A 57671-nucleotide genomic window follows, 5' to 3' on the forward strand; every position below is an offset into this window, starting at 1 on the left:
GTTTGTTAGCGAATGTGCTCGCATCCAGATGTCGAATGGCGTCAAGCACTTCCCTGCTGAACAGTGTGACGGTCACATCATGTTGCCATGCAACAGCGATCCCTTCAGGCGGCGTATAACCCAGTACCAGAATTGGAATCGTAATCCCATGTTGTCGCAGTTCCAGAGCTTCGTCAAGAAAAGCCACACTTAAGTAATCCACACCCACTCGTTCCAGTTCTCTAGCCGTCTCCACCGCTCCATGTCCATAGGCATTGGCCTTCACACAGGCGAGGAATTTCATGCCCTGAGGCAATGCCTCGCGGAAAGCTTCTACGTTAGTACACAAATGATCCAAATTGATGTCCGCTTGGGTCGGCCGATATTGTCCTTGCACGTTAAGTCACCTTCTCTAATCATCTTAATCCGGCTCACGTCAGACTCCATCGTAATGCTCCAGCATGTGACTGTCAAATGAACCGAAGTTTCGCATTCAAAAACAGATGTAAGGTGCGCCGTTTGAGGAACAAATGCGAACACAGAAGAAGACCAATAAGCGAGATTGGCAGGGTTAAATTCCACTTTTCCACCCCAGCAAAATCTGCTTATATCGATTATTTACCCGGTTCCCTCTGCGTAGAAGCGCATTTTGCATTATTGGGTGTATCGAGTAAGAAAAACGGCGCCAGATGAATACCTGTCTTACATCAAAGCAAAGCACCGGAGAACGGGTCTCCGATGCTTCTTAGCATTCCTTATGTTTATGCTACTATTCGTTCATTTGTTCAAAAATCATTTGCCTGACTCTTCCTGCATCGAAGTTGCAATGCGTACCATTTCGTTCTGAGGCAGGTCTGCACTGGTGATCCGATATTCTATACCATCTGTCATCCATGTCAGTGTCTTCAATGCATCTCCGCTGATCATCCCCAGTGTGAATCCAAGATCCACTACACTGGATGGAGCAAGCGACACAGCTCGATCCTGCGGTCTGGCTTCGAATATGGTGTAATTATATATTCCTTCATAACGAAGCATAACCGAATAGTCTCCCGCCTCTTCCAGAATCTGATCATCCTTGAGCTGCACACCTTCCGGCGCATAGGTTGGCTGAATCACGCCGAAGCTGTCTGCCCCTTCCGGTTCTGCGAGTGTTGGCTCTTCGCCTTCCTGACCTGTTGCAGCACCTTCTGTACCTTGCTGCTCTGTGTCCCCACCTACACCTGTCTGTCCATCAGTGACAGCTCCGTCAGGTTCCGGCGCAGTCTGAGGATTGGCAGGTTCTTTACCGCTCTCATTACCGGTTTGCTCCGCAGGAGTCACACCGGAGTCCGTTCCTGTTTTGCCACCTTCTTCTGTAGCTGCTGACATGTTACGTTGCATGTCAAAGGCATCTTTCTCAAATTCAGTCCCAAATTTGAAGGAGTCAAATTTCACATCGACCACAACATTGGCATTGGAGTCGGATACTTCCACCTGTTTAGGTGCATAATCGCTTTTGTTCAGCCAGATCTTCTGTCTGACGAGTGCATGTGTATTATAATTGGCAGCTACATCAAAAACATAGCTCTCCTTCTCATCCGCAAACTGACGGGTTGTATCTCCCGTAATGCTCCGAATCAATGTTTCATAGAGATATACCTGTCCTTGGTTATCTGGCCAATTGCTCTGAAAACGGAAGCTTTTGTTCTGGCTCGGCGTCAAAACAAATACACCTTCATCGTTACGCAGTACAATCTGTGTTACATCCTTTTTGGCATTCGTTAACGCAATACGATAATAGGAAGGCTTCTGATGCCATACCTCGACCTTGTACTGCTGCGGCGTATCTCCGGTATGCAGCGTCATCACGCCTGCCCCCTGGTAACTTTCCATCTCTCCTACGACTTCGTTCAGATCTTTGACCACAGCTGCCGCATCCTTCTTCCCGCAGGCGGCAAGTAAGGCCGATAAGACCAATACCATGGCAAGCATCCATGATATTCGGCGCATGACATCATCCCCTTTAGCACATGTTTTCACTTCAGGATTGTGCTTGCAGCAGAACCCCTACTTGATTAGTACATGTTATGAGGGACTTGTTCGATATATGCGGACTAGTTTGACAAGCAATCGGTGAAGTCCGTTAATACGGCATTGCTACGCAAAATCAGTCTCGGGGAGGATGTTAACTTTATCCAGAAAAGGCATAGTAAATTGTAGGATATTATTCGTTTTGTTGAATATTGGGAGGGAAAAGGTATGACGAAAACAAAGCTTCGCACATCACTGGAAGGACTGGATGAATTCATCGACGAGCAGCTTCAATTATGGAATGGTGTCGGCACAGCGGTGGCTGTGATCCATAAGGATGAAGTCGTCTGGCAAAAAGGCTACGGTTATCGTGACCTGGAGTCCAAACTTGAAGTTACCCCTAATACGTTGTTTGCCATCGGTTCAAGTACCAAAGCCTTTACCGCAGCAACCGCTGCTCTGCTTGTGGATCAGGGGATACTCGACTGGGATACCCCTGTGAAGTCTTATATGAAAGATTTTCAGATGTTCGATCCGATCGCAACAGAACGTATAACTATTCGCGACATGCTGTGTCATCGTTCGGGTCTTCCAAGGCATGAGTTGGTATGGTACAACTCCCCACGTACAAGAGAAGAACTTGTTCGTACATTACAGTATCTGGAGCCGAATCAGGATTTCCGAAACAAATGGCAGTATCAGAACCTAATGTACATGACGGCAGGTTATCTGGTTGGACAGCTCAATGAAACTTCGTGGGAGCAGATGGTTCAGAAGACCCTATTTAATCCGCTGGGTATGAACTCAAGTCTGTTCTCTGTTGAAGAAATGCAACTTCAGCCTGACTATGCTTACCCTTATATGGAGAAGGATGGTCAGAATACGAGAATACCTTTTCGAGCCATTGATGCCATAGGACCTGCTGGTTCCATTAACAGCAATCTAGTCGATATGATTGCATGGCTTCAATTCCAATTGCATCAAGGTCAATGGGAAGGAACGTCATTGATATCTAAGGAACAGATGAAGATTATGCATAGTCCTCAGATGCCCAGTGATTCGCCGTTCATAAGCCAAGAACTGCCTGTGAGTACCTATGGTCTGGGTTGGATGATTGAGCCTTATCGTGGACATGCCATGATTCATCATGGTGGGGCTATTGATGGCTTTGCATCGCAAGTTGCCTTTTTGCCAGAGGAGCAGATTGGAATCGTGGTTCTGAGCAATACCCACGGAAGTATAATTCCGTATACGGTTGCTTTTCATATCATGGACCGACTGCTTGGATTGGAGCCCGTTAATTGGAGTTCCAAATTAAGAAAATTAATGGGGAAAGAATCAGCAGACACGGAGGCTAATCCGGAGAATCCTTTGGAAGTACCTATTCAACCAGACACTGCCGTTGAGGAAAAAATTGAAGAACCTCACATTACACCTTGTGATCGTCCTTACACCGCTTATGCGGGTATTTACACGCATCCTGGTTATGGCGAGATGTCTATTCAGGAGACAACGGACGGGTTGCAGGCAACCTTTAACGCCATTGAAATGCCCATGGAATACACCGGAAAAGATACGTTCTCCGTCGAATTTGTGTTATTCGGTCTGAAGATCACATATACGTTCACCCTGAATGAATCATCAGAAGTTGCACAATCCATCTCCATTCCTTTGTTGCTTGAACCGGGGACAAAGCCTATTGAATTCATTAGGGTTTCGTAAATAATCAGAACCTATATAAATTAAACTAATGAATGTTTACACTGGTCACTCCGATGACAGAACAACCTTCTGATCGCTGTTATCCCCAGATTTCTTTGATTTCTTTTCATAAAGGGAAAATCCGGGGATAAAGGCGAACGCTCTGATTCTTCAGGTTATTTCTGTCCTCTCCGTTTTGTATAAATGTTTAATTCAATTTATATAGAGAACACTTGCTTCATTTCCGTTGTGGTAGCCATACCTACCACAACGGAATATACACCGGATAACTCGTGTCCTCTTCCTCGGCACCAGGGCTTCTCTTCACCCACAATCTGCGCAGATCAGGCAGACCATACCCCGCAAGACGATAATCTCGCAACGAATCATGATGGGCGTGTTCTTCCTTGAAGCTGTATGTGGGCAGAAGCAACGCCTCCTGAATCAGTCGATCTTCTAGCCGAATCAATCTACTCAACCGCTCCGCAGGTTCCTGGATCATGACCACTCGTCCACATTCCTGTTCCAGTTCATGTCTCCGGTAATCATTCATCGCAATCAGGAATAACGTGTTCTGGAAGGTATACATCGTCACCAGACTCAGCACGATATGATCATCGAACACTTCTCCCGTATAGATCAGATCACAATCCCTGAATCCATCTTGATAGACTGCATGAACCGGATCTCCCGGGATAATGTTAATATGTAGGCCAATCTGTTTACATCTCTCTGCAAACCAGACCATATCTGCCTCCATCTTCTCTCCTTCTTCCACCCACAGACTTAAACTTTGCCCTTGGTAAGAGCTACGACGCAATAATACTGAGGCCCGCGCCAGTGAGGTCTCGACAGAAAGTACTGTTTCAGGTGTGACCGAACCATCCGATTGTTCCGATTGCTGTTTCCATAGCTCCCCTTGATCCGCACCCTCCGTAAGATGTTGCTTCTGTACTCGTCCTCGAATCAGACTATAAGCAGCCTGCGTGTTCGGGCTTCCGAGTGCTTCCGACAACTCCTGCGCATTCAATAGCTGTTGAACAGCCCGGCGAAAATTCACATCATGCTGCGGCCCTTCCTTTTGCATATTAAACGTCATATACACTCCGCCCTGCATCTCATGCTGTACAGCACGAGGTTGTACATCCGGAAATAAATCATGTTTGATGATGGACTCCGCTTTTCCCGAGTGGGGGAGCTGCCACACTTCAACGCGATCCACATAAGCCCGCCCTCTGAAATAGGTAGGGAACACCTCAAGCACGAGCAGCTTCGAATCATGACGAGTCAATTGATAAGGTCCTGTTCCAATCGGATGGAGCGGGTTCATCTCCACATCTCTAGGCAGGATAGATGCAGACATACTACTCATTAGATCCGGGAACATGAAGTTGGGCTTATTCAACACAAAACGTACAGTCAACTGGTCATACGCTTCTATGCTCCCAATGGAACTAAACAGAGGCCTGCACGGGTTACTCTTGTCAGAGATAATGCGATCAAAGGTAAACTTCACGTCCTCTGCATCCAGTATCCTTCCATGGTGAAAAGGTATGCCTTTGTGCAGATAAAAGGTCCATTCCCTTCCGTCCTCATGACTCTCCCATGCTATAGCCAGACTCGGCTCACATACTTGGCGTTCAGCATGATAACGAACCAGACGATCAAAGACCTCTGCAATGATGAAAACTTCTCCCCACATCCCCGTCTGCGTTGGGTCGAGAGTCTTAAAAGGTGTATTCTGCGGAATTCGCAAAGTATCCACTCGCCCTCTGTCCCCTTCATTCGAACGCAGACCGAATTGAGTCTGCATTTGCTGCATCAGATGTTCTCGCATCGTAATTGGCAAAGCGGCGGCCAGTTCATAGGCGTCCTCCATCCTGTTGCCACTCAATAGATAATCGAACCGTTCACGCGCCACTTCAAGCAACGGGATGTAAAATACCAGCATCGATTTTTTGCCCCTGCCACGCTGCGGGTTCCACCTGACCCACCCGTTCTCCTTGAATTTGTTCATAATGAGGTTCATGTTGCGCATAGTACAACATAAAAAATCGGCGAGTTCACCTACCGTTGTATATACTTCTTGTTCATCATGCACATGTGGAAAGTTTAATCGCAGTTGAATGTAATGTTCTGATACGTCCATATATGTCCTCCCTTCTGCTAAAATACGAAATCCATCCGGATACTTCTACTGTTTTTCTTCAGGTTTTCCTCCATTATACTCAGTAACATCAACATGACCAGTGGGAAGGAAGAAAAACGACTTATGAAATACGCCGATTTGCACCCTAACATCAGGATACGTATCATTACTGATTTTTTCACGGATCTGACCCAAAAGTCCATCATTCCATTCATGGCGATCTATCTGAGTATTCAGATTGGCGCAGGTTTGGCAGGGTTATTGCTGACTGTCAATATTGTGGCGTCCATGATTGTGGGATTGTGGGCAGGATATTGGTCTGACCGGATTGGACGGAAGAAATTGATGGTGATCGCACAAAGTCTCCAGGTCATGGCTCTACTCGGCTTGGCCATCGCCAATTCGCCCTGGATGGATTCGATCATTGTCACTTGTCTCATGTTTCTGCTCAGTAGTCTCAGTTCAGGGATCACCGTGCCGATTGCTAATGCCATGATTGTCGACGTGAGCAGTGAACATGAACGTCATTATGTATATGGATTGCAATATTGGACAACAAACGTTGCTGTAACCTTTGGCGCACTGATGGGCGGACTATTTTTCGAATCATTTCGTTTCCTATTGTTCAGTCTGGTATGCCTTGAAAGCCTAGCTACCCTGTTTATTTTGATCTTTATGATTCGTGAAACAATGGATAAACGCGTTTACGATTGTGAAGATCAATCCAATAATTCCGGCCCATCCACCAGAGCATTGGAGGCCGATGCTCCCATCCAGAGGAACATACTGAAAACGTACTGGGCCGTCTTTCAGGACAAACGTTTCATGATATTTTTCACGGCTACGGTACTTGCAGTCTCCCTGGAATTTCAGTTGGATAAATACATCGCTGTTCGTCTAAAAAAAGAATTCACCGCTCAACTGTTCGGCTCAGATATCTCAGGTTTGCATATGTTCAGCCTCATCATGGTCATCAACACCGTACTGGTCGCCTTAGTTGCCATTCCATTCTCCAAATGGATAGGTCGCTTCCAGTCCCGATCTATCATGACTGTCGGTATGCTCCTCTATACCGCAGGTTTCACCGTACTTGCTTTCAGCAACTGGGCCTGGTTACTTATCTTCTCCGCTATATTGCTGACCATTGGAGAATTGATGTACGCCCCTGTTCGTCTGGTCATGCTCGCGGGTATGATTCCAGATTCGGACCGTGCTGCCTATATGGCTGCTGACGGGTTGAGTTACAACGTTGCTGCCCTCCTCGGCAGTATTGGGTTAACTATTGGAGCCTTTCTGCCCTCCTATGCGATGGCTGGTCTGTATATCCTGATGGGGCTTGGAGCGCTCATCTTTTTCCGAATGTTACTTCGGAAGGCAGAGGAACAGAATCAACATCTGCCGTGTGCAGATGCATCTTGATTTCACTTTTCCGACAACTTTTCCGGCAACAAAATAATCATCCAAGGGAGCCTGCCAGGCTCTCTTTTTCATGACCAATCTCATCGCAAACAGGTAAATTATCTTTAACATTTTGTATATTATAGTTTACATTTAGTAAAATATCATGTACATTAGGTTCATGGAGGTGAGCAAGTGGAAGAATTACACAATCACGTTCGGGAGTTACGAGCCAGAGACCGGCTATCCCAAGCGGAACTGGCCAAACTCATTGGTGCATCCCGTCAAACCATTGCCCTGATTGAGCGTGGAGATTACTCTCCGTCGGTCGTTCTGGCACTAAAAATAGCACATGTATTTCGTGAACCTGTCGAAAAAATCTTTGAACTGAAAGGTGGAGATTAAAATGAAAAATTCATCATCCTCGTCCATCAAAAAGCGGTTGCGTCTTCCCTTGTATGCAGCAGGTGGCGCTGTAGTTGGTTTTCTGGGAGCTAGCGGAGTCAGTAAACTCCCTTCTGACTTGAACTGGACGCTGTCCGTGTATTATGACTATGATCTTTTATTCGCAATACTGGCGGCTCTTGTGGTAGTTATGACGGTGTGGAACATCTTCAGTCTCTCCCGCACGCCATCTGTCCCTCCCATGGAAGATGATGCATATGGAGACTCCGATTCACTCATCTCTCCCGCAGAGCGCTCCCTCGGAAAAGCGATGATACTCAGCGGATTCAGTGTTATTCTTACGTTTACCTGGGCAGCACTTGCCTTGTCCTTGTATGCATCCAACCGAACCATGCCGAATTCTCCAGAACTGTTTAACCTCTTGAATCTTGTTGCTTCGTGCATCTCTATTATCATCGTTGTGGTCGTGCAAACTCTGACTGTGAAGCGATACAACCTTTATTTCCCTGATCGTGCGCTGGATTTGAACTCGCGCAATATGAAAAAAGATCACTTCGAGAAATTAGATGAAGGTGAGAAATGGATCGTGTATCGCGCAGCCTATCGTTCTTTTCAGATGATGAATGTACTTCTTGGTGTTGGAATGGTCTCTATGGTTCTATATTCGATACTCTTTACCTTTGCTCCATTCCCGATTGTAGTGCTCTCTGTAATCTGGATTGCCAACATCGGAATCTATTATCGTGAAACCTATCGGGCGAGTAATCAGTAATACATGGGTAGGTAACTATTTTGTAAATATTTTCATAAAGGAGTGTTTGCATGCATTTATCCAAACGAAAGACCCGTTTCAGGTTCACCTCCCTAACAGGCGCTTTTATGGCTGTGGTTCTGTCTCTCAGTCTGTGGGTACCCGCAGTTCAGGCGGAGACCGCGACTCCAGTAGTTGCTGAACAGGGAAAGACGAAAGCGCTGACAACTGAATCGGCTACAGCATTTCTGGATTCTTTCTTCGATTCACCTGAGGCAAAGCCCCATTATGTGGGAGCCTCCGTGGTTGTTGTGAAAGATGGCAAAGTACTGGCGGAAAAAGGATATGGCTTCTCCGATGTGGAGAGTAAAACAGCGATCGATCCGAAAAATACGGTCTTCCGTATAGCCTCTGTCTCCAAAACGTTCACGTCAGCAGCTGTTATGCAGCTGGTCGAGCAAGGCAAGGTTGATCTGCAAGCTGATTTTCAGACCTATGTGAAAGGGCTCGAATTCGATAATCCTTTTGACAAACCTGTAACTGTGGAGAACCTGCTCACCCATACGACCGGATTCGAGATCCGTGATCCGCAGCAGGAAGACATCCATACTGATTTTGACAAGTACATAGCGATGGAGGATTACGCACAGCAACATATGCCTCCTGTCGTTCGGGAGCCTGGTAGCGCCTACATGTACGATAACTTCTCGTTTTTGCTACTTGGCATGATTGTTGAAAATGTAAGCGGCGAGCCTTTTGAATCCTACATGCAACAACATATCTTCAAACCGCTAGGAATGGGTAACAGCAGTTTCATGCTGGACAAAAAGTTCCAAAAGCAGCTAGCTACAGGCTATGATGCGGCACACAATCCGCTTGATCTGTACACCATCTCTCCAACACCAATGCCTCAAGGTGGCATGTTGTCTACCGCTGAGGACATCGGGAAGTTCATGATTGCGTTCCTGAATGATGGTGTGAAGGACAATAAGCGAATTTTCAAGGAATCCACGGTGGAAAGCATGGAACAGTACCGTTCATCCATTCATCCACTGTTACCAAACACCACGTATGGATTCGAAGCTGCATTTCAGCTTCCCGGAGCAGGAAGTAATCCAAGTATCATTACAAAAGGAGGCGACCTGACCGGATTCAGCTCGTATCTCTTCCTTATTCCCGAGCAAAATACAGGCGTTTTCCTGACGTATAATCAAAATGGAGCACTTCGTAATCTGTTCTACCCGGCATTCATTCAAAGTTTCTTCCCGCAATATGCAGAGCCTGTACAGTTCAAGGAATACACGCCGCAATCTGCAGCTGAGCTGCAACGCTTCACCGGATTGTACGCGGATCTACGAATTAGCACGATCGTCAGCTCTTTGAAAAATGCTGGTACAGAGCCTGGACAACTGAGCGTTTCGGACGTTTTTCTCGGTCAACGCAACCTGATTCAAGTGGAAGATAATCTCTTCAAAGATGAATTGACCGGTCAATTCACAGCATTCAAAGAATATACAGATGGCACCACATACATGAAGGAACCTTACCTCAACCCTATGGGTTATGAGAAAAAAGGACAAAAGCCTATGGGCTTCCGGGATGTTCGTGAGAACAGTCCTTATGCTGAAGCAATCTATGCCATACAATCTCTTGGATATTATGAGAATGATGCTAACAAGTCTTTCCAACCGAAATCAGCTGTGACACGAGCTGAATTTATTGAGAACACGCTTAAACTGAGTGGATTGAAGCCCAGCAAAACAACACCTCCTGCAGGCACCGACTGGGCAGACCATGAAGCAGCCGGATATATTCAACTTGGATATGAAATGGGTATGATTACTGGCAAGGACGAACAGCAGTTTAAGCCGGATCAAGTAATTATCCGACAGGAAGCCATGGTCATGATGTGGAGAATTCTGCAACTGCAATATCCTAGTGAACTGTTCACGGATGTCAAACTTGCGGGACACACGGACCCATGGGCTGTACCAGCAGTTCAGATGATGGCGAAGCTTGGTATCCATGGACCTGAGGTAAAAGTGCTGGAAGATGGATCCATTGATTTACTTTCCCGCAAACCTCTGATTCGTCAGGAAGAGGCTGCGATTATGTATGCGCTGCTTACCCAACCAACAGATCAAATCGTCGCTGAACTGATGGCTGCTCAGCAGCCGCAAGCTGAACCTGCTGAAGGAGCCGAGCCTGCAGAGGAGACATCTGAAACTGCGCCGGTTCCTGTACCAGCGCCGGTCCCTTCTGCGACTTCAGCACAATAAAAATAAAATATCTTCATACCGTTTAGATTTATCATGCTTATGAGGCAAAAAAAAACAGGCTTGTTCAGAAGGGTAAGATCCTTCTCGAACAAGCCTGTTTCGTTACTTTTCATAACTTATTATAGCGATCTGTTATTGAGTTATATCCGTCTCTATTCGATCAACGAAGATACATGACGATTCCCGTTGCGCTGATCAAACTTGGCTGCAGCGGTCTGAGCATGCTCCGCAAAGTAATCGGCCAGCTTGAGCAGGTCGCCCGGGTCGCCTTCATACGGGAAGGACGCTGGCAGGCGCAATCGGTATTCTGGAGATTCTTCCGCCCAGCGGCGAAGCAACGATGCTGCTCTGGCATAAAACAACATTTTGGCGTAAGGATCTTCATGATCAGCAGCGAACACCAGTGTTTCCTCCAGCACATCAATGCCTTTTGCAGGGTTCGTACGTGTGAGATAATCCATCTGTTCCGCAAAACTCTGCACAAAATCGTTCTGGCCTTTGATCAGGCGATATCCCTTGGTCTGATGTTTATCTGCTTCCGCAGTCCGTCCCAACCGATATAACGGCATCAAAATTTCAGACAAAGTCAGATGTGGAATCTCCGCACAGCTCATACGCCCTTTCAGGATAGGCTGTGCCGCCTCCAACACCTTCTCATCGTCTCCTTTTAACAGGAAATATCGCATAATCTCATCCTGCTCACAGGCTTCGCAGTCACTCATAAAGTCACGATCCATCGTTCTGAATCGATCATAACTGCGTCCCGCTTCCTCCAGCTCCCCAAAATCCATAAAGATCCGGAATCGATAATACCAGTAGGAGCGTTCGCTGTAACCGTACGACTTGAAACGCCGTCCGAAATCCTCCAACAACTCCATGATCTTCTCACGTGATATTTCCGGGAAGTCGGGCATCTTGCCCAATATCCATTTGTACGACCACATTAATGTTTCTTCATCATATTCTTCGGGCTGTTGGTCGAACTTGCCCAGCTGCCAGGAAAAAGCAATCAAAGCTTTCATCGGATATCCACAGAAGGTGGCTACATCCACAATCTCTGAGCGTGCTTCGTACGCTTCCATAACCATACCATTGACATCGGCCACCCGCGCTGCTTCCTCCAGCATACCAAGCTTCGCCGGACCATTGGGTAAGCCATAGGCCTCGTCCATCAATTCTTCAAAATCCATCTCTGTCTTCATCACGCATCCCCCTTACGATCTGTATTTGCACGCAAACCCCAATCTATAAAACGAACAATGCCCTGATTTAACACTTCAAGCTCCTGTTTGCTCATGGCATAATGCCCCATCATCAGTGCATTGACGTATAACATTTCGATGGCAATCGGCGTCATTTGATCATCCGGTGATGTCAGTACCCGCTGAATGATCGGATTACTCACGTTCAGATACAAGGTTGAGTACCCTGCTGAACTCATGCCAGAAGACAATGAACCCAGAACAGACGAGAACAATTCCGTGCTCTCCTCGCTTGCTTTTTCAAGTGCGCGAAGTGTTGAAGATTCTTGAGACAGCGTGAACAACACCGGCAGATCCGCTGGCTTGAAACCTTTCACCTCAGCCCGACAACGGAAGCGCTGTAAGGCAGAATCTGCGAGTCGCAATGCATCATAATATTGATTACGTTCAGCGGGAGGTACATCGGTGAAACTCATCGAGACCTGGTCCGGTTGTAGACGCTCCGTCTGTACATTGTGTACAGCCATCGGCAATGTCGTCATCAACTCGCTGTCATAGATGTACCCACCGTTAATCACCAGCATCGATTGTGCGGATGCCACATGATGGATCTGACGGTACTCATCCACAGAAGACGTGAAATACAACGTCTCTCCTTCATCGATTAGTTCACCCAGCTCCCGGTGGCCCCTTGTGCTCTCAAATGGCAGCCAGCGATGAATCATGGCGTAGAATGCCTGATCCTGCACAGCCAGTGCCTTCATGGACAGAGCATGCAGGCGAATCAGCTTCTGCAGCCGTTCCGTCTGGCTCTCAGCCATGTCGGCCAGTCCCTGGCGAAGTGCGTCTCCAAGTTCGGAGCGAACTTCCTCCAGCTTTTCATTTTCATAAAAATGTTCCCGTGATGCCGTCGGTTGAAGCTCATCTGTCCAGATCAGGCATTTCACAAAAAACGCCCACTCAGGCAAAATGTTCTCTGCCTTCTCCGAAATCAGCATTCTCTTCAGGTAAACCCGGTGAGAACGCTTGGCATTCAGATTAACCGCGTGTGGCAGTACAAAAGCAATACCCCCGGTACGGCCTGAAGCCGTTGTCAACGGAATGAAGTCCTGGAACTGCTCGCCAAGCAGACGTTCACCAAATGCCAATACCTCTGATCTGCGTGAACGTGCGAGTGCAGGGTCCATCAGCCAGATCGGTGTCTCGCTATTCACTACATGTTGGGCGCCGTCATGATCCAGCGTGACTGGATACGGCAATAACGCTCCGTAATAGAACAGAGCTTCTTTCACATACTCTGGTTCAAAATAGTGCGCCGCGTCCGGTATGCAACGCAGATATACTTTGGTCCCCGGGGACAGCTGTGTGTCCAACTGTCGAATCGTATAGGTGCCATCCGGCTTGCCCCGCCACTCCATCGAAGGGCCGCCCTTCGCGGATTGCGTCAGCATGACGATTTCGTGACTCACCATGAAACAGGATAACAACCCAATCCCGAAACGCCCGATAAACGAAGTCTCTCCATCCAGCAGCGCTTGCTGCCCCCTCTTCGAGGATTGTCCAATCATCGCCAGGAATTCATGGATATCAGCTTCAGTCAAGCCGATGCCGTTGTCCTCCACCATCATGGTCAATTGTTCACCTGTTCCTGTCAGTTCCACACGAACTTTGCCCTGATACCCTGGCTCGGCCTCCGTTCGTGCAGTAATCGCATCCGTCGCATTCTGCATCAGTTCTCGCAAGAACACTTTCGGACTGCTATATAGATGGTTGGATAAAATCTGGATCATCCCGCTCAGGTTCACTTGAAAACGATATTCATTGGATGCTGTCATGACTCACTCACCTTCCTCTAAGTCCAAACACAATATGTACCCATACGATGTATTCATATGGATGTGTTAGACGAATTCATTATGTAATCGTTAAAAACAGACGTTCCCGTGACAGGCACGCCTAAACATCACGTCAAGCCGCCCCTGGATAACCAAGACCGGCGTTAGATGAATATTACAGGCATTCATGAGACGTATGGCCTTATCTGTCATTACCACATTATGAATGGCAATGAAACGGATGTTCTACCCTAAAATAAGGATACATGTTACACGGCAGAGAAAAAACAAACCTGAGACCCGATTTCAGACAGACTTCAGGGTAAATATGCATCCTACATTCGGGACTATTGAAGGAGGAAAATATCTTTTTTGTCGTCCATTTGAACGATATCAGCCTACCGCACGTATAATCTCCAAACTCAGATCGGACGGTGAATATACATGATCGAAGTACGCAACATATCCAAGCAATTCAAGGTGCATCAAGCACTGCATGATGTCAGTTTCACAGTTAAACAAGGTACTGTCACCGGGTTGATTGGACCCAACGGTTCGGGCAAAACCACACTAATCCGTATCATGAATGGGGTCTTGGGCGCTTCCGGTGGACAGGTGACCATTAACGGATTGGACGCCGCTCGTGAAGCGGAGAAAGTACTGGCCATGTGTGGCACCCTTACCGAGCAAAGTGGATTATATGAAAATATGAGCGGGCGTGACAATCTGACTTTCTTCGCAGATGTTTTTGGCCTGAAGCATGCCAAGAAACGAATCGACGAGCTTGTAACTCTGTTCGAGTTGCAGGATTATCAGCATCGAAAAGTCGGAACCTATAGCACAGGCATGAAGAAACGCCTGGGGCTTGCACGAGTACTCCTGCACCGTCCTTCCATCCTGTTTCTGGATGAGCCCACCAATGGCCTTGATCCGGATGGAATTCAGATGGTGCTGCGCATTATCCGTCAGTTAAATAAGGAAGAAAAGATGACGATTCTGGTCTCATCCCATGTGCTGTCCCAGCTGTCAGCCGTCTGTAATCATTATATTTTCATGGAAAAGGGGCACATCGTGGAGGAAGGCACAGAGCAGGAGATTGTTAGCCGGTACCTGTCCACGCCGAAGCTCGAAGTAGAAGCCGACATGCCCAATGGATGGCACACGGCAACCGACTTCACGCCTGAAATAATCTCCGCACATCAAGCAGTATTTCAGCTTACATCGCGTGAAGACATTCCATTACTCCTAAGGCAATTAACGGAGCATGGTCAAGTCTATCAGGCCCGCATCACGGGCAGTGATCTGGAAAGTATCTATTTTGCCATAAGGGAGGCTCACCACCATGAATAACCGCCAAGCCATACGTGCACTGGTACGTAAAGATATCCGGTCCGTCACAGCCAGCGTTCAGCTCTGGTTGCCCATGTTGATCGTCCCACTGATTATCGGAATCATTATGCCCTCTGCCCTCCTGTGGGCGGCCTCCAGAATGGAACTTCGTTCTCTGGGCAACATCAGCTTTCTACTCGAATCATTGGATGCGTTAACCCATGGTGGACAGATTCCTCAGCTTGCTTCCATGCCTACAGATAATCATCGTATTGTCTATTACTTGGCCATGTATATGTTCGCTCCCTTGTTTCTCATCATTCCGGTGATGGCCTCCAGCATTCTGACGGCCAATAGTTTCGCTGGGGAGAAAGAACGCAAGACGCTGGAAGGGTTGTTATTCACACCGATCAGCATTAACACTCTTTTTAAAGGCAAAGTGCTAGCAGCCCTGATCCCTTCCCTTCTATTATCCTGGGTTACTTTCCTGATCTACGGAATCATTGCTAATATTCTGATGTACCCCATGTTTGGAACGTTGATGTTTCCAAATCTGAACTGGATCATACTTGTCATCTGGGTTGTTCCCGCTTGCAGTCTTATGGTCATTTTATTGAACGTCCTGATCTCGGCCAAGGTCCGTGGGTTCCAGGAAGCCTATCAGCTCGGCGGATTAATTGTCCTTCCCCTCATCGCCTTAGTCGCTGGTCAAGCCAGTGGCATGCTGCTCATTGGTCCTTGGATGTTACTCATGATTGGAGCAGTGCTCCTGCTCATAAGTTTGGTTCTTCTTCGTCTGGTCACGGCGTGGAATAGTCGTCAGCAACTGGCGGAAAGTCAGATCTGAATGATGTGGAGTGTAACGAGGAAATTCAACAGATCACACTGTCGCTCCGCTATACAGATTGAGAAATAAATATACGCGGGTTATGATGTGGAGATATATGCTATGGGATGATTCTAGAGAGGAATGGAACAACTGTATGGAATCCAAACTACTTCAAAAATTAAAATATGCTTCACAATTAACGGCACAGGAGAAACATATTGTGGACTATATCCTGAACAATCCCGAAGTTGTATTTGATTCTACAGCCCATGAACTGGCACAGCAGACCTATACAAGCTCATCCACCATTGTTCGCTTATGCAAAAAGCTGGGTACCAAGGGGTACCCAGACTTTCAGCTCAAGCTTGCTCTTGAATATCAACAGATGCCTTCCGCGATGCAAACGCAGGATCATGCAATTGCAGAACAAGGCAATGTGCTGGCTGCCATCGACTCGGTTCCTTACCTGTACCAGCAGGCGCTGGAGGATACCCGCCGGATGTTAAACGCTCCTGTTTTGCTACGAATCGCTAGCTGGGTTAAAGAATCCGTACGCATTGATATCTATGGCAGTGATATGAATTATTATCTGGCTCAACAGGCTTGTGCCAAGTGGAATGAACTCGGCATATCTGCGATTGCTCACAACAGTCCGAATATGCATTATTTGAACACGATGAATCCCAATAGCCTGACGCTGTCTTTTGTTATATCGCACACAGGTGAGAACCAATCCATGATTGAAGCCGCCAAAGTGCTCAATAGCAAACAGATGAAAGTCATCGCGGTCACGGGCAACAACCATTCAACCCTGTCCAGACATTGTGATGAAACGCTGCTGGCTTATGGATACAATGAACAATTAAGGCTATCCAAAATGTCTTCGATGGTCTCGGTACTCTACATTTTCGACATGTTATACATGGGGAGCATTAGCGATACGTATTAACGATTACCGTTGATCTGCTGCAAATACAATCCCGGCATCCTGACGTGCACTCATGAGTACACTCATCACAGACTGGCTGTGTTCGAGTAGTTCGTAACACCGTTTGTAATCCCCATTTGCATGGATGTCCCTGAACGCTTCCCACTCATAGTACAGCCAATTGGATTTGGTCTGCTCATTATACCCCTCAGCAGGCTCATTCCCGATTTGAAGCTTGATCTCCCGGCAACCGTTTGCTCCTCCCACAACCTGAAGATAACCTTTCTCGCCCTGAATGAGCACAAAGTTCATGCTGTTTGTGTCTTTGGCACCTACACATTCGGCAATAAAATCCGGATACTTGAGAACCACTACTCCTGATGTATCAATGCCATTTGCATGCTGGTTCGCGGTATACGATACGGTATTCGGACTGCCAAACAGATTCATGACCAAATGCAGATTATAAATATTGATATCCATCAGCGCTCCACCAGAGAATTGTGGATTAAATACGTTCGGCGTTTCCCCTGCAAGCAGATCATTGTATTTACGCGAGTATTGACTGTAGTTACACTGGATGAGTTTGATCGGACCAAGCTTTGGTAGCTGCTCCTGTATGACTTTAATATTGGGCAGATAAATGTTGGAGATAGCTTCAAACAGCAACAGATTCTTTTCTTTTGCAAGTGCAATCAGCGTTTCTGCTTCCTGAAGCGTGGACGTGAACGGTTTTTCGCAGACGACATGTTTGCCATGTTGAAGTGCCTGATAGGCCTGTTCGTAGTGCATGCTGTTTGGTGAAGCAATATATACGAGATCTACATTTGTATCTGAAAATAGGGATTCCAGGTCCGTATAGATGGTATCGACCCCATACTTACCCGCAAGCTCCTGTGCTGTCTCTCTCTTCCGGGAGTACATCGCTGTACACGTAACATCATCCAGTTCATTGATCGCAGATAAAATGGCATCCACAATGGACCCTGTACCAATCGTTGCTATATTCATCATATCGTTTCACTCCTGTCGTTGGTTGTTTGTCGGTTTGCTCTCTTCGCTGCTTCGATTCCGTCATGTAAAATATCCAATACATATAAAACCTCTTCATCCTTGACCGGTTTATCACCGCTATGTCGAATGGCATGAAGCAGTTGATCATATAAAATGCCATAGTCCGTCGCTTCCGAAGGAACTTTCTCCGTATGTGATGTTCCCTCATCGTCCACATAACTAATCGTACCCCAGTTATCCTCCGGTTCAGCTTGAATGGATACCCGGGTTCGTCCATCTCCATTTTTCGTTTGATGCCCACTGCTATATTTAACAAAGCTCCCTCGATCCCCGTGGACAATGAATTTTGGATGCTCGATCTTCACAAGCAGACTGCACTTAATCGTGGCCTTCATTCTTCCATATCGAAAATCAATATCGATGTAATCATCGGATTCACCCGGCGCGATCAAACTCCGAACATCATAATCAATTCGGTCAGCTACGCCATAGATGGAGATTAACTGATCGATGGTATGCACGGCCAAGCCATGCAACAATCCAAATCCACTTCTCGTATACTGTGGGTGAAAATAATCATAGTGGGACTGGATTTCAACAATATTCCCCAGTTTGCCGCTCTCAATCACTTTTTTTAATGTCAGAAAGTCACCATCAAATCTGCGATTTTGATTTGCCATGGCATTGAGATTTTTACGGCTCGCTAGTTCAAAGACAGCTTTGGCTTCCGCAGAAGTGGAGGCAAAAGGTTTCTCGACCAGCACATGTTTCCCATGTTCCAACGCCTGCTTGGCGTATTCTACATGGCTATCCACATGGGTAGCAACAACAATCAACTCAATCTCATCATCCTGCAATATTTCTTCAAAATTGGTTGAAAAAGCAATCTCGGGATAAAGTAATTCACGCTCTGTATCGCCAACCCGATCTTCCTCGCGACGGTATATCGTCTTCACCTTGATATTTTCCTTTTTGTCCAGATAAGGCAAATGATAATTCACCACCGCATTCCCAAATCCGATGATCGCCACATTCATGAACATGATCGCTCACTCCTCTGCTCTGGTTGAGTGTAATGTTATCACGATCAAGTCAGGCGGAGAAGGCTTTGGGACGGGATTGGCAGCATCATGCGCAATTTGATTTCAGGTTTGAATGACTATGAAATTGAATTTCATCCTCTTCTTTTTTTCATGTTTGAGATCTAACATATCTTCCATAGTTTACCGATATAACATAAGGAATTAACGACATACATATAGAAGAACGAAGGGGACGATGAACAAATGAAAACAGGGTATACATACTTACAGCGCACCATCTGTACATTGCTGTTATTTACACTCATTGCAGCAGTGACATTGGGAGGTGGAACCGCAGCCCAGGCAGCTTCACTCAGCCAATCCACAGTGTATTATGAGTCAGATGGCGTCCTGTACAAAGTATCCGCTGATGGCAGCAATACAACAGAAGTATTAATTGATTTCCAAGGGGTGGACTTGCACGCGGCAGGCTCTTATCTCTACTACACGCAGACTGCTTCTTCCACAACATTGCTTCGGGTTCCAAATGACGGGTCCAGCGATGCGGCAGAGACATTTGCTACAGATGTACTCAGCTATTATACGGATAACGGATTCATCTATTATCTGGATGCTACAGGTACCATTTATCGCGCGAATGGCAATAGTAATGCTTCAGCTGTCACCAAAATTGCTGACAAGGCTGATACCGACTTCCCATTCCTCCTGGTAACCAAAGGGCGTGCCTACTATAATGCGTTGGTTAATGGAAACACGTGGATCGTGTCCAAAACGTCCAACGGTTCTGGAGCTGTGCAGCGGATTGCCGCAGGCGCAGTGGAAGGACGTTATTTTACGAACCAAGCCAAAAACGAACTGCAACTGATGGTAAATACAGACCCGTACGAGGATTTCTATTCCACCAATGCTGTTGTCATGTATAAGGTTAATTACAACACTGGTAAAGCGACCGCTGTTAATCCCAAAGCCAAACTGGATGTGAATGCTGTATATTCCGGTGGTTGGGGAAACAATCTTTACGTGTATAACAAAGGAATCGATCTCGACAGCAACAAAGATTACAATTATGGCAAAGGCAAAGCGTTTGCGTTAACAACTTCAGCCAAAACACTTCAACTTCATAACAAAAGCGTTCGGGAAGTAAGTGCTTTAGGTACAGACAAGGTTGTCCTTATTGATGCAGACAAAAAGGCTTATGCCAAAACGGTCTCGGGCAACAAAGTGACCAAATCCGCCAACCTGAATTTGAACAATGTAACGTACGTTGCGAATCAATTGACCAACGGCACACCTACGGCTGCATACATCTCGGGCAACAACGGTCTCTATTCGGTAAATACAGCTCTCAAGGTAACGAAACTTACCGGGGACGAGTGGGATGCATTCCATATCAGAGATGATGTTGCGGGCCTCTTCTACATCAATGCCAAAGATCAATATCGCTTGTATCACGTGCAAACGGGTGGAACAGGGAAAAAAGTAATGAGTGACGTTTTTCTCGACAATATTCTATTGGTGACACCGTACTAACATATCCTGTTGATTCAAACATGTAGCCCATTCAACGGACTTGTCCATAATAAAAAGGATTACCTGGTAGCCATAACGGCTCTTGGTAGTCCTTTTTTGGTTGTCGAAAACTATTTTTCAAAAACATCTTCCATATGAGAATGATAATTGTTATCATTAAGAAAATAAGACAAAAGGATGGTCCGTATGACTGAACAGTTTCCCTTCATTGCTGAAATCTCATCTCTACCGCTCCTCTCCTCTATGTGCCGTGTGCGTCGTGGGGAGAATTTCCGTGTGCAAGGCAAGACGGTGTCACGGCCCATGCTCTGTCTTATTTTGCAAGGAGACGGTATTCTGGTCCTGAATGATACAGTCTATACGGCGCAAGCGGGCAGCTTGTTTGTACTGAAGCCAGGAACAACCATTGAGGCCGCTGCACGCTCGAATGTGACCGAATGTATATTGCTAAGCATGGATACGGTTTGTTTGCAGCAAGTGCGCGGTGAATGGAAAATGACCTCTTCACCCGCCTTCCCGCTGGATTGGCAGACAGGCAGGTTGCTGGTTCGTCATGAGCAGCAGGCTGTATCACGTTTGGAACAACTGTATGAAACCTATCGCGGTCTTCAACCGGATCACTTTATCAGCATACATAGCCAGCTGCATGAACTGTTGCAATTTCTCTCAGAGAACCGGCTGGAAGCCAATCATGAGAAAGTAGACCCTGCCTTGGAACGCAGTATTATGTATATGCGACGTTACATGAGTGAAGGAATCAGTATGGATCAGCTTGCCAAGATTGCTGGACTCACACCCAGCTCTTATTCACGCAGTTTCAAGAAGGCCAAAGGCATGTCACCGACCGATTACCTCAATCGTTTACGTATAGACGAAGCCAAAAAACAGCTGACAGAGGAATCCTGTGTCCTCAAAGACGTCGCGGTATCTGTCGGGTATGGCAATGAGTATTATTTTAGCCGCAAATTCAAACAAACCTTGGGGATTGCTCCCAGCGTATATATGAAAAGAGATCAACTTCGCGTAGCTACAGCATCCATTATGGGATTCCATGAGAACTTGGCCTCGCTTGGACTGCACCCGGTAGCTGTGCTGGAAGGTGAAGGTGTGTTTGACCGAGAATCGGATGAATATGAACAAGAACGCCGACTAACCAGACAATTAGATCAACTTCGGCAGGCGAAGCCAGACTTGATCATCGGTGACTTTTACCACAAGCCCTATTACGATCACCTGAAAAGTATTGCACCCACCATCATCTTGGAGTCCACTGATGACTGGAAAGAGAACCATATGCGCATCGCTGAACTGGTCGGACGTGAGAAACAAGCGTTGCTGAATTTCAAAGAACTTGAGTTTCGCAAGCTTGAAGCAAGCCTGAACCTGCAACCCTATTTCGGACAAAAACGGTTTGCTCTGATGGAGATTACGAGTCAGTTCATCCGCTTACAAGGGACTGGCGAGCATCCATTAAATCACTTGTTGTATGCTGAATTGGGACTCCAGCCTGCTCAGCTTGTATCTCCCGAAAGTTCCAGAAATGAGTATGTTGCGGATAGTATTCCCGTGCTGGACACGGATTACCTGTTGATCCATCGTGCTTCGCTTCAGCCTGCCAGTGAAAAGCTGTTCCGACGCATGAAACAAACGGCATCGTGGAATCGATCCCCTGCTGTATTGTATGGTCACGTTCACGATATCTCGAACTGGCAACGGTTATGCTGGGCCCCGGCTGGCCGATTGCAGATTCTGAACGAACTGGAACAGATTGCTCAGCAATCTGTAGTCTTTCCTCAGGCAGGTCTGATCGGACATTAGACGGTGAACATAGGTCGATACGATGGGCAAGATTATCTTTTACATCGTGTTCCTTCATTATAATTCAGTAAGTTATTGCACAGGCCAAAGGGCCCTCTCCTATAACGGAAAGGGCCCTTTGCATGTAATTATGAATGTTCCTTAATCTCTTCCTTCGGAACCAGCTTGTATATCTCTTCATCTTCCATGGTATCAATCAAACGATCCAACCATTTGTAATATGCTTCCGCTTGCAAAACTTTGTGTTTGTCTTCCATCAGGATGTGGATAAGTTCAGCATCCGCCTCTTTATCCAGATCTTCGACTAATCGATTCAGTTCTTCAATTGATTTGCGTAGAACCTGAAGGTTACTCTCCACGGCTTTTCTCCACTTAATCGCAAAATAATCCGTAAACGTCTGATGCCAGTCATATTCCACTTCATATAGGTCTTTTCTGGAGCCCTTGCTCCACACTTTATTTACCATTTTCAAATCCAGCAGTGTTCGTACACCTGTACTCATACTCGTTTTGCTCATTTCCATTTCCCGTCCCATATCGTCAAGGGTCATTGGTTTGTCTGCAAAAAATAGCAATCCATATAAGTGTCCCGTAGACAGCGTAACCCCGTAAAGATCCATATTACGTCCAATGGCTTCAATGACGCGCTTACGAATCTTCAGCACGGTTGCCTGCTGTTCCTCTTGTAAATGGTCCAAGCCCATGCTTGCAACCTCCATTCTGAACATTCCACAGTCTTTGGCGAAATAATTGCAACACTTTAAAAGTCCTGCTTACATGGGAAAGCACTCGGCCGGACATCATATATGCCAGAGGGCTTTCATTCACCCAATGTATGAAAATGGGAACTTTACCAGGCTACAATTGCCTATGACTATCTTTTAACCAAAAAATTCAGCTTCAATTCAGCTCATTTTCTATTGTAGAAAAAGCGATATCAAATGTAAAGGAACCTTATTAGGCAGAATAAGGAGAATGACGGAGCATATGGGAGGAAAACTTTGTACAGTTTTTACTGTACAAACATTATGTACTGTTTATTCGGTTGCTATACAGGGTAAGTATTGTTAGAATACAAAACGTTACCCAGAAAGACGGGAAGCGAAGCAACAACTACCGGATTTCGTGGCTGGGCGCATAAGTGTATGGGCTTATGGATGCTGAAAGCCGTTCGAAGTGCACAACACATCAGAAGGGGTGAAAACATGACCATACTTGAAGTGAAAAACGTAAGTAAATTGTTTGGCCCCCAAACCGAGCAAGGTCTGCAATTACTGGAGCAAGGTTGGGGTAAAGAAAAGTTGGCCAAAGAAAAACAGATAACGGTTGGTGTCAACCGGGTCAACATGGACATTAAGGAAGGCGAGATTTTCGTTATTATGGGACTGTCCGGGAGTGGTAAATCCACACTGGTTCGGATGTTCAATCGTCTGATTGAACCAACATCTGGAGAAATTCTGGTCCATGGTAAGGATCTACGCAAGATGAACAAAGAACAATTGCGCGAAGTGCGCCGGAAAACGATCAGCATGGTCTTCCAGAAGTTTGCGTTGTTCCCGCACCGTACCGTTCTTGATAATGTGGAGTATGGATTGGAAATACAAAAAGTAGATAAGGAAGTACGCCGGGAGAAGGCAAAAACCTCACTTGAGCTGGTTGGCCTTAAAGGCTGGGAAGACAAAATGCCAGATGAACTCAGTGGTGGGATGCAGCAACGTGTCGGCTTGGCGCGTGCACTTGCCAATGACCCGGAAGTACTGCTAATGGATGAAGCCTTCAGTGCACTTGATCCATTGATTCGCCGTGATATGCAAGATGAGTTGATCGAGCTTCAGGATAAGATGAAAAAGACCATTATTTTCATTACCCATGACTTGGACGAAGCGCTGCGCATCGGCGATCGTATTGCCCTCATGAAAGACGGCGCAGTTGTGCAGATCGGTACACCGGAAGAAATCATGATTCAACCGGCCAACTCATATGTGGCCCGCTTCGTCGAAGACGTGGATCTGTCCAAGGTCCTTACAGCATCTCACGTAATGCGTCGCCCTGAAACAATTACGCTTGATCGTGGTCCTCGTGTAGCCCTCGAATTAATGCGCGAACGTGGTATTTCCAACCTGTTTGTCATTGACCGATCGAAAAAACTGCTTGGTGTTATTACAGCTGAAGATGCAACCCGTGCCATGCGCGAAAACAAAGTATTGAACGATATTCTGATCACGGACGGGCCGACGGTTTCGCCTGAGACCCTGATTCATGAATTGTTTGAAATCGTAAGTTCTGCCCATGTGCCGCTCGCTGTTGTTGGTGAGAATGGCCGTCTGCAAGGTGTTATCGTCCGCGGTGCCCTGCTGGGTGCGCTTAGCGGTGAAGTTGCAGTAAAGGAGGAACTTGTGAATGATTCCCAAAATACCACTCGCATCGTGGATTGAATCCATCGTTGACTGGATGAGCTCCTCGCTCTCCGGATTGTTTAAAGTTATCTCTGTTGTTATTCAGGAAGTGGTCGGATTTTTCTCCGGGCTGTTCATGCTGCCCCATCCACTCCTGTTCATTGCGATATTGGGTGTTCTTGCGTTCCTCGTAGGTCGACTCCCACTGACACTGTTCACGGTTATCGGGTTCTTGCTCGTAGATAACTTGGGATACTGGTCCCAATCCATGGACACACTCGGTCTGGTTATCACTTCAGGATTGGTTTCGATCCTGCTTGGTGTGCCTGTCGGAATCTGGCTCGCATACAGTAAAACTGCGGCGCGTATTGTCACACCGTTGCTTGACTTCATGCAGACAATGCCTGCATTTGTCTACTTGCTGCCTGCGGTTACATTCTTTAGCCTTGGTGTCGTTCCAGGTGTTATCGCATCCGTTATATTTGCGATTCCGCCAACGATTCGTCTGACTCACCTGGGTATCAGACAGGTATCTGGCGAATTGGTTGAAGCAGCTGATGCATTCGGCTCAACTTCCATGCAAAAGTTGTTCAAAGTACAACTTCCACTCGCTTTGCCTACCGTGATGTCCGGTATTAACCAGACCATCATGCTGTCACTATCCATGGTTGTTATTGCATCCATGATTGGTGCACAAGGTATTGGTGCGGAAGTCTATCGTGCCGTAACACAGCTGCAAATCGGTAAAGGTTTCGAAGCTGGTCTGGCCGTTGTTGTACTCGCGATTGTTCTGGACCGTTTTACACAAAATGTGTTTATGCCAGGTCGCAAAAAGACCTCACGCATTACAGCCAAGCAAAAAGCATGGATCACTGCTGCGGCAACATTCCTTGTGCTTGTAGCTGGTTTCTCACAATACTTCGTTGGTGGCACAACTTCCGCTGGTGGCAACAATTCAGCAGCCAATGCTGTAGGTCAAGAAGTGAACTATCAGATTATCGGTATCGATCCAGGGGCAGGTATTATGAAGTCCGCTGCAAAAGCGATCGAAGACTATAAACTGACTGACTGGACTCTGATTGAAGGCTCTGGTGCAGCCATGACGGCCACGCTGGACAAAGCGATCAAAAATGAAGAACCAATCATTATTACAGGTTGGACTCCGCACTGGATGTTCAACAAATATGATCTGAAATATCTGGAAGACCCTGAGAAATCTTTCGGTGATGCTGAAGAAATTCATACCATCGCCCGTAAAGGTCTGAAAGAAGATCACCCTGTTGCGTTTGAATTCCTGTCCCGTTTCCAATGGACATCGGATGAAATGGGTGAAATGATGACTGCTATCCAGGATGGGACATCCGCAGAAGAAGCAGCTAAAGCTTATGCTGAGAAACATGCCGATCAGATTGCTGAGTGGACCAAAGGTCTGACCCCAGTGAACGGTGATGCGTTCAAACTGAGCTATGTGGCTTGGGATTCGGAAATCGCAAGTACGAACTTGCTGAAATATGTGATGGAAAACGAATTGGGTTATAAAGTTAACGCTCTGCAAGTCGAAGCCGGACCCATGTGGACGGGTGTTGCCTCAGGCGACGTAGATGCCTCTCCAGCAGCTTGGCTGCCATTGACACACGCTGACTACTGGGAACGTTACAAAGACCAGGTGGACGATCTGGGTGCCAACATGACGGGTGTACGTACAGGCCTCGTGGTTCCTAGTTACATGACTGAAGTCAATTCGATTGCAGATCTGGAGACAGGTGCCGCTTCTTCCACTCCATCGGCAAGTGCCAATGTCGGCGAAGAGGTTAATCACCAAATCGTTGGTATTGACCCGGGTGCAGGTCTCATGAAGGCCACAGCAAACGCCATTAAGCATTATGATTTGTCTAACTGGAATCTGATTGAAGGCTCTGGAGCAGCAATGACTGCATCGCTCGACAAAGCTTATAAAAATGAAGAACCCATCATCGTTACAGGTTGGACGCCGCACTGGATGTTCAATCAGTATGATCTGAAGTATTTGGACGATCCCGACTTAATTTTCGGCGATGCAGAGGAAGTTCACACGGTTGGACGTAAGGGAATCAAGGAAGATCATCCCGTTGCCTACGAGTTCTTCTCTCGCTTTAATTGGACTGCGGATCAGATGAGTGAAATCATGGTAGACATTCAAAAGGGCGTTTCGCCTGAAGAAGCTGCCAAGACTTATGCAGAAAAACATCCGGACCAAATTGAAGAATGGACCAAGGGGTTAACCCCGGTTAAAGGTGACAATTTACGTCTCGGTTATGTTGCATGGGACTCTGAAATTGCGAGTACCAACCTGATGAAGTATGTGCTTGAGACGGATCTGGGTTACACAGTCAAAGCACTGCAAGTCGAAGCTGGTCCCATGTGGGCAGGCTTGGCAGCAGGTGATATCGATGCTTCTCCAGCCGTTTGGCTCCCGCTTACACATGGGGACTACTGGAAGACATATGGAGACAAGATTGAAGATATCGCTGTCAGCATGACAGGAGTTAAACAAGGTCTGGTTGTTCCAACGTACATGGATATCAACTCCGTTGAAGACTTAAAAAATAATTAAACCAGATTGAGATGGATAAACCTGAATTTGGTAAAAAGACCACCGAAATTTTTCGGTGGTCTTTTTGTTTTGGCTATGATTTTTTTCAGGCATGCTATTTGATTTGATATTCTATCTTGGTCATACTGTATACTGCTACTTTAAGTATTCACACGCTTTTTCCATTTGACTCTTCTCACATATCCTCTTACTTTGCCTTCGCTCATGAACATCGTATGTAGATGATACTTGGTGAGTTCGTTTATTTCCCAATAACTATCCGATCAGTAACAGTAGTACACCAATGACAATCATAACTACACCGAGAATACCATATACCACTCTTGCGCCCTGCCGTCCAATAGTCTTCACAAAAATTCCTGCTCTGAAACTCTTCATAAACCAGTCCCAATTGTTGATACCACCGAGCAAACTAAAAATTCCTGCCGCTATGGCAAATAGTGCGATTAAAACGGGTTGATCTTGCATTTCGTCAACACTCCTTCAATATAATCCTGTCTACTATACCTTCACTTGGTGAAAATTAACAGGCATTAATTAGTAAAAAAACAGCTTGCAGATGTAAGTCTGCAAGCTGTTCTAAGGAGTTAAACATATTATATTCATTTGCCTTTAGAGACTAAGTTTTACAATACCCGCTGATTTTCGCGAAATCTTTTCTAAGCTATATCTCGTCTGAAATATGAATACATCTTGCAATTATTCGTAAGTTTTGCCGATTGTTAGCGCGCAGGAGGATATTTTACATAAATCGTCATATCGACTTTAGGCCTAACCGTGGTATATAAAATCGAACTACTGACACATGGTAATTAAATATCTTTTACTTCGACATACAATCCCTCACCCTTTTCAGCCGTACTTTTGTTACTTGGCCTGTGATCTGACAAAACCTGTTAACGTTCATCATGTTATCAACGTTGCATCATTTGTTCAAACAGGTTGTACATTAAGAAAAATCCGTCTTAGGTCTCAGAGGATATCATAAAATCACAATAATGCGACGATCATTAATGATCGCCGCATCTGTTTTTAATCCAAAGCTTTACCTACAATTATTTCTTCACCGTGCTGTTATATTGCGCAATCTTGTCTGTAATTTGTTTGGCTGCTGCATCCAGTGCTTCCTGTGGTGTACCTTGTCCATTCAGGACCGTTTCAATCGCTCCTTCGACAAGTTGTCTGGCTTCTGGGAATACACCCATCAATGCCCCGGATGTTGCTGTCGAATCCGCGGAAGCGTGCAATTGATCGACTGCTGTCTGGAATTGCGGGTACTTCGCCATATTATCCTTTAATACTTGCTCATTGTAGGCTGCTGTCGTAATAGGGAAGTATCCTGTCGCAACACTCCAATTCGCTTGTACCTCTGGTGTAGCCAAATACTTGATGAATTCCCATGCCGCTTGTTGTTGTGCTTCCGATTTGTTATTCATAATGTACAAACTCGCTCCACCCACCACAACGCCGCCTTCTTTGGCATCCGCTGGACGAGGCAGGAAGCCTGTTCCCAGTTCAAACTTGCCACCTGAACCTTCTACGATTTTACGCAGGCCAGCCGTGGAATCAAGGGTCATACCGATTTGCTGAGCGGTAAATGCTGCTGTTGTATCGTCTGTGCTACGTCCCAGATTGGAGAGGGTTTTCTCGTCAATCATCTTTTTCCACCACGTTAATGTCTTCACTCCAGCTTCGGAGTTCAGCAGAGACTCTGTAGCTGCCTCAGTTCTTCCGTTTCCATTGTTTACATAATCTGCATTCTGGTTTGCAAAGAACTGTTCCATAAACCAGCCATAGATCGCCATGGATGCACCTGGCTTACCGTCTTTTGCCAGTGCTTTTGCCGCTTGCTCAAACTCTTCATACGTCTTCGGCGGGTTCTCCGGGTCCAGACCTGCTGCTTTGAACATATCCTTGTTGTAGTACAGGATCGGGTTCGATGTGTTAAACGGCATGGCGTTCAACTTGCCATCGATGGTGTAATACCGGATGATGTTTGGCTCCAGTTGGGACAGGTCAAACTGGTCCTTATCGATGAACTGTTGTACTGGCGTAATCATGCCCGAATCGATCATGAACTTGCTGCCGATCTCGTAAACCTGGATAATGTCAGGACCGCTGTCTGAGCCCATGGATGCTTTGAGTTTGTTCAGACTTTCATCGTACTTCCCTTGATAGATGGGCTTCACCTGAATGTCCGGATGACTTGCGTTAAAGTCAGAAGCGAGTTGATTAATAGCTTTCTCCCCAGCGCCAGACATGGAGTGCCACCACGTCAATTGTGTTGTTTCGGCTGCGGCTGCTTCTGCTTGAGCTCCACTTGCCGGGCTACTTGTTTCCGCTTTTGTTCCGCAAGCGGAGATAACCAACATGAGTGCAGCCAGCATTAATGCAAATGTTCCTCTTTTTTTCAAACGAAATCGCTCTCCTTTTATATGGCTCGCTTCAACATAAGTGGGGCTTTGGGTGCTGCAAGGTGACCGTTCCGGATATGAATCGTTCTTTTGATCGCTGTTACCCCCGGATTTCTTTTCATCCCCTTTCAAAGGGGGAAATCCGTGGATAAAGGCGAGCGCTTCGCTTCTTCAGAATCGATTCTTCTCCTTCACTACTTTTGCAGCTCTTCAAGAGACTTATTGAGAATGCGAGCTCATTTTATTCGCTCCTGGTATCCAAACCTTAGACCTTGTACGAAGATACAAGGTTTAATTTAAAACCTCTATTCAAAACCTCTAAATCAAAATCTTTAGATCAAAACCTTCAGAGCTTCCACTTCAATTAAATAGTTTTAAAACTTTCTCACCTTACCCCTTCAGCGCGCCTGCGGCCATTCCGCGGACAAGCTGTTTCAACCCGAAGACCAATAGCAGCAAGGACGGTAGAATCACCATTGCTGTCCCGGCAAATACCAGATTCCACGCTGTGGATTCCTGGAACTCCAGCATCGAGATCCCGATCTGTGCGGTTCTCATTTCCGGTGTATTTGTCACCAGCAGCGGCCAGAGATATGAATTGTACATGCTTAAGAATGAATAGATTGCCAATGTACCAAGTGCCGGACGGGACAAAGGCAAGACGTGCGATATGAAATAGCGAATATGACCACAACCGTCGATCCTCGCCGCCTCGAACAGTTCCTTGGGTAACTGCATGAAGAACTGTCTTAGCAGGAATGTTCCAAACGCCGTTGCCAGAAAAGGCACCATAAGCCCCTGGTAACTATCCAGCCAACCCCAGCTGCGAACCGTCAGGTAGTTGGGGATCATCGTCACTTCCCATGGAATCATCATCGTTGCGACAAACATGCTGAAGATGACGTTTTTGCCTTTGAACTGCATTTTTGCAAAAGCATAAGCTGCCATACTCGCTGTAATCAGTTGACCAAGCGTTGTCAGTCCTGCCACAAGAAAGGTATTGCCGATAAATCGGCCGATCGGAACAATATCAAATACTTCGCTAAAGTTGGACAGATCGATGGAATTTGGAATGATATGCGGCGGATAAGCGCTCGCATCTTCCGGCGTCATGACGGCCATGAAAAAGGTGTACATCACCGGATACAGCACAAGTGCTGCACAGATCGTCAGTAATCCATACAACAGCGTTTTGGTCCATGTCGCACTCATTGGTAGTGCACTTTCCTTTCTACCCATTTGAACTGGATCAGGGTCAGCAGCATAATCACCACAAACAGGATCAGTGCCTGTGCACTACCTGTACCAAAGCGGAAATTAACAAAGGCTTCCTGATAGATGGAATAGACAAAAACATTTGTACTGTCCATCGGGCCACCCCGGGTTAAAATGTTGATCTGACCGAACGATTGAAAAGCACCAATGATCGATACGACCGTAACAAAGAATAACGTGGGTGACAGTAGCGGCATCGAAATTTTGCGAAACGTCAGCAATGGTCCTGCACCGTCAATCTTGGCGCTCTCGTAGATCTCATCCGGGATGCCTGCCAAACCACTGGATAGAATAATGTAGTTGAATCCGAGGTTCATCCAGATCGTCATGATGGAGATCGAGATCAATGCCCAATCCGGGCTGGTGAGCCAGGGAATTGGATCGATGCCTACTTTGCCAAGCAGATAATTCAGCATGCCCAGGGTGGGATGGAATAGAAACTTCCAGATGACCGCTGACGAACCAACGGATAACACCACGGGCAGAGAGAACACAAATTGGAACACACGCATTCCCTTGAATCGGTTGTGAGTCAGTGCAGCCAGAATCAGAGCAGCCAGCATACCCGTAGGCACTGTAAACAGGACAAATAGTAAAGTCACTTTCATCCCTTGCATAAACAGTCCCGACTGGAACACGGCCTTGAAGTTATCCAGTCCTACATAAGCCGCAATCTGTCCCGTCGGATCTGTGGAATGCAGACTGAGGTACACGGACTTAAACATCGGGTAAAACAGAAACACTGCAAACAAAAGCAGCGATGGTGCCAGGAAACCATAGGCCAGCATATTCTCCCGCATTCGCTGCACACGCAGCGAGGCTGTCCGGCGCTCACTCGTACCGGATACGCGCCGTTTGGCGGCAGGCAAGCTGATCCGGTTATCAAGCTCACTCATCGGATTTTCTTCCCCCTTGTTTCACGCATTCAGTGTGTGTGGAATGTTATATCAACTTCAGCACCACGTTATCTAGTGTAAGAGTCGAATGTCACAGCAAAATTCATTCTGAATCAACGTAACGTTAATCCTGGACAAGGGACTTTACGCAAATGTGTATCCATTCGAAAGCGGTATCCATACCGAATTTCATGACAAAAAAACCGCAAGAACTCCCCTTTTTGGAGATATCCCTGCGGTTTGATGTGTAAATGGAATATGAACGTTTGTCTGTTAAAGAACTTGACTCATTTTACAATAATCTGTAAATCTCCCACACGAAGTAAAGCGATTAACCGTTCGAGTTAACGATTAAGATGATATGGCACCGTGGTGACAATCACGTCTTTATAATTGATCAGATAGGCCCGGATCATGAAGCTGGTCTGGTTGTGCAGTACATTTTGCCACCAGTGCTTGGTGATGAATTGTGGAATCAATACGGTGATGTGATCGGTCTCGGCCGTTTTCCACTCTACGGTATCAATGAATTTCTTCAGCGGCCCCATAATGCTACGGTATCTCGATTTGATCACGACCAGACGAACACCTGGATTCCACTCCTCCCACTTCTGCTCCATCTTGCGTATGGCCTCATCATCGAATCCAATGTACAGCGCGACCACATGATCCGACATCGTCTGGGCGTAACTGATCGTATTCATGACGACCCGGGTAATGCCTGCAACAGGAATGACTATCGTATTGCCTTTTTTGGCCGGCTTATCGATCTGAATATCAATCCGCAGCTCATCAGCAATGTTGCAATAGTGTCGGTGAATACGCATGAATACATAAACAACGAGCGGTAAAAAGATAAAGATGACCCATGTCTGCGTGAACTTGGTGAAAATAAAGATCAGGGTAATGGATAATGTAGTCAGCATACCGACGGTATTGACCAGCAACTTCATCTGCCAGCCAGACGGTTTGACTTTGATCCAGCGAATCATCATACCGAGCTGTGACAGGGTAAATGGAATGAACACCCCTACCGCATAGAGCGGAATCAGGCTTTCCGTATTTCCTTTGAACCCGACCACCAGCAGCGCAGACATCACACTGAGGAAAATGATCCCGTTTGAGAAACCAAGGCGGTCTCCTCTGACCATAAATGCATGCGGCATGTATTTGTCTTTCGCCATCATGAAGGATAGCAGCGGAAAAGCCGAATATGCTGTGTTGGCTGCCAGGAACAGGATCAGTGCCGTTACACCCTGGATGATAAAATACATCGTGCCCCTGCCAAACGTCGCTTCAGCAATCTGGGAAATGACCGTTGCTTTGGGATCAGGCTTCACCCCATAACCGAAAGCCAGCAACGTGATGCCAATGAACATGGCTCCTAATATACAACCCATAAGCAGTAATGTACCCGCGGCATTTTTCTCGGCAGGCTGCTTGAAGTTTGGGATCGCGTTACTTACCGCTTCCACACCAGTCAAGGCCGAACATCCGGAGCTGAATGCTTTCAATAACAGAAACATACTTACATGGGATAGACTTGTTCCGAATTCAGGTGCAGCTGCTTCCATCCCCCCGGCAAGAAATTTGATTCCGCCCGAGATAATCAGAATTGCAATCGAAAAGATAAACAGATAGATGGGGATCGCCAGCACAGACGCTGACTCCGTCACTCCCCGCAAATTCATAATCGTTAGAAAAACAATCATAATGAGTGCAATCACAACACTGTAGTCATGCAGCATAGGAAAAGCCGACGTAATCGCATCCGTCCCTGCGGACGAACTTACCGCAACGGTCAGAATATAATCGACCAGCAGAGATCCTCCGGCAATCAGACTGGATGTTGTACCCAGGTTATCCTTGGCTACGATATAAGCGCCGCCCCCTGTTGGATAAGCAAATATCGTCTGGCGATAGGAAAAAATTAAAATGACGAGTAATCCCAGTACGGCGATGGAAATCGGAACAGAATACCACAGGGCGGCGAATCCGGCCGCAACAAGCACCAGCAAAATCTGTTCCGTACCGTAGGCAACGGACGATAGGGCATCCGAGGACAGGATGGCGAGCGCCTTCCATTTCCCCAATTTTTCTCCATCCAGTTCAGCCGATTTCATTGGCTTGCCTATTAAGATTCTCTTCATTTTGCCAAGCATGATCATAACTTCCTTCCGTCTCTCATCTGTGAAGCATAGTTATTATGCAAAATCGCAGAGCCATTGACAATACGTCATTTCACCCGAAATTCGCCAGCGCGTGATAATGCATTCTACGATTCAATAATCGATAACAAAGCCATTCTTGTTCAGCAATTTGAACTTTTTTGAACCAAAATGACGATTGTTCGTCAAAAAAAAGGAAATAGCCTTTGGTTCAATGAACCAAAAGCCACTTCCTTGATCTATGCGTTGACTATTTTAACTGCCCAGAATGCCGGGACGAGGGGTAACACCAAACGCTTGCGCAAGCGTGGTTAGCTGCTCATCTGTAATTCTCTGCCGGATCTCGTGACCAGCAACCAGCATATATACTTGGGCTGCCTTCTCAATGGTCTCAATCAGACCAAATGCCTCGTCAATCGTTGTTCCTGTTCCAAAGATGCCATGTTGCGGCCAGATGACCGCGTGGTATTCTTTCATTTTCTCAGCCGTTTCGCGGCCAATCTCATTCGATCCAGGAATCATCCATGGAATAATACCAATCCCATCCGGGAATACAACTACACACTCCGTGCACATCTGCCACAGCGTCTTCGTGAATTTTGCTTCATCCAATTCGTGGATAAACGTCATAGCCAATACATGAGTGGCATGGTTGTGCATGACAACCCGGTGGTTGGGGTCTAATTTCAGACGTTCGATATGGCTCATGAAATGTGTAGGCAACTCACTTGTTGGGTTGGCCCCCGACTTCAATCCCCAGAGCACTTCCAGCTCCTGTCCATCCTGCGATACACGCAGCAACCCTAGATTACTCTCCGGATCAGCGAGTACATTTTTGAAATATTTACCCGATGCGGTCACGATAAAATACTTGCCTGCCAGCTCCTGCACCGAAAATGCCGGTTTGATCTTGCGAATCACATGATGGATATCGATATATTGGGTAACTTCCTCTTCCTCCAGCAGATAGCTGACATTACCGCCATTACGCTCATCCCAGCCATTTTTCCACATATGTTGTGTAATCTCAGCCATCTCACGGACAAATGGAATATGGAAACCTGCAGCCTGCGTTGTTTCATTGGTAAGGGTCACGTTCATGATCAATCTCTCCTTATATTGAAAATCAAATGGCTTGCTACGTACATAGTAAGTTCCTTATTTCACATTCATTATATCTTTGTTTATCTTTGATAGTCAATAATAAACACAGAATTAAACTTTTATTTATTTTTGTTTAGTTTTGTTTATTTGAAAATCAAACAAAAAAATACCCCACCGGCGCCCGGCGGGGTCAGTCACACATCTATTTAACACGAGAAGGGGTTTACAAGAGTTATCTTACCTCTGCTACCTTAATAGAAGCTGAAAGCGAAATAAAAAAAGCATGAAAACCAGGTTGATATACAGTAGACCACATTTCTCATATAAATGAATTCACTTCATTAGGATAGCCTATGGCCTGTCCCTATTCGAAGCATATTTACGGTTTTTTCAGCACATAGGACGGATGCATTAATCCTGTCGGTTCATACTGTTTGTCACCTGTATACTCAAATCCCAGCTTCATCAAGATGTGACGTGACACTTCATTGTCCGGATGATGCCCGGCAAACAGTGCCTTCACATTCATTTTGTCAAAGGCATAACCAATTACCGCCCGCGCCGCTTCCTGCGCATACCCTTTGCCCCAGTGATCCCGGGTTAGATGAAATCCCAATTCATAGATCTCCTCTTCTGGAGAATACGGACGCAGGCCACAGCAACCGACAAACACCTCCGACTCTTTCTCAAAAAGGGGCCAATATTGCACACCCGCTTCCTTCTGCCTTTGAATCTCCTGTGTCAATCGCGCTTCTACTTCATCCTCGCTCAGGAACCCCTTGCTGCTAATCCATTTGGCAACCTCATGATCGCCCCACAATGCAAACGCCAGCGCACGATCTCCTTCGTTCCAAGTCGCACATTCCAACCGTTCAGTTTCAAATAAGATTGTTCTGTTCATCATCGACTAACCTCCTCTATGCCAACACCAGTTCACGTGCAGCTTATACCTTAAATTAATCGAATGACCGCCAAAGTAAACAAACCTGTATAAAGGCGCTGTTAAATTTTAAGGGTAATACGTATTTATTATTTACCAAGAAAAATTTTAAAAGCATTGAATACAGATGTAATCGTAAACCAGCCACTTAATTAATTTAAATCTATGTATATCCATAAAAAAAGAAGACCCCCGTCGACAAGATGTCCGACAGAGGTCATTCCATTTCAGTCCACACCAATTACAAATCTGCTACGGCAAATTGAATTGTTCCGGAAGCTGCGCCTCCAAGGTTAGCTAACAAGGCAAAAACCAGAACTCCACCTGCAGAAATGGTAAGGCTGCTGTTTACAGGAATAACGTAAGTGACTACAGGTTCATTAACACGTGTTATTACGAGAGATACTGGAAATGGTCCAAAGTTGTTCACTGTAGCGCTGGCATTGGTGCCTCCAGCCAAGTTTTCGTAGTAAGACTTGCCTACACCGGCTGGAAGATTGTAAAACTGTTGCGGTAAAAGGATGGCCATCGAAATCACCTCCTTTTGCTGTGATACGGTATTCTATGCTTGAAATCTATTAAAGCAACGGTGAATTACCAGCGTCATAATGTCCAATTTTGATAGACTTCATAGATTGATAGACGACTGTACGCAAAAAAAAGCCCCACCGGACCATCCGGTGGGGCTAACTAAGCTTACTTTATTATTACAGGTTTAATTACGCATACAGCATGAAAAAGTTCAGTTCATGGCCCTGCTGCTTGAGATAGTTATACAGCTGCGAACGGTGATGGAATACATGCGTTACCGTTTCAATCTGCCATTGAACCTGCAAATGACCATGTTCCATATAAAAAGCTTTCGTTGAACGATTCAAAAAGTCATCTTCGCTCAATCCCGTGATATAGGCTTTGTAGGATTCGAAATTGCTCCATAATGTTGCTTCAAGCTTCTCGATATCCTCAACCCCCGACAGGCTATTCTCCACCAGCCCAACCTCAGCTTCACCTTTTTCCTGCATAATGGCAAGATCGGATGCGGTAATCTGGATAAAATGATGCACTAGCTCCACCAATGAACGCATATTCTCCTGTGGACGATAAGACCAATCCTCCGAACGGATCAAGCGAATTAACGAAGCCCCCGTACGTACGCCTGTTTCCAATTCATTTAACAAGTGATCCCGAATCTGCAATGTTCCATTCATATATGATGTCTCCCTTACCTTTTATTCTCACGATTTAAGTATAACCGACGTTTCTACAGATCTATTGTACAAATCGGACAACATCCTGCCATGCTCTCTGGCTGCCGTCAATGGAGTCTCTCCATAAAACTTGCGAAATTGCCGAATCAGATGGGCTTGGTCAAAAAATCCATGATTCTGGGCAAGCATTGCCCAGTCTGCCGTGTTTCCCTGATGAATATCGCTCAGCACACGATGAAAACGAACCACCTCACTGAATCGTTTGGGGCTGATTCCGACCCATTCCGAGAACTTGCGATGCAACTGCCGTTCACTAATCACTTCACGCATCGCCAGCTCTTGGACAGTCATACGTCCCCCATCTATAAAGATGCGGTGCAGCACGTTTTTCATCAAATTGTTCTCAGATGTGCTTGCCTGCACGGGCAACGGACTCAAGTACGCATTCATAACCTCTACTCGCTCTGCAAAACTATTCGTTTCGGCCATCCGTTCCTGAAGCTCGTTAAGCTTCTCCGGCCAACATTCCTGAAGGGCAATTCGCTTATCCGTAAACCACTCCAGAGACATGCCATGGAAGACATGCGCTCCACCCGGGAAGAACCGGACACCAAAGGTGTAGTCTCCAGCAGGGGAACCATCATCGGATGGCTCAGGTACAGCGAATGGCTGTGTATAATTGCCACAGTAAGCATAGGAGTGCTTTGAACAGACCGAGTCGTATGTAATCAGCATGTCCGTGCAACCATCCGGTAATACCCGGGCAGGTACTGTCGTCATCGATCGCTCTGGACCTTCTCTCTTAGCAACATCCGCATGTGTTTTAGGAAGAGATCCTGATTCCCAATAACAGGCCACATAAGCCATCAGACCGGCAGCAGGTATTTTCTCAACATAATAACTGTTAGGGTACGTTCCATTCATCTGAATAGGTTTAAACAACGGGTGCAAGCTGTGATCCACAATTCCATCCTCCGATCACTAGAGTTGGTTACACATTATGTATTTATCTATCATACCATCAACCGAAGAAATGAAGAAAAAAAGTGCCCTACCGGAGGACAATCCGATAGGGCCAGTCACACATCTATTTAACACGAGAAGGGGTTTACAAGACTTATCTTACCTTCCCAACCTTAATGGAAACTGAAATTGGGATGAATAACAGATCAAAATTCAAAATGAATAACAGCATTCAGACTTTCAATTCAGTCCGTGCAGTTTGCGAAAACGCTCTGGACTCATGCCTGTATGCCTTTTGAACATCGCACAGAAATAACTGGCATTCTCGTAACCCACCCGATCAGCAACTTCATATATTCGAAGCTCTCTCTCACTGAACATAAGTTGTTTGCTTCGATTGATCCGTTCCTGGTTCACGTAAAATACAGGTCTGGTATGGAGTGCTCTCTGAAACAGCCTGCACAAATATTGGGGAGATACCACAGCCACATCGGCAAGTTCCTTCAGGGAAAGTGAACGATCCAGATGCTCTGCGATATAACGCAGCACAGGCTTCAAGCGCTCCAGTTCATCATTATAATTGGCGGATGCGATGAGCAGTGGCTTCAGATCCAGCAGCAGGGCATATAATTGTTTGGAGCATTCCACATCGTAATCTGCGTAATCCGTATCACCGCCATTCTCTCCTCTAACCAGAAGTTGCTCCAGGCCACGCAGCAGCGTTGCTGTCCTGAGTCTGCATACGCGTGAACCGGTTATCCCCGCATAAGATAATAACTGGCTGGCTTCTCTCCCCTGAAATGAGACCCAAGCCAGCTCCCAGCGGTCACTGATGGGCATATATCGATGCGGAACATCGGGATACAGAAAGAAAACGTCACCCGGTCCGACAATATACTCGTCTTCTTGTATAATCAGCCTCCCCTGACCATGAATAATCTGATGGATCTGATAATCCGGGAATCCCTCTGGACGCTCGGTTTCATATTGGTGTTCCCAGTAACCAACCGTGGTCATATAGATCGGCAGGCGAGCAGCTTCTTCTGTTTTACCAAAAAAAATCCGGGTATCCATCCAGTACACCACTTTCTTCATCGTTAGTTTCATATTGTGATATATATGGGCAATATTCTTTATTCTCTAAGTCATCATTCAATTCTATAATGACAATATTATAACATTTCAGAAGGAGTTGCTGTTATGCGAAAGAAACTGGTACACACCCCTCCGGCAAATGGATACCCGGAATGGAACAACAATCCCGAGACTTTTCAAGTAGGACGTCTACCTGCACATGCGTCTATGGTAGCGTTTCCATCTGTAGCAGAAGCGTTATCCAATGAATCCAGCGCATCACCATGGTACGAATCACTGAATGGTCAGTGGAAGTTTGCCTTTGCGGAGACACCGGAGCAACGGATTACATCCTTTTATGAGAACAACTATGATGCCAGTGACTGGGACGAGATCGTCGTTCCCTCCAACTGGCAGCTACAAGGTTACGATTATCCCCAATATACGAATATGACCTATCCGTGGGTCGAACGCGAGCCTGAATTGAAGCCACCATTTGCACCAACAAGTTATAATCCGGTGGGTTCGTATATCCGTACGTTTACGGTTCCTGCTGACTGGAAAGACCGTCCTGTCCTGCTGCACTTTGAGGGCGTTGAATCTGCCTTTTATGTATGGGTGAACGGAGAGCTGGTCGGTTATAGTGAAGACACGTTCACGCCCGCAGAATTCGATATTACTTCGTATCTAACGGAAGGTGAGAACAAGCTGGCTGTGGAGGTATATCGCTGGTGTGATGCGAGCTGGCTGGAGAATCAGGATTTCTGGCGGTTAAGTGGCATCTTCCGTGGTGTATACCTGCATTCCCCTTCCCCGATTCAGATCGCCGATTTCTTTGTTCGCACTGAACTGGATGACGCGTATCAGGATGCGGAGCTACTGCTGGATTTGAAATTATTTAATCATAATGCCGCGCAGACTACTGCCGGATTGTCCGTTCAGGCGCAGCTTTATGATGCACAGCAGCAGACTGTACTGAAGCAGCCACTTACTGCGGCGGTTACTTTCCAGGGTGAGGATGAACTTTCATTCCAGTTGGCAGCAGAGGTTATCAATCCGCTTCTATGGAGTGCCGAGTTCCCTCATCTATATACACTTGTGCTGTCCATTCAGAATGAATCGGGCGAAACACTGGAGGCTGTTCGCAGCCGGATTGGATTCCGCAAGTTTGAACTGAAGGACGGCCTGATGCAAATCAATGGCAAACGCATTGTGTTCAAAGGCGTGAATCGTCATGAATTTTCCCCGGATAAGGGTCGAGCCATTGGGCGGGAAGACATGATCCGTGACATCGAGCTGATGAAGTCCTATAACGTTAACGCGGTGCGCACATCCCATTATCCGAATCAGTCACTCTGGTACGAACTGTGTGATGAATACGGCCTCTATGTCATTGACGAAACGAATCTGGAAACTCACGGCACATGGTATTATGGGCAAAAGGAAATGAATGAAAATAACATTCCCGCAAGCAAGCCGGAATGGCGTAATAATGTAATCGATCGCTGTAACTCGATGTTCCAACGGGACAAAAACCATCCGTCCGTTATTATCTGGTCTCTGGGTAATGAATCCTTCGGCGGCGATAATTTTATCGCCATGTACGATTATCTGAAACAAGTCGATCCAACCCGTCTCGTTCATTATGAAGGGACTTTCCATTATCGTCCTTCCGATTCGGCAAGCGACATTGAATCGACGATGTATATCAGCCCACAAGATGTGGAGCAATACGCGCGCATGAAGGGTCCGAAGAAACCTTATATTATCTGCGAATACAGCCATGCCATGGGTAACTCCTGTGGAGGTCTGCATCTGTATTGGGATTTGTTCGATAAATATGATGTGTTGCAGGGTGCATTCATCTGGGACTGGGTCGATCAGTCCATTCGTACCACTACGGCAGACGGTGTAGAATATTTCGCTTATGGCGGAGATTTCGGTGAATCCCCTCATGATGGCAATTTCTGCGGGAACGGACTCATTCTGGCAGATAAGACGGTTACACCGAAGCTGGAAGAAGTGAAGAAATGTTATCAGAACGTTCGTATGGAAACCATTGATGTCAAAGACGGCCTGCTGCGCATCAAAAACCAGTTCCTGTTCACGGATCTGAGCGAATATTCGCTCGTATGGACAGTAACACACGATGGTGTATCCGTAGAGAACGGCTCGTTGGATATCGCGGTACCTCCTGGCGAATCGGTTGAAGTTCGAATCCCATACACGCCATCATCCGATCTGTTCAAGGAAGCGGTGCTGACTGTATCTCTGGTTACCAAAGTAGCAACAAAATGGGCAGGAATAGGTCATGAAATCGCCTGGGATCAGTTCGTGGTATCTCCACGATTGCGTCCAATCCAAGCGGTACATCAAGGGCAAGGCAATGCGCCGCAGGTACAGGATCTGCAAGATGAATTGAAAGTGACAACGGATAAAGTAACCTTGAGCTTCAATCCAGCTACTGGCGCGTTAACGTCCTATCAGACCAACAATCAGGAGCAATTGACCGTACCTGTCCGGCCGAATTTCTGGAGAGCCATGACAGATAATGATATGGGGAACCGCCTGAATGAGCGTTCTGCGTTCTGGAGAGATGCTCACGCTACCAACAGATTAATTCGTTTCGAACACCATGCAGACGAACAAGGCATTCTCGTGACGACCGATTATACGTGGGATCAACATCCGGGATGCACACTGTCCATCACATACCGAATTGATGCGGATGGCGTACTCGAAATCAGTCAAACCCTTATTCCAGGCGTCGGCTTACCTGATCTACCGGAATTCGGTATGCTGCTGCAACTGAATAACAGCTTGGATACCATCTCTTGGTACGGCAGAGGCCCGCATGACAATTATGCAGACCGTCTAACCAGTGCACGTTTCGGCTATTACACAGGTGCGGTTCGAGATCAATTTGTTCCATATCTGAAACCACAAGAGTGTGGTAACAAAACGGATGTACGCTTCGCTGAAATAACGTCAACGGATGGTCAAAGTGGCCTGCATGTAGAAGCCACCATACCATTTGAAATCAATGCGTTGCCGTGGACACCTGAGGAATTGGAAGCAAACGATCATGTGTACAAATTACCTCAGAGCACACAGACTGTGGCGCGTATCAATTACAAACAAATGGGTGTTGGCGGAGATGACAGCTGGGGTGCACGTACCCACGCTGAATACACCTTGCCAGCCAACCGCGCGTATCACTTCACCTTTACGGTAAGACCTGTATAACATCAAGCAAGCACTGCTGGCAATATGCCGGCAGTGCTTTTTTTGTTCATACAATCTAATCTTACATTTTTGAAAGATTCGTGAAAGATAGATACATAGGAGTTACAAACACCATTGATTATACTTTAAACAAACAAGATGCTGACATTGAACACAAAATAAATGGAGGAGTTACAAATGGATTTAATACAAGTTATAGGCAGAGTATTGCCTATCTTAGCTATTGCATTGGCCGCAGGAGTTGTTGTAATCGGTATTACTTATTCAGTATATATTGCATATAGGAAAAGAGGGGGTAAAAGAAGCATAACTAACAGGCAATTTATAGCGTCATTTTTGATCTTGGGTTGGTTTGTCATTGTTATGACTTTAACCACATTTAGCAGAGGAGCTAATTATGAGGGTTGGATCAATTTAGAGCTATTCAGTGGCTATATAAATGCATGGAATCAATGGTCGTTGAGCGAATTCCAGCTCATCATTTTTAACATGTTGATGTTCGCACCATTCGGTTTTATACTTCCGCATATCGGAATGAAAACGCGTCACTTTAAGCCCGTGCTACTCATATCGCTGTTGGTAACATTGGGTATCGAAATTTTACAAATGATCACCGGTAGGGGAATATTTGAACTTGATGATATTCTACATAATACACTAGGTAGTATGGCAGGATATTTGTTGATGAGAGCGATCCTCGACAGTGTTGAGCAAAGAAAGATCACCTTAAGATCACTATGGAAGGCACTCTGCATACCACTAGTTTTTACGATGCTTTTTTCCAGTGCTTTTATCATTTATCACAACAAAGAACTTGGTAATCTCTCCATACGTCCAGCTATTTCTCAAAATATGAATCAAGTCGAAGTAACGCTTAACACAAGGTTACCGGATGAGGCCGAGAAAGTATCTCTTTATCGCAGTAGTGAAATTCACAACCTGGAATATGCCAAACGAGTTGCCTCTCTAATGAAGGATTATTTTGAATTACATCAGAAAGGTAGCATATCTATTGATGGATACAACCGAATTTGGACTTTTCTTGACAATACGGGAACAGAATATACCTTTAATTATGACGTCAGTACAGGCACATGGTGGCTGGCATCTAATATCGAAGCGAGCACTCCTGTAGAGCCGGAAGATTTAATCAAACAAGGACAAGAGTATGGCAGTTGGTTGACTCAGAATGACTTATTGCCTAAGAAAGCGATATTCAGCACGCAAAATGGAGACACGGTTCGATGGGATATCGAAAAAACAGTTACAGATATCGCGAAGGGTGACCGCGATTATGATACCGGACTAATTATGATTGTCCCATCAGCAGAACCTATGATTCCTCAGAATTTATTATACTCTATGAATAAAAATATTTATGTGCGAGTGGTTGATATTATCAGTCCGGCTGAGGCATACGAAGAAATTCCCAAGGGAAACTTTTCGATCTATAACAACTTAAAGAAAGGAGACAAACTTAGTGTGAACAAGTATGAACTGACTTACACCTATGATTCAAAAGGTTATTATCAGCCAGTTTATCGATTTGAAGGAGAGATCAATGGAGAGAATTGGGATGCCTTGATCCCAGCAGTAATGAATTGATTTCAGCTTCTGCCTGCCTTGATGTATGAGTTTGAAGTTTTTCATGAGAACATTATAATAAATGAGGTGCTCGAACGATGAAATTATTTTGATTACGAGGTGAGAATTTGCAATATCTGTTTACCGCTCTCTTCATTCTTGGTTTCATTGCTTTCTTGGGATTTCTTGTTCTGATGATCTTATCTATCCGCAAAGGTAATAGGTTGCCAATCAGATATATTTTACTAACGACGGCCTGTTTTGCAATTGCTGCAATAGGGTTGTATGGCATGCTGACTTTATCTTCGAACTCTAATCAGCCTGGAATAGATCAGCCCCCTTCTTCCCAATTCGAACTTTCTGGCCTCCATATGACTACCGATGAATTCCAAAATAAATTTAATGGCGCCGTGGGTAAATATCGACTGAATGGTTTGAGTATTACCCGCTTGAATATGAATAACTCTTCTGAGCAGGGCACTAGCGCTTTCGAGTATATATTCAATGATGAATTGCGCTTGGTTGGTGTAGTGAATGCAGATGAGAGCGTACAGGAAGTCAGGTTATATGGAACTGGTGATACGCGTAAACCAACGGGTGGAATTTTTTTGACTACTATCGCCACACTCATTCTTACAACCAATAGTGAGTACACGTATAACGATGCACAAGATGTCATCCAGGATATCGGTCTATTGGATCGCGATGTGAATCAGTCTGATTTTGATGGGGCGACAGTTCGAAATGGATTGGAATATCGCTTCAGCATTCAGGATCATGATCACTCGACTTTTGAAATAACTGTTGCGAAATGAGACCCCATTGTGTGAAAAGGCCGCTCCATGAAGGAACGGCCTAACGTGTGGAATATACTATATAATGATTCAGTAGTTGCCACCAAACCAATGATGAACACCTCCACCACGCGAGACTTACTCAAAAGTTACAATCTCACTCTGATTGTTCCAACTCATTTTAAAGGTAATCGGGTCTTTCGTTTTCTCCGCCTCAGTAACCGTTCCCGACATACTGAACGGTACCCCTTGTTCCTCAAGCGCTTTCCCCTGTTGTTTTATATTATTGCCGGTAAGGTCAAACACAAAATCCTTTATACGCTTTTCATCACCTATATAAGTAATACTATAGATCCCTGTTGATCTCTGAAGAGACACATCCCAGTTATCGCTCTTTCCGTGTAGCCTATCATCCGCACCACAAGCTGACAAAATAGATAAAAGTAATACAGTACAAAGAATCAATGGCAATTTAAATAATTTCATAAAATCCCTCCAATATAATAAAATAACCAAAAATTGAAAAATCAATCTCCATAAACGGCTGATAAATCAATTGGCTAGATTATCAGATCAGAGCTAAGCTACGTTACGTGTGATAATCATGTATAATCTATCTTGTGTATCGATCAATGTCATCGATCGCAGATTGGTGCTCTCTTCTATGATGATCTTCATGCTGACGGACGTCGTTCTTTAACTTTGCTAAGAATCCCCATCCCATAAAGACAAGTAAAAGCACGGTAATCAGTGCATAAGCAAAGCTATATAGATTCATAAAGAAGTTGATAAAAATTGCAGCAAGCATCAACCCCAGAATCCACAATGTCCACTTTGTACCCTTTCTCAAAACATTTCCTCCTCCTTTAGAGTAAATTCCCAAATCATTTATAAGCATCAGTTCCCCAGAGAAACATCTAATGCGCCAGACATCCCTTGCGCAGAAGAGGTACTCACATAATACCAACCCGTGGACAATGCTTTGTCAATAAAATATGTATGCTCTTCTCCATCTGCTGAGACAATGCCAGACTTTATTGCGGTTCCACTTGTAGATCCTTCATTGATCGTGAACGTGAAGTGTTTCGAACCCGTGTTTTTAAAACTCACTTTAACATAACTAAATCCTGCCGGAATATCAAACCGATGTGTATTTGTAGTACCTGCAAAATCTTCATTATTGATTACTGTTAATGTCGTTGCTGGAGTACTTCTAGGTTCATTTGCTTTTACTAATCTCTCTTCAGAATTGGAAGTGAAATTATAAATTAAGATGATAATAACAGCAGACACCAAACCTGCCACTATTATTTTTCTACCAGGTTTCATGATGTATGACCTCCATATCTCATTACTAAAGGAAAAAGGGGAAATCCCCCACATTGTGACTTTGATTATAAAATACTCAATAAAATAAAAACCACTCCTTAATAATTACTAAGGAGTGGTTTTTATTTATGATTTGTAACAGTGGCCGCTTCACAAATTCTTGTCACATCGTAACGAGAATCCACTCTGCCAGGCACATGATGCTTTAAAGGTTTTTACACCTTTATTACATCATGCCGCCCATTCCACCCATACCGCCCATGTCAGGCATTCCGCCACCAGCACCTGCTGGTTCTGGTTTGTCAGCGATAACTGCTTCAGTAGTCAAGAACATTGCCGCTACGGAAGCAGCGTTTTGCAATGCATAACGAGTTACTTTCGCAGGGTCAACGATACCTGCTTCGATCATGTTAACCCACTCGCCAGTTGCAGCGTTGAAGCCGATTCCTGTTTGTTCTTTTTTCAGACGTTCCACGATTACGGAACCTTCTTCGCCAGCGTTAGCTGCGATTGTGCGGATTGGTGCTTCCAGAGCACGCAGGACGATGTTTACGCCTGTTTGCTCGTCACCGGACAGAGCTACAGCCGCAACCGCGCTATATACGTTCATGAGCGCTGTACCACCACCGGATACGATACCTTCTTCAACCGCTGCGCGAGTTGCGTTCAGGGCATCTTCGATGCGAAGTTTGCGTTCTTTCAATTCTGTTTCAGTAGCCGCACCAACTTTGATGACTGCTACACCGCCGGACAATTTAGCCAGACGCTCTTGCAGTTTCTCTTTGTCGAACTCGGAAGTTGTTTCTTCCAATTGTGTACGGATTTGGCTAACACGTGCATCGATATCGGATTTGTTACCAGCACCGTCAACGATGATTGTGTTTTCTTTTGTTACGCGGATTTGACGAGCTGTACCCAGTTGTTCCACAACAGCGGATTTCAGGTCCAGACCCAGTTCTTCCGTGATCAATTGGCCACCAGTGAGGGCAGCGATGTCTTGCAGCATTGCTTTACGACGGTCACCGAATCCTGGAGCTTTAACAGCTACAGCATTGAATGTACCACGCAATTTGTTCACAACCAGCATAGCCAGTGCTTCGCCTTCGATATCTTCAGCGATCAATACCAGCGGTTTGCCTTGTTGAACGATTTTCTCAAGCAATGGCAAGATATCTTGCGTGCTGGAGATTTTTTTGTCTGTGATCAAGATGTACGGATTGTCCAAAACAGCTTCCATTTTGTCCGTATCAGTGATCATGTAAGGAGAGATGTATCCACGGTCGAATTGCATACCTTCAACCACTTCAAGCTCTGTAGCGAATCCTTTGGATTCTTCTACTGTGATTACGCCATCTTTACCTACTTTTTCCATAGCTTCAGCGATCAGTTCGCCTACTTCTTCGTCAGCTGCAGAGATTGCTGCAACTTGTGCGATGGATTGTTTGGAATCGATTGGTTTGGAGATGGATTGCAATTCAGCAACCGCAGCTTTAACCGCTTTGTCGATCCCTTTACGGATACCGATTGGGCTAGCGCCTGCAGTTACGTTTTTCAGACCTTCTGTGATCAGCGCTTGCGCCAATACAGTTGCTGTTGTAGTACCGTCACCGGCAACATCGTTGGTTTTCGTTGCTACTTCTTTAACCAGTTGTGCACCCATGTTCTCGAATGCATCTTCCAGTTCGATTTCTTTAGCAATGGTTACACCATCGTTAGTGATGAGCGGGCTTCCGAATTTTTTCTCCAGAACCACGTTACGGCCTTTAGGACCGAGTGTTACTTTTACTGCATTAGCCAATGCATCCACACCACGAAGCATGGAGCGACGAGCGTCTTCACTGAATTTAATGTCTTTAGCCATGTTAAGAAAACCTCCCTAGTTTTTGTTGGAAAATGGTCGTGCTATATGGTTCGGTTATCCGATTAAATTTGAATTAGTCGAGAATCGCGTGAATATCGCTTTCTTTCATAATCAAATATTCTTTACCTTCGAATTTGATTTCTGTACCGGCATATTTGGAGAAAATAACGCGATCTCCTTCTTTCACTTCCAGAGCTACACGTACGCCGTCTTTCAATACTCCAGCACCAACTGCAATGATTCTACCCTCTTGCGGTTTTTCTTTGGCGGAGTCCGGGAGTACGATCCCGAAAGAAGTTGTTTGTTCTTGCTCCAGTGGTTCTACCAATACGCGTTCACCTAAAGGTCTGATCATGAAAAATAGCCTCCTTTTGAAATTATATAACGTTACATTGTAGGTTGTAGCCATATGTATTAGCACTCGACAGTGTTCAGTGCTAACAACCAACTTTATGATACTCAACTTGAAGCATGATTTCAAGTCCTTTTGACGAATTCCTGCGAGAATTTACGTTGAATTTACACAAACATAGCCAAATTACACCCGCTGTGCCTGGTTCTATGTTGCAATTCACTAATCTTATTCTACGAAATTGTTTAGCCCTTCTGCAACGTTAGCGGACAGTCCCTTTCCCATTGTATCCATTGTTGAACATAATATGCCTGCTTGTCCTGTCGTGTTGGTCGGCAGTCTACAGAAATAGCCCGGATAAGAACATACCGTCTTTTCCGGGCACATTACAGCTTATCCTCATTCAACCCGCATGTTTCTTATCCTCGGCACGAACATAGCGGGATTCGATCTCTTCATCGGCTGCAAGCTGCTTGCGATATACGATTGCGGATAATAACACACTGATCTCATATAACAGGAGCAAGGGAATCATCACCAGCAGATCGGATATAAAGTCTGGAGGTGTAATAACCACCGCAATGAAGATCAGAACAAAATAAGCAACTCTGCGCATCTTGCGAAGGCGAATTGGATTCAGAATCCGCAGTCCTGTCAGAAACATAATAAGCAAAGGAAGTTCAAATAACAGGGACACAGGCAGCACGATTCCAAACAAGAAGCTGAAGTACTGTTTCATCCCGTAGGTCTCCACAAGCCCCATCTTCTCCGTAATTGCTGTCGTGAAGGCGAGTGCCATCGGAAATATAACATAATACGAAAAAGCCATACCTGTCAGAAATAAAAGAAACACATAGGGCACATACTTCAGCGTTGCTTTTCGCTCGCGCGGTTTTAGCCCCGGACTAACAAACTTCCAGATCTGATACACCGTAAACGGCAGTGTAATAATAAGTGAGAACAACCCTGCAATCTTCATGTAGATGCCAATCCCGTCCCAGAACGAGAAGGCATGTAATACAAAACCTTTTGCCGACTCTGCCTTGGTCAGATATTGGTATACCGGGTCCGCCACAAAAAATCCTGCAATCAGTCCCAGCACAAAAATGCTTAGTACATAAATCAGCCGCTTCCGCAGCTCACTCAGATGTTCCGTAATCGACATTTCTTCCATTTGCTGCGTCATGCCTGCCCCCCATTATTGCCAGCTTAAAATACAAAACCCTTCCGGCAGGAAGGGATTTCTCTTTCATTGCCGTCAAGATTATTCCGGCAGGCGTTTATCAGCAGGCTTGTCTGCAGGTGTGCTCTCAGCCGCCAGCGGTTTCGCCTTCTCCTGCTCTTTGCGATTGGACGAGTCATCCTCAGAGATAATCTCGCGAGCGCCCTCTTTGAATTCACGGAAGGTACGCCCAACTGCACGTCCCAGTTCCGGAAGTTTGTTGGGTCCAAACAACAACAATGCAATCACGGCCAGCAAAATAAACCCCGTTGGTCCAATGGAACTAAACATTGATATTCCTCCTCGTCTCAAGCTTCGAAGATGTGCATACTCGGCCAGATGTTCATAGATGTCTCTGCTGCGTTTTTAATTTAAGCCCATCATACCATAGATGTAACCACTTACATAACCCGCAAAATTCACAAATAAGAGATGTCACTAGAACAATCTAACAACGGTCATGGCTAATCGGATATCTTGCCCCAGAGTCCATGCTCGATTATTGCTTGAACTGACCCGTAACCATCAGCAGCGCTTCCGGAAGCTGATCCATAATGGCAGCCAGATGTTCATGCACACCCTTTGGTGTACCTGGCAGATTAACAATCAGCGTTCGTCCACGAATGCCACATACCCCGCGGAACAGCATTGCAGAACGGTTTTTGCTCATTACACTGTACCGCATGGCCTCTGCCATCCCGGGAACTTCCCGCTCAATTACGCGCCGGGTCGCTTCCGGAGTAATATCACGAATGGCCAGCTCCGTGCCACCGGTAGTCAGCACCAGATCGGCGTGAAAATAATCCGTCATCTCAATCAAAGCCGCAATAATCTCATCGGGTTCATCCGGAACGATACGGTACTCCACGATTTGACCACCCAGCTCTTCTTCCACCAGCTCCCGAATGACTTGTGCACTCGTATCCTCACGTTCCCCGCGGGCTCCTTTGTCACTGGCTGTCAGGATTGCTGTTCTCCACACCATAAAGATCACCCTTCTCCTCTATGAAAATAAATATTGCCTATCGGCTGTAATCACCGTTTTTGCCACCACTCTTGGAATTCAGCATGGTTGGACCGATAATCATATCTTTTTGCATGGCCTTGCACATGTCATAGACCGTCAGTGCTGCAGCTGAGGCAGCCGTGAGCGCCTCCATCTCAACACCCGTTTTGCCTTCGGTTTTGACAGTAACTTCAATGTGTAATTCATCCACTCCGTTATCATGAAAACGAATATCCACACCCGTCAGTGCCAGCGGATGGCACATCGGAATCCAGTCCGACGTTTTCTTCGCGCCTTGAATCCCGGCAATCTGAGCCACAGCCAGAACATCACCTTTACCGATTCGGCCCTCCCGAATCGCTTCCAGTGTATCTGGATTCATCGTCACCTTGGTTACGGCCACAGCCGTACGTACGGTAATTTCCTTACCCGAAATATCAACCATCCGGGCCCGCCCCTGTTCATTAAAATGGGTCAGTTTGCCACCCGAAGCCTGGCCGTTGTTCACTTCTGAACTCAATCACATCACAACCCTTTATTCGATATGTAATATACCTTCGGTTGTTATCAACAGATCAATCCGCAGATCGAGCAGGTCCATCGGGATCTCCTCTTGTAGCTGACCCGGCAATACCATCGCAGCCATCAACGGTTTCTTGCCCGTCATCACACATGTTGCTGCAAGCGTCTCGGCAAAACGATCATAATAACCGCCACCATAACCAATACGCCCTCCATGGAGATCATAACCAAGCCCCGGTACCAATACGAGATCGATATCCGGCCAATCATCAGTTGTCAGGACTTCACAGGAATCCTTAGGTTCGGGTATCCCCCATATGCCTGGCTCCAGATCCTGTTCTCCGGTCACTCGCCGTAGCTCCATTCGGGGTGGATTCGCCAATACTTTTGGTGCAAGCATCACATCTCCATGTTTCCAGCCCTCTTGAAACAGAAAAGCTGTGGACGCTTCGCTTCCATAGGACAAATAACTGAATATGACGAGTGGTCTGTTCACGACCTTACTCTTGGCCTGTCTAAGGCGTTCCAGCTCCCGCTTCACTCCAGCGTTAATCTTAGTCATTGCCTGCTGACGCATGCTTGCATCCATCAGATCACGGCTCTGTCTCAGTCTGGATCGAAGCTGACTTTTCAGTTCCGCATGATCCTGCATATCCTTGAATAACCTCCTGTTGATAGGGAAGGTAGAAAAAAGCTCTCATTAAAAACAATTTATATGTTATGACCAGTTGTCATCTTGTTGAAATGGTTAAAATGATTCATTTTCTGCAAAATCCTCATGTAATAACATGCCTTCTTTCAGTTTATCATTGATTGATCAAAAAGACTACATGCCCCATGCGTTCCCAATCGGTGCAATTGCTCTGTATTTCATGTAAACTGGGATATAGTTGTCATATCAAGAACTGGACCTATGGAGGAACTTAATTTTATGCTGCTGCAAGTATCCGGAATTATCAAACGTTTTGGTGTCGATCCAATCTTGGACGGCGTGAACTTACAAATATTAGAACGCGAGCGCATCGGCCTCGTTGGTGTAAACGGTGCAGGAAAATCCACTTTGCTCAAAATTGTAGCCGGTGAAATGTCCTATGACGGGGGACAGATTTTCAAATCCAAAGAAACAACGCTCGGTTACCTGGCTCAGAACAGCGGGCTGCAGTCCGACCGTACCATCTGGGAAGAAATGATGAACGTCTTCGCTCACCTGACACAGGCTGAAGCAGATTTGCGTCAGATGGAACGCGATATTGCCGACCCTGCCCAGATGGAAGATGAGAAAAAGTACGCGGACCTGCTGGAACGTTATGCGAAACGCTCCGATTGGTTCAAGGACCATGGCGGTTATGAGATGGAAACCCGCATTCGCAGCGTACTGCACGGGATGGGATTCGGCGAATTTTCGCCAGACACCCCTATTGCTACTCTAAGCGGCGGGCAGAAGACACGCCTTGCGCTAGCTCGTATTTTGCTTCAGGCACCCGATCTGCTCATGCTCGACGAGCCTACCAACTATCTCGATATCGCCACCCTTACTTGGTTGGAAGATTATCTGAGAGGTTATTCAGGCGCACTGCTCGTGGTATCCCATGACCGGTACTTCCTTGATCGACTCGTAACAACCATCGTGGAGATCGAACGTCACCGCTCCAAAAAATACACGGGCAATTACAGCCGTTATATGGAACTCAAAGCTGCCGAATATGAAACTCAGATGAAGCAATATGAGAAACAACAGGGTGAAATCTCCAAGATGGAGGATTTTGTTCAGAAAAATATTGTACGTGCCTCGACGACCAAGCGGGCTCAAAGCCGCCGTAAGGCCCTCGACAAAATGGAGCGCCTCGATAAACCGATGGGTGATCTGAAAAAAGCTCATTTTTCCTTCGAAACCGCCGTTATGTCCGGCAAAGAAGTGCTTCGAGTGGATCAGCTGTCTGTCGCTTATGATGAGGCTTCTCCATTGTTCCGCAATGTATCCTTCGATCTGCGGCGCGGGGAAACGGTTGCTCTGATTGGTCCAAACGGTATTGGTAAATCCACCATGCTGAAGTGCCTCACCGGAAGTTTGCGTCCGGTAACCGGGGATATCCAATGGGGAACAAAAGTGCAGATTGGCTATTATGATCAGGAGCAGACTGGGCTCAATCCGTCCAATACGGTTCTGGAAGAACTGTGGAGTGCCTATCCCGGGATGGAAGAAGCACGCATTCGGACCGTACTGGGGAACTTTTTGTTCAGCGGTGACGATGTGCTCAAGAAGATCTCCTCCCTCAGCGGCGGTGAGAAAGCACGTGTCTCTCTCTCCAAGCTGATGCTGAAGGAAGCGAATATGCTCATTCTGGATGAGCCTACGAACCATCTCGACCTGTTTGCCAAAGAAGTGCTGGAAGCGGCGTTAATGGATTATGAAGGCACTCTGCTGTTCATCTCCCATGACCGGTACTTCCTCAACAAAATGGCTGAGCGCATTGTCGAGCTTCATCCAGGCGGCACGGAACACTATCTCGGTAATTATGATGATTATGTGGAGAAGAAACAGGAGCTTGAGGACATCGCACGTGAAGCAGCTGAGGCACGTCAGGCTTCAGCCAAGAACTCGTCCAAATCCGATCTGAACACAGCCACAACCGAAAAATCCGGAGCGGCTTCATTCGAAGCGGAAAAACAGGCGAAACGTGAAGAACGTAACCGGCAACGCAAGCAGGAAGCTCTGGAACAACAGATTGCGGAGTTGGAAACGAAGATTACAGATCTTGAGGCACAGATGGCTCTGCCTGAAATCTATCAGGATTATATGAAGCTGCAAGAACTCCAGCAACAAACGGAGGAACACAAAGCAGAACTCATCAAGGCATACGAGGACTGGGAAGAACTAGCTATGGAATAGTACCAATAGTACAGACTCATAACATGGTTTGATCGCGTCCATACAAGTATAGTTGTACCATCGGCTGATTCCTTATTGGGATCAGCTTTTTGTTTGTTAAGGATGAGTATTGAAGGTATGCACCTTATGTTTTTTATGTTCCATGAGATTGAACTCTAACAAACGGAGGTTGGGAGAGCTGTTTTGGCTTTTGTCAAATTTACTCGAATGAAGAGAAATATTTTTATCCCCCTTCCCCTCACACTTATCCACAAGAAAGCAAGATAGCAAGCACATTAATAAGCTTAATTATACAGCGGTAGAATAGCCTTTTACACACAAAAACCATATTTATCCACTAAGTTATCCACTTTATCCACAACTTTGTGGATAGTAAGGAGTCATTCTATCCCCTAAACCCTTTTCGTTTCGAAAACTATACTGGTTTGACTTTGCGGTAGTTATCCACAAATTACACTGGATATGTGTATAACTATAGTCACACCTTGACAAATGCATTCTCCCGCTCCTCAATGTTCCTCCATAATAAGACAAAAGCAGACCTTTGTCGTTCAAGGCCTGCCCGTCATTTATTTACTATATGCCATGCATATTTACATCAAATCGCACTTGCTACTATTGCCGCTGTAGATGCGATCTGGCAAAGATGTTTTACGCATGCGCTTCTTGTTCATGATGTTCGGAAGACTCGGCCTTCAGCCCAGCAGCATTACAAGCCGCTACATACGCAAGACCGGCAGCCATGACGATATCATTATGTGTTGCCGTTCCCCGGAACTCACGCCCTGCACGCTCCACGGTAACTACAGCTTCTGCACTTGCACCTTCTCCCCCACTCAAGGCATGCATCTCCATATCAACAAATGCAATATCATCGGAAATGCTCTGACCAATCGCACGAATGGTCGCATCCACGGGTCCACCGCCAACAGCGGAGTAAGATTGTTCTCCAGCGCTTGTGCGAATACGTACGGCGGCCATTCGATCCGTCATGCTGCCCGCCGTCACCTGCAATTCAACCAGTTCATAGTCCTGTGCAGGAATATTCATGGTCTGGCTAACCATCTGTAATAACTGGTCATCACTGACCACTTTTTGCTGGTCTGCGGTTTCTTTGAACACCTCATACAATTGCTCCATCTGTTGCTCATCCGGTTCAAAACCGTATTTACGAACCCGATCCTTCAGGGCGTGACGACCGGAGTGTTTGCCCAAAATAATCATGCTGCGCGGAATACCCAGCGCTTCCGGGTCCATAATCTCATAGGTATTCCGATTCTTCAGCAGACCATCCTGATGGATGCCTGATTCATGCTGGAACGCATTACGTCCCACCACCGGTTTATTGTATGCAATCGGGAAGTGCATCGCCCGGCTAATCTGACGTGAAGTTTCATATAGCTGATTCAGCTTAATGTTCGTCGTTGCACCAATCGCGTCTCCCCGAGTCTCCAGCGCCATAATCAGCTCTTCCAGTGCACAGTTCCCCGTCCGTTCTCCGATACCATTAATGGTCACTTCAATCTGGGTAGCTCCATTGGCAATCGCAGCCAAACTATTGGCTACGGCCAAGCCCAGATCATTATGACAATGAGCACTATAGCGAACCTGATCGCCGCCTCTTGCACCCTCACGCACCCGGCGGAACATCTCACCATACTCATGTGGCAGAGCATAACCGACCGTATCCGGCAGATTAATAATGCTCGCTCCAGCTTCAATGGCGACTTCAACCATTTCAATCAAATCGTCCATTTTGGTACGGGCAGCGTCCATGGCTGTGAACTCTACGATGTCCGTAAACTGGCGTGCATAAGATACCATCTCACGAGCGGTAGCTACCACTTCACTGCGCGGACGGCGTAGTTGATGCTCAATATGAATATCCGAGGAAGAGATAAACAGGTGAATTCGGCGCCGTGCTGCATCCGCTGTTGCTTGAACTGCAGCATCGATATCACCTTTGACCGCACGCGCGAATCCACAGATCTCCACGTTCTGCAACTGTCTCGAAATCGCCTGAACCGCCGCGAACTCACCTGGACTGGAGATCGGGAATCCAGGCTCAATGACGTCGATACCCAGAGAAGCCAGTTGGTGTGCCAGTTCAATCTTTTGCTCGGGTTGCAGACTTGCTCCTGGTGCCTGTTCTCCATCGCGCAGTGTTGTATCAAAAATCTCAATCATGCGTTTGTTATTAGTTGTTGTCATATCCATTAACCTCCATCAAATTTTTATAAATATTTTCGTTACGATCCATGAGCCACAGATCACCCGCTAATCGCCGTCACTGTTGTTATATATTTTGTTTGTAAACGCGTATGTTGTTTGTAGCTTAGTCCTTGGTAATCATTAAAGCCTGTTGAATTTTTAGTGCCTATACTTGATGTTCGATGTTCATTACTCGTTGCAAATACTGCTTACCCTCATAACAGAGTGTACGTCGACTTACACCCTGACCTTCTGACTTTTCAATCTCCATATGGTTCTTCCCATGCCCACCCTGCTGCCGGCAGCAAACACAAATAACCCGCCATCTCATATAAGAGACGGCGGGTTATTATCCCCTCCGCGGTACCACTCTTGCTTGATGGGCCAGGCTTGCGCCAGACTCCATCCACCTCGTCGTCTCCGAGATCCAATGGATTGTGCATGTGCACACGACACCACTGGAATTCGGAGAAACACCCTATAACGGGGGTTAACCGTTGCTATGTAACACATGTTATTGTCCATCAGGACAACTGGGCGATTGATATCGTCCCCACGCTTCCACAGCTCCGTTCCCGGGCGAGATTCGAATGATTCCAGCCACTGCGTCGCACCACCCCGCAGCTCTCTGAGCGCTTTATCGTTCTACTGCTCCCGTTCATCACATTTATAATATGACCTACTTCATTCATCCTTATTTTGAAAATCAAAAAAAGCCTGCCACCTCATGCAATAATGCAAGAGACGACAGGCTGTTCACCTTCGCGGTACCACTCTTGTTGACTTCCTTCCTGTTCATTCAAGACAACCCCTGAATGCTTTCGCATATCCGGATCACTTGAAGCAGCCTGAAAGCCCCCTCAGTTATCGTCAGTTGATCCTTGTAATAACGGTCCTACCGACAACGGCCCATTCACGGAGGCAACCCGTAACCATGTACTTTGGGCCATGATCGGCCTTCGGATTCTCCCAGGGAGTCACCGTGTTCCATCGTTCCGCTTCCAGGTGAGTTTCAGGTTTCCTTCGACTGCGTTGCACCATACCGCAGCTCTCTAAGACCGGGAATGACCTTACTATTCCTGTTCATCGCGTTTATCAGTTCAGGAATCTGAATTCCTGTTTAAATTTGTAACTAAATATACATTCTTTACATCCCTGCTGTCAACTCTTAATCTCAAACTGCCTGACTATACGGATTGAACGGACCATTCCTCCAGGGAAAGTCCTGGATCTGCCTTCGCATCAAATTCAGCAATTTCTCCCCGCTGCCATTTCAGATATGCAGCCGCTCCAATCATGGCCGCGTTATCCGTACAATATTCCATTGGCGGGATTAACAGTTCAAGCCCTTCCTTCGTGCATCGCTCCTGTAATGCCGAGCGTAACCCCCGGTTAGCTGCAACACCACCACATAATAACA

The 57671-nt window shown here is 46.1% G+C and carries 47 protein-coding genes and 1 other annotated feature (2 of these 48 running past the window's edge); of the genes, 16 read left to right on the forward strand and 31 right to left on the reverse strand.

Annotation, left to right across the window (positions count from 1 at the left end):
• Together alr and MHI14_RS24180 are read right to left on the reverse strand one after the other, a co-directional pair.
• On the reverse strand, positions 1 to 376 hold the beginning of the coding sequence (gene alr / locus MHI14_RS24175) for an alanine racemase (protein WP_133386767.1). It extends 812 nt beyond the left edge of the window; the window shows 376 of its 1188 coding nt (coding positions 1-376); it begins with the start codon at positions 374 to 376; its stop codon lies off the left edge, out of view.
• Between the two features lie 395 nt (positions 377 to 771).
• Entirely contained in the window at positions 772 to 1971 is a 1200-nt protein-coding gene (locus tag MHI14_RS24180) for an outer membrane lipoprotein-sorting protein (protein ID WP_133386766.1), read from the reverse strand.
• A 249-nt stretch (positions 1972 to 2220) separates the two neighbouring features.
• On the opposite strand from MHI14_RS24180, the gene MHI14_RS24185 reads away from it, so the two are divergent.
• Positions 2221 to 3714 (forward strand): serine hydrolase, encoded by a 1494-nt coding sequence (locus tag MHI14_RS24185; protein ID WP_341131400.1) that lies wholly within the window; start codon positions 2221 to 2223, stop codon positions 3712 to 3714.
• Positions 3715 to 3955: 241 nt separating this feature from the next.
• Here MHI14_RS24185 and MHI14_RS24190 read toward each other — a convergent pair whose 3' ends face one another.
• Positions 3956 to 5842 carry an ABC transporter substrate-binding protein gene (locus MHI14_RS24190; RefSeq protein WP_133386764.1) on the reverse strand — a complete coding sequence of 629 codons (1887 nt, stop codon included), beginning with the start codon at positions 5840 to 5842 and terminating at the stop codon, positions 3956 to 3958.
• 123 nt (positions 5843 to 5965) lie between these two features.
• On the opposite strand from MHI14_RS24190, the gene MHI14_RS24195 reads away from it, so the two are divergent.
• From MHI14_RS24195 to MHI14_RS24210, 4 genes are all read left to right on the forward strand, one after another.
• A complete protein-coding gene (locus tag MHI14_RS24195) occupies positions 5966 to 7261 on the forward strand; it encodes an MFS transporter (protein ID WP_165980367.1) in 1296 nt (431 codons plus the stop codon).
• Positions 7262 to 7435: 174 nt separating this feature from the next.
• Positions 7436 to 7645, forward strand: a complete 210-nt coding sequence (locus MHI14_RS24200; protein WP_017690042.1) for a helix-turn-helix transcriptional regulator — start codon at positions 7436 to 7438, stop codon at positions 7643 to 7645.
• Between the two features lies 1 nt (position 7646).
• On the forward strand, positions 7647 to 8417 hold the full coding sequence (locus MHI14_RS24205) for a DUF3169 family protein (protein ID WP_133386762.1): 771 nt from the start codon (positions 7647 to 7649) through the stop codon (positions 8415 to 8417).
• 50 nt (positions 8418 to 8467) lie between these two features.
• Positions 8468 to 10675, forward strand: coding sequence for a serine hydrolase (locus MHI14_RS24210; RefSeq protein WP_133386761.1), 2208 nt, complete (start codon positions 8468 to 8470; stop codon positions 10673 to 10675).
• A gap of 152 nt (positions 10676 to 10827) precedes the next feature.
• Here MHI14_RS24210 and MHI14_RS24215 read toward each other — a convergent pair whose 3' ends face one another.
• Both MHI14_RS24215 and MHI14_RS24220 read right to left on the reverse strand, forming a co-directional pair.
• Positions 10828 to 11877: a hypothetical protein gene (locus MHI14_RS24215; protein WP_091033682.1), complete on the reverse strand. Its 1050-nt coding sequence runs from the start codon at positions 11875 to 11877 to the stop codon at positions 10828 to 10830.
• The gene (locus MHI14_RS24220) at positions 11877 to 13712 is read right to left on the reverse strand and encodes an HSP90 family protein (protein WP_091033685.1); all 1836 of its coding nucleotides are present in this window, start codon (positions 13710 to 13712) and stop codon (positions 11877 to 11879) included. Before MHI14_RS24220 ends, MHI14_RS24215 begins: the two co-directional genes overlap by 1 nt.
• A 444-nt stretch (positions 13713 to 14156) precedes the next feature.
• Here MHI14_RS24220 and MHI14_RS24225 point away from each other — a divergent pair, with 444 nt between their 5' ends.
• The 3 genes from MHI14_RS24225 to MHI14_RS24235 all read left to right on the forward strand — a co-directional run bounded on the left by MHI14_RS24225 (position 14157) and on the right by MHI14_RS24235 (position 16819).
• Positions 14157 to 15062: an ABC transporter ATP-binding protein gene (locus MHI14_RS24225; protein ID WP_133386760.1), complete on the forward strand. Its 906-nt coding sequence runs from the start codon at positions 14157 to 14159 to the stop codon at positions 15060 to 15062.
• Complete coding sequence (locus tag MHI14_RS24230) at positions 15055 to 15888, forward strand: ABC transporter permease subunit (protein ID WP_133386759.1); 834 nt, start codon at positions 15055 to 15057, stop codon at positions 15886 to 15888. Before MHI14_RS24225 ends, MHI14_RS24230 begins: the two co-directional genes overlap by 8 nt.
• Before the next feature lie 136 nt (positions 15889 to 16024).
• Complete coding sequence (locus MHI14_RS24235) at positions 16025 to 16819, forward strand: MurR/RpiR family transcriptional regulator (protein ID WP_091033692.1); 795 nt, start codon at positions 16025 to 16027, stop codon at positions 16817 to 16819.
• Positions 16820 to 16822: 3 nt separating this feature from the next.
• On the opposite strand, the gene MHI14_RS24240 is transcribed toward MHI14_RS24235, so the two are convergent.
• Together MHI14_RS24240 and MHI14_RS24245 are read right to left on the reverse strand one after the other, a co-directional pair.
• Positions 16823 to 17809 carry a Gfo/Idh/MocA family protein gene (locus MHI14_RS24240; RefSeq protein WP_165980381.1) on the reverse strand — a complete coding sequence of 329 codons (987 nt, stop codon included), beginning with the start codon at positions 17807 to 17809 and terminating at the stop codon, positions 16823 to 16825.
• Positions 17809 to 18855, reverse strand: a complete 1047-nt coding sequence (locus tag MHI14_RS24245; RefSeq protein WP_240768261.1) for a Gfo/Idh/MocA family oxidoreductase — start codon at positions 18853 to 18855, stop codon at positions 17809 to 17811. The genes MHI14_RS24240 and MHI14_RS24245 overlap by 1 nt, the downstream gene beginning before the upstream one ends.
• A 243-nt stretch (positions 18856 to 19098) precedes the next feature.
• On the opposite strand from MHI14_RS24245, the gene MHI14_RS24250 reads away from it, so the two are divergent.
• A complete protein-coding gene (locus MHI14_RS24250) occupies positions 19099 to 20385 on the forward strand; it encodes a DUF5050 domain-containing protein (RefSeq protein ID WP_133386756.1) in 1287 nt (428 codons plus the stop codon).
• Between the two features lie 186 nt (positions 20386 to 20571).
• On the forward strand, positions 20572 to 22203 hold the full coding sequence (locus MHI14_RS24255; RefSeq protein WP_165980366.1) for a helix-turn-helix domain-containing protein: 1632 nt from the start codon (positions 20572 to 20574) through the stop codon (positions 22201 to 22203).
• Between the two features lie 128 nt (positions 22204 to 22331).
• On the opposite strand, the gene MHI14_RS24260 is transcribed toward MHI14_RS24255, so the two are convergent.
• Entirely contained in the window at positions 22332 to 22907 is a 576-nt protein-coding gene (locus MHI14_RS24260) for a GbsR/MarR family transcriptional regulator (RefSeq protein ID WP_133386754.1), read from the reverse strand.
• Positions 22908 to 23408: 501 nt separating this feature from the next.
• On the opposite strand from MHI14_RS24260, the gene MHI14_RS24265 reads away from it, so the two are divergent.
• Entirely contained in the window at positions 23409 to 24638 is a 1230-nt protein-coding gene (locus MHI14_RS24265) for a quaternary amine ABC transporter ATP-binding protein (protein ID WP_076331983.1), read from the forward strand.
• Positions 24604 to 27192 carry a glycine betaine ABC transporter substrate-binding protein gene (locus tag MHI14_RS24270; protein WP_341131401.1) on the forward strand — a complete coding sequence of 863 codons (2589 nt, stop codon included), beginning with the start codon at positions 24604 to 24606 and terminating at the stop codon, positions 27190 to 27192. The genes MHI14_RS24265 and MHI14_RS24270 overlap by 35 nt, the downstream gene beginning before the upstream one ends.
• Before the next feature lie 255 nt (positions 27193 to 27447).
• On the opposite strand, the gene MHI14_RS24275 is transcribed toward MHI14_RS24270, so the two are convergent.
• The 11 genes from MHI14_RS24275 to MHI14_RS24325 form a co-directional block, all read right to left on the reverse strand.
• Positions 27448 to 27660: an immunity 17 family protein gene (locus MHI14_RS24275; RefSeq protein ID WP_047842001.1), complete on the reverse strand. Its 213-nt coding sequence runs from the start codon at positions 27658 to 27660 to the stop codon at positions 27448 to 27450.
• A gap of 587 nt (positions 27661 to 28247) precedes the next feature.
• Positions 28248 to 29606: an ABC transporter substrate-binding protein gene (locus tag MHI14_RS24280; RefSeq protein ID WP_133386752.1), complete on the reverse strand. Its 1359-nt coding sequence runs from the start codon at positions 29604 to 29606 to the stop codon at positions 28248 to 28250.
• 390 nt (positions 29607 to 29996) lie between these two features.
• The gene (locus tag MHI14_RS24285) at positions 29997 to 30818 is read right to left on the reverse strand and encodes a carbohydrate ABC transporter permease (protein ID WP_133386751.1); all 822 of its coding nucleotides are present in this window, start codon (positions 30816 to 30818) and stop codon (positions 29997 to 29999) included.
• Positions 30815 to 31777, reverse strand: a complete 963-nt coding sequence (locus MHI14_RS24290) for a carbohydrate ABC transporter permease (RefSeq protein ID WP_091033725.1) — start codon at positions 31775 to 31777, stop codon at positions 30815 to 30817. The genes MHI14_RS24285 and MHI14_RS24290 overlap by 4 nt, the downstream gene beginning before the upstream one ends.
• A gap of 344 nt (positions 31778 to 32121) precedes the next feature.
• Positions 32122 to 33939 carry an APC family permease gene (locus tag MHI14_RS24295; protein ID WP_341131402.1) on the reverse strand — a complete coding sequence of 606 codons (1818 nt, stop codon included), beginning with the start codon at positions 33937 to 33939 and terminating at the stop codon, positions 32122 to 32124.
• Positions 33940 to 34200: 261 nt separating this feature from the next.
• A complete protein-coding gene (rhaD, locus tag MHI14_RS24300) occupies positions 34201 to 35046 on the reverse strand; it encodes a rhamnulose-1-phosphate aldolase (RefSeq protein ID WP_133386749.1) in 846 nt (281 codons plus the stop codon).
• Positions 35047 to 35428: 382 nt separating this feature from the next.
• Positions 35429 to 35950 (reverse strand): GNAT family N-acetyltransferase, encoded by a 522-nt coding sequence (locus tag MHI14_RS24305; RefSeq protein ID WP_341131403.1) that lies wholly within the window; start codon positions 35948 to 35950, stop codon positions 35429 to 35431.
• A gap of 280 nt (positions 35951 to 36230) precedes the next feature.
• A complete protein-coding gene (locus tag MHI14_RS24310; protein WP_091033737.1) occupies positions 36231 to 36518 on the reverse strand; it encodes a hypothetical protein in 288 nt (95 codons plus the stop codon).
• Between the two features lie 190 nt (positions 36519 to 36708).
• On the reverse strand, positions 36709 to 37197 hold the full coding sequence (locus MHI14_RS24315; protein ID WP_341131404.1) for a DinB family protein: 489 nt from the start codon (positions 37195 to 37197) through the stop codon (positions 36709 to 36711).
• Positions 37198 to 37224: 27 nt separating this feature from the next.
• Entirely contained in the window at positions 37225 to 38160 is a 936-nt protein-coding gene (locus MHI14_RS24320) for a helix-turn-helix domain-containing protein (protein WP_341131405.1), read from the reverse strand.
• A 240-nt stretch (positions 38161 to 38400) separates the two neighbouring features.
• A complete protein-coding gene (locus MHI14_RS24325; protein WP_240768260.1) occupies positions 38401 to 39267 on the reverse strand; it encodes an AraC family transcriptional regulator in 867 nt (288 codons plus the stop codon).
• A gap of 93 nt (positions 39268 to 39360) precedes the next feature.
• Here MHI14_RS24325 and MHI14_RS24330 point away from each other — a divergent pair, with 93 nt between their 5' ends.
• From MHI14_RS24330 to MHI14_RS24340, 3 genes are all read left to right on the forward strand, one after another.
• Entirely contained in the window at positions 39361 to 42480 is a 3120-nt protein-coding gene (locus MHI14_RS24330; protein WP_341131406.1) for a glycoside hydrolase family 2 TIM barrel-domain containing protein, read from the forward strand.
• A gap of 177 nt (positions 42481 to 42657) precedes the next feature.
• Positions 42658 to 44085 (forward strand): VanZ family protein, encoded by a 1428-nt coding sequence (locus MHI14_RS24335; RefSeq protein WP_341131407.1) that lies wholly within the window; start codon positions 42658 to 42660, stop codon positions 44083 to 44085.
• A 107-nt stretch (positions 44086 to 44192) separates the two neighbouring features.
• Positions 44193 to 44879, forward strand: coding sequence for a hypothetical protein (locus MHI14_RS24340; RefSeq protein ID WP_341131408.1), 687 nt, complete (start codon positions 44193 to 44195; stop codon positions 44877 to 44879).
• A gap of 117 nt (positions 44880 to 44996) precedes the next feature.
• Here the strand turns inward: MHI14_RS24340 and MHI14_RS24345 are convergent, their stop codons facing one another.
• The 10 genes from MHI14_RS24345 to MHI14_RS24390 form a co-directional block, all read right to left on the reverse strand.
• The gene (locus MHI14_RS24345) at positions 44997 to 45344 is read right to left on the reverse strand and encodes a hypothetical protein (RefSeq protein ID WP_341131409.1); all 348 of its coding nucleotides are present in this window, start codon (positions 45342 to 45344) and stop codon (positions 44997 to 44999) included.
• A gap of 127 nt (positions 45345 to 45471) precedes the next feature.
• Positions 45472 to 45708 (reverse strand): hypothetical protein, encoded by a 237-nt coding sequence (locus tag MHI14_RS24350; RefSeq protein WP_341131410.1) that lies wholly within the window; start codon positions 45706 to 45708, stop codon positions 45472 to 45474.
• 47 nt (positions 45709 to 45755) lie between these two features.
• Positions 45756 to 46187 (reverse strand): hypothetical protein, encoded by a 432-nt coding sequence (locus MHI14_RS24355; protein ID WP_289391498.1) that lies wholly within the window; start codon positions 46185 to 46187, stop codon positions 45756 to 45758.
• 226 nt (positions 46188 to 46413) lie between these two features.
• Complete coding sequence (gene groL / locus MHI14_RS24360) at positions 46414 to 48048, reverse strand: chaperonin GroEL (RefSeq protein ID WP_036611259.1); 1635 nt, start codon at positions 48046 to 48048, stop codon at positions 46414 to 46416.
• A 73-nt stretch (positions 48049 to 48121) separates the two neighbouring features.
• Positions 48122 to 48403, reverse strand: a complete 282-nt coding sequence (gene groES, locus MHI14_RS24365) for a co-chaperone GroES (RefSeq protein ID WP_017690077.1) — start codon at positions 48401 to 48403, stop codon at positions 48122 to 48124.
• Positions 48404 to 48803: 400 nt separating this feature from the next.
• Positions 48804 to 49586 carry a twin-arginine translocase subunit TatC gene (gene tatC, locus MHI14_RS24370; protein ID WP_091033760.1) on the reverse strand — a complete coding sequence of 261 codons (783 nt, stop codon included), beginning with the start codon at positions 49584 to 49586 and terminating at the stop codon, positions 48804 to 48806.
• Between the two features lie 78 nt (positions 49587 to 49664).
• The gene (tatA, locus tag MHI14_RS24375; protein WP_036668966.1) at positions 49665 to 49913 is read right to left on the reverse strand and encodes a twin-arginine translocase TatA/TatE family subunit; all 249 of its coding nucleotides are present in this window, start codon (positions 49911 to 49913) and stop codon (positions 49665 to 49667) included.
• Between the two features lie 208 nt (positions 49914 to 50121).
• Positions 50122 to 50607 (reverse strand): MogA/MoaB family molybdenum cofactor biosynthesis protein, encoded by a 486-nt coding sequence (locus MHI14_RS24380; RefSeq protein WP_017690080.1) that lies wholly within the window; start codon positions 50605 to 50607, stop codon positions 50122 to 50124.
• Between the two features lie 37 nt (positions 50608 to 50644).
• Complete coding sequence (moaC, locus tag MHI14_RS24385; RefSeq protein WP_223869015.1) at positions 50645 to 51148, reverse strand: cyclic pyranopterin monophosphate synthase MoaC; 504 nt, start codon at positions 51146 to 51148, stop codon at positions 50645 to 50647.
• A 15-nt stretch (positions 51149 to 51163) separates the two neighbouring features.
• The gene (locus MHI14_RS24390) at positions 51164 to 51802 is read right to left on the reverse strand and encodes a 5-formyltetrahydrofolate cyclo-ligase (protein WP_341131411.1); all 639 of its coding nucleotides are present in this window, start codon (positions 51800 to 51802) and stop codon (positions 51164 to 51166) included.
• A gap of 279 nt (positions 51803 to 52081) precedes the next feature.
• Between MHI14_RS24390 and MHI14_RS24395 the strand changes: the two genes are divergently transcribed.
• Entirely contained in the window at positions 52082 to 54040 is a 1959-nt protein-coding gene (locus MHI14_RS24395; RefSeq protein ID WP_091033765.1) for an ABC-F family ATP-binding cassette domain-containing protein, read from the forward strand.
• A 651-nt stretch (positions 54041 to 54691) separates the two neighbouring features.
• Here the strand turns inward: MHI14_RS24395 and MHI14_RS24400 are convergent.
• A complete protein-coding gene (locus tag MHI14_RS24400; RefSeq protein ID WP_091033768.1) occupies positions 54692 to 56251 on the reverse strand; it encodes a 2-isopropylmalate synthase in 1560 nt (519 codons plus the stop codon).
• A 331-nt stretch (positions 56252 to 56582) separates the two neighbouring features.
• Positions 56583 to 56922: a binding site (T-box leader), on the reverse strand.
• Positions 56923 to 57438: 516 nt separating this feature from the next.
• A protein-coding gene (tsaD, locus tag MHI14_RS24405; protein ID WP_091033774.1) for a tRNA (adenosine(37)-N6)-threonylcarbamoyltransferase complex transferase subunit TsaD crosses the window boundary here: on the reverse strand, positions 57439 to 57671 show its 3' portion. The gene runs 823 nt beyond the window's last position; only the last 233 of its 1056 coding nucleotides appear in the window; its start codon lies off the right edge, out of view; its stop codon occupies positions 57439 to 57441.

The organism is Paenibacillus sp. FSL K6-2393 (assembly GCF_038002545.1).
Lineage (GTDB): Bacteria > Bacillota > Bacilli > Paenibacillales > Paenibacillaceae > Paenibacillus.

Bases quoted from the DNA above. Each gene is read 5' to 3' on its own strand.
- MHI14_RS24325 (WP_240768260.1), bottom strand. From the start codon at position 39,267: ATGAAACTAACGATGAAGAAAGTGGTGTACTGGATGGATACCCGGATT.
- MHI14_RS24215 (WP_091033682.1), bottom strand. From the start codon at position 11,877: ATGAAGACAGAGATGGATTTTGAAGAATTGATGGACGAGGCCTATGGC.
- tatC (WP_091033760.1), bottom strand. From the start codon at position 49,586: ATGACGCAGCAAATGGAAGAAATGTCGATTACGGAACATCTGAGTGAG.
- MHI14_RS24330 (WP_341131406.1), top strand. From the start codon at position 39,361: ATGCGAAAGAAACTGGTACACACCCCTCCGGCAAATGGATACCCGGAA.
- MHI14_RS24220 (WP_091033685.1), bottom strand. From the start codon at position 13,712: ATGACAGCATCCAATGAATATCGTTTTCAAGTGAACCTGAGCGGGATG.
- MHI14_RS24180 (WP_133386766.1), bottom strand. From the start codon at position 1,971: ATGCGCCGAATATCATGGATGCTTGCCATGGTATTGGTCTTATCGGCC.
- MHI14_RS24310 (WP_091033737.1), bottom strand. From the start codon at position 36,518: ATGGCCATCCTTTTACCGCAACAGTTTTACAATCTTCCAGCCGGTGTA.
- MHI14_RS24270 (WP_341131401.1), top strand. From the start codon at position 24,604: ATGATTCCCAAAATACCACTCGCATCGTGGATTGAATCCATCGTTGAC.
- MHI14_RS24225 (WP_133386760.1), top strand. From the start codon at position 14,157: ATGATCGAAGTACGCAACATATCCAAGCAATTCAAGGTGCATCAAGCA.
- MHI14_RS24205 (WP_133386762.1), top strand. From the start codon at position 7,647: ATGAAAAATTCATCATCCTCGTCCATCAAAAAGCGGTTGCGTCTTCCC.
- MHI14_RS24230 (WP_133386759.1), top strand. From the start codon at position 15,055: ATGAATAACCGCCAAGCCATACGTGCACTGGTACGTAAAGATATCCGG.
- MHI14_RS24305 (WP_341131403.1), bottom strand. From the start codon at position 35,950: ATGAACAGAACAATCTTATTTGAAACTGAACGGTTGGAATGTGCGACT.
- MHI14_RS24255 (WP_165980366.1), top strand. From the start codon at position 20,572: ATGACTGAACAGTTTCCCTTCATTGCTGAAATCTCATCTCTACCGCTC.
- MHI14_RS24380 (WP_017690080.1), bottom strand. From the start codon at position 50,607: ATGGTGTGGAGAACAGCAATCCTGACAGCCAGTGACAAAGGAGCCCGC.
- MHI14_RS24240 (WP_165980381.1), bottom strand. From the start codon at position 17,809: ATGAATATAGCAACGATTGGTACAGGGTCCATTGTGGATGCCATTTTA.
- MHI14_RS24245 (WP_240768261.1), bottom strand. From the start codon at position 18,855: ATGTTCATGAATGTGGCGATCATCGGATTTGGGAATGCGGTGGTGAAT.
- MHI14_RS24185 (WP_341131400.1), top strand. From the start codon at position 2,221: ATGACGAAAACAAAGCTTCGCACATCACTGGAAGGACTGGATGAATTC.
- MHI14_RS24345 (WP_341131409.1), bottom strand. From the start codon at position 45,344: ATGAAATTATTTAAATTGCCATTGATTCTTTGTACTGTATTACTTTTA.
- MHI14_RS24210 (WP_133386761.1), top strand. From the start codon at position 8,468: ATGCATTTATCCAAACGAAAGACCCGTTTCAGGTTCACCTCCCTAACA.
- rhaD (WP_133386749.1), bottom strand. From the start codon at position 35,046: ATGAACGTGACCCTTACCAATGAAACAACGCAGGCTGCAGGTTTCCAT.
- MHI14_RS24285 (WP_133386751.1), bottom strand. From the start codon at position 30,818: ATGAGTGCGACATGGACCAAAACGCTGTTGTATGGATTACTGACGATC.
- MHI14_RS24250 (WP_133386756.1), top strand. From the start codon at position 19,099: ATGAAAACAGGGTATACATACTTACAGCGCACCATCTGTACATTGCTG.
- MHI14_RS24400 (WP_091033768.1), bottom strand. From the start codon at position 56,251: ATGACAACAACTAATAACAAACGCATGATTGAGATTTTTGATACAACA.
- MHI14_RS24190 (WP_133386764.1), bottom strand. From the start codon at position 5,842: ATGGACGTATCAGAACATTACATTCAACTGCGATTAAACTTTCCACAT.
- MHI14_RS24275 (WP_047842001.1), bottom strand. From the start codon at position 27,660: ATGCAAGATCAACCCGTTTTAATCGCACTATTTGCCATAGCGGCAGGA.
- MHI14_RS24195 (WP_165980367.1), top strand. From the start codon at position 5,966: ATGAAATACGCCGATTTGCACCCTAACATCAGGATACGTATCATTACT.
- MHI14_RS24260 (WP_133386754.1), bottom strand. From the start codon at position 22,907: ATGGGCTTGGACCATTTACAAGAGGAACAGCAGGCAACCGTGCTGAAG.
- groES (WP_017690077.1), bottom strand. From the start codon at position 48,403: ATGATCAGACCTTTAGGTGAACGCGTATTGGTAGAACCACTGGAGCAA.
- MHI14_RS24390 (WP_341131411.1), bottom strand. From the start codon at position 51,802: ATGCAGGATCATGCGGAACTGAAAAGTCAGCTTCGATCCAGACTGAGA.
- MHI14_RS24395 (WP_091033765.1), top strand. From the start codon at position 52,082: ATGCTGCTGCAAGTATCCGGAATTATCAAACGTTTTGGTGTCGATCCA.
- MHI14_RS24335 (WP_341131407.1), top strand. From the start codon at position 42,658: ATGGATTTAATACAAGTTATAGGCAGAGTATTGCCTATCTTAGCTATT.
- tatA (WP_036668966.1), bottom strand. From the start codon at position 49,913: ATGTTTAGTTCCATTGGACCAACGGGGTTTATTTTGCTGGCCGTGATT.
- MHI14_RS24295 (WP_341131402.1), bottom strand. From the start codon at position 33,939: ATGCTTGGCAAAATGAAGAGAATCTTAATAGGCAAGCCAATGAAATCG.
- groL (WP_036611259.1), bottom strand. From the start codon at position 48,048: ATGGCTAAAGACATTAAATTCAGTGAAGACGCTCGTCGCTCCATGCTT.
- MHI14_RS24315 (WP_341131404.1), bottom strand. From the start codon at position 37,197: ATGAATGGAACATTGCAGATTCGGGATCACTTGTTAAATGAATTGGAA.
- MHI14_RS24235 (WP_091033692.1), top strand. From the start codon at position 16,025: ATGGAATCCAAACTACTTCAAAAATTAAAATATGCTTCACAATTAACG.
- MHI14_RS24265 (WP_076331983.1), top strand. From the start codon at position 23,409: ATGACCATACTTGAAGTGAAAAACGTAAGTAAATTGTTTGGCCCCCAA.
- MHI14_RS24355 (WP_289391498.1), bottom strand. From the start codon at position 46,187: ATGAAACCTGGTAGAAAAATAATAGTGGCAGGTTTGGTGTCTGCTGTT.
- MHI14_RS24290 (WP_091033725.1), bottom strand. From the start codon at position 31,777: ATGAGTGAGCTTGATAACCGGATCAGCTTGCCTGCCGCCAAACGGCGC.